Annotated in this window: 49 protein-coding genes and 2 pseudogenes (2 of these 51 running past the window's edge); 20 read left to right on the top strand and 31 right to left on the bottom strand. The window is 65.9% G+C overall.

The genetic code is table 11. The features are described from left to right. The 4 genes from BLU88_RS07250 to BLU88_RS07235 all read left to right on the top strand — a co-directional run. Positions 1-256, top strand: the 3' portion of a protein-coding gene (locus BLU88_RS07250) for a TadE/TadG family type IV pilus assembly protein (RefSeq protein ID WP_092017289.1). 158 nt of this gene lie to the left of the window's left edge; only the last 256 of its 414 coding nucleotides appear in the window; its start codon lies off the left edge, out of view; the stop codon is at positions 254-256. Further along, entirely contained in the window at positions 249-713 is a 465-nt protein-coding gene (locus tag BLU88_RS07245; RefSeq protein ID WP_092011842.1) for a hypothetical protein, read from the top strand. Before BLU88_RS07250 ends, BLU88_RS07245 begins: the two co-directional genes overlap by 8 nt. A gap of 1 nt (position 714) precedes the next feature. Beyond that, positions 715-1,188 (top strand): pilus assembly protein TadG-related protein, encoded by a 474-nt coding sequence (locus tag BLU88_RS07240; protein WP_092011839.1) that lies wholly within the window; start codon positions 715-717, stop codon positions 1,186-1,188. Positions 1,189-1,332: 144 nt separating this feature from the next. After that, positions 1,333-5,088 (top strand): FtsK/SpoIIIE domain-containing protein, encoded by a 3,756-nt coding sequence (locus BLU88_RS07235; protein WP_092011836.1) that lies wholly within the window; start codon positions 1,333-1,335, stop codon positions 5,086-5,088. Here BLU88_RS07235 and BLU88_RS07230 read toward each other — a convergent pair. Then, complete coding sequence (locus BLU88_RS07230; RefSeq protein ID WP_092011833.1) at positions 5,062-6,102, bottom strand: GNAT family N-acetyltransferase; 1,041 nt, start codon at positions 6,100-6,102, stop codon at positions 5,062-5,064. The genes BLU88_RS07235 and BLU88_RS07230 overlap by 27 nt on opposite strands. Positions 6,103-6,146: 44 nt before the next feature. On the opposite strand from BLU88_RS07230, the gene BLU88_RS07225 reads away from it, so the two are divergent. Both BLU88_RS07225 and BLU88_RS07220 read left to right on the top strand, forming a co-directional pair. After that, on the top strand, positions 6,147-6,956 hold the full coding sequence (locus BLU88_RS07225) for a purine-nucleoside phosphorylase (RefSeq protein ID WP_092011830.1): 810 nt from the start codon (positions 6,147-6,149) through the stop codon (positions 6,954-6,956). Between the two features lie 72 nt (positions 6,957-7,028). Continuing rightward, a pseudogene (locus tag BLU88_RS07220) lies at positions 7,029-8,839 on the top strand (phospho-sugar mutase). A 68-nt stretch (positions 8,840-8,907) separates the two neighbouring features. On the opposite strand, the gene deoC reads toward BLU88_RS07220, so the two are convergent. The 7 genes from deoC to BLU88_RS07185 form a co-directional block, all read right to left on the bottom strand. After that, entirely contained in the window at positions 8,908-9,555 is a 648-nt protein-coding gene (gene deoC, locus BLU88_RS07215) for a deoxyribose-phosphate aldolase (RefSeq protein WP_092011827.1), read from the bottom strand. Positions 9,556-9,653: 98 nt separating this feature from the next. Further along, entirely contained in the window at positions 9,654-10,940 is a 1,287-nt protein-coding gene (locus BLU88_RS07210) for a thymidine phosphorylase (protein WP_092017287.1), read from the bottom strand. A gap of 108 nt (positions 10,941-11,048) precedes the next feature. Beyond that, the gene (locus BLU88_RS07205; protein ID WP_092011824.1) at positions 11,049-11,555 is read right to left on the bottom strand and encodes a cytidine deaminase; all 507 of its coding nucleotides are present in this window, start codon (positions 11,553-11,555) and stop codon (positions 11,049-11,051) included. Positions 11,556-11,626: 71 nt separating this feature from the next. Then, positions 11,627-12,910 carry an ABC transporter permease gene (locus tag BLU88_RS07200; RefSeq protein WP_092011821.1) on the bottom strand — a complete coding sequence of 428 codons (1,284 nt, stop codon included), beginning with the start codon at positions 12,908-12,910 and terminating at the stop codon, positions 11,627-11,629. A gap of 1 nt (position 12,911) precedes the next feature. Continuing rightward, a complete protein-coding gene (locus tag BLU88_RS07195) occupies positions 12,912-14,144 on the bottom strand; it encodes an ABC transporter permease (protein WP_092011818.1) in 1,233 nt (410 codons plus the stop codon). After that, a complete protein-coding gene (locus BLU88_RS07190) occupies positions 14,141-15,778 on the bottom strand; it encodes an ABC transporter ATP-binding protein (protein WP_092011815.1) in 1,638 nt (545 codons plus the stop codon). The genes BLU88_RS07195 and BLU88_RS07190 overlap by 4 nt, the downstream gene beginning before the upstream one ends. Before the next feature lie 74 nt (positions 15,779-15,852). After that, the gene (locus BLU88_RS07185) at positions 15,853-16,914 is read right to left on the bottom strand and encodes a BMP family lipoprotein (protein WP_231939667.1); all 1,062 of its coding nucleotides are present in this window, start codon (positions 16,912-16,914) and stop codon (positions 15,853-15,855) included. 338 nt (positions 16,915-17,252) lie between these two features. On the opposite strand from BLU88_RS07185, the gene BLU88_RS07180 reads away from it, so the two are divergent. The 4 genes from BLU88_RS07180 (at position 17,253) to BLU88_RS07165 (ending at position 22,224) form a co-directional block, all read left to right on the top strand. Further along, positions 17,253-19,106, top strand: coding sequence for an ABC-F family ATP-binding cassette domain-containing protein (locus tag BLU88_RS07180; protein WP_092011812.1), 1,854 nt, complete (start codon positions 17,253-17,255; stop codon positions 19,104-19,106). Between the two features lie 81 nt (positions 19,107-19,187). Next, positions 19,188-19,538: a TraR/DksA family transcriptional regulator gene (locus tag BLU88_RS07175; RefSeq protein ID WP_092011809.1), complete on the top strand. Its 351-nt coding sequence runs from the start codon at positions 19,188-19,190 to the stop codon at positions 19,536-19,538. Between the two features lie 113 nt (positions 19,539-19,651). Beyond that, complete coding sequence (locus tag BLU88_RS07170) at positions 19,652-21,004, top strand: acyltransferase family protein (protein WP_092011805.1); 1,353 nt, start codon at positions 19,652-19,654, stop codon at positions 21,002-21,004. A gap of 170 nt (positions 21,005-21,174) precedes the next feature. Then, positions 21,175-22,224 carry a homocysteine S-methyltransferase family protein gene (locus BLU88_RS07165; protein ID WP_092011800.1) on the top strand — a complete coding sequence of 350 codons (1,050 nt, stop codon included), beginning with the start codon at positions 21,175-21,177 and terminating at the stop codon, positions 22,222-22,224. Positions 22,225-22,394: 170 nt separating this feature from the next. Here the strand turns inward: BLU88_RS07165 and BLU88_RS07160 are convergent, their stop codons facing one another. Next, positions 22,395-23,537 (bottom strand): alanine--glyoxylate aminotransferase family protein, encoded by a 1,143-nt coding sequence (locus BLU88_RS07160; protein ID WP_092011797.1) that lies wholly within the window; start codon positions 23,535-23,537, stop codon positions 22,395-22,397. A gap of 103 nt (positions 23,538-23,640) precedes the next feature. After that, complete coding sequence (gene gndA / locus BLU88_RS07155; protein ID WP_092011794.1) at positions 23,641-25,083, bottom strand: NADP-dependent phosphogluconate dehydrogenase; 1,443 nt, start codon at positions 25,081-25,083, stop codon at positions 23,641-23,643. Between the two features lie 125 nt (positions 25,084-25,208). Between gndA and BLU88_RS07150 the strand changes: the two genes are divergently transcribed. Both BLU88_RS07150 and BLU88_RS07145 read left to right on the top strand, forming a co-directional pair. Next, positions 25,209-25,721, top strand: a complete 513-nt coding sequence (locus BLU88_RS07150) for a gluconokinase (protein WP_231939666.1) — start codon at positions 25,209-25,211, stop codon at positions 25,719-25,721. A gap of 50 nt (positions 25,722-25,771) precedes the next feature. Next, positions 25,772-27,175, top strand: a complete 1,404-nt coding sequence (locus tag BLU88_RS07145; protein WP_092011791.1) for a GntP family permease — start codon at positions 25,772-25,774, stop codon at positions 27,173-27,175. Positions 27,176-27,247: 72 nt separating this feature from the next. On the opposite strand, the gene BLU88_RS07140 is transcribed toward BLU88_RS07145, so the two are convergent. The 3 genes from BLU88_RS07140 to rsmA are packed head-to-tail and all read right to left on the bottom strand — an operon-like array spanning position 27,248 to position 29,831. Beyond that, positions 27,248-27,970 (bottom strand): FadR/GntR family transcriptional regulator, encoded by a 723-nt coding sequence (locus BLU88_RS07140; RefSeq protein WP_231939665.1) that lies wholly within the window; start codon positions 27,968-27,970, stop codon positions 27,248-27,250. A gap of 2 nt (positions 27,971-27,972) precedes the next feature. Continuing rightward, positions 27,973-28,920 carry a 4-(cytidine 5'-diphospho)-2-C-methyl-D-erythritol kinase gene (locus BLU88_RS07135; RefSeq protein ID WP_092011788.1) on the bottom strand — a complete coding sequence of 316 codons (948 nt, stop codon included), beginning with the start codon at positions 28,918-28,920 and terminating at the stop codon, positions 27,973-27,975. After that, positions 28,917-29,831, bottom strand: a complete 915-nt coding sequence (gene rsmA / locus BLU88_RS07130) for a 16S rRNA (adenine(1518)-N(6)/adenine(1519)-N(6))-dimethyltransferase RsmA (protein WP_092011785.1) — start codon at positions 29,829-29,831, stop codon at positions 28,917-28,919. The genes BLU88_RS07135 and rsmA overlap by 4 nt, the downstream gene beginning before the upstream one ends. A 114-nt stretch (positions 29,832-29,945) precedes the next feature. Between rsmA and BLU88_RS07125 the strand changes: the two genes are divergently transcribed. From BLU88_RS07125 to BLU88_RS07115, 3 genes and pseudogenes are all read left to right on the top strand, one after another. Continuing rightward, a complete protein-coding gene (locus tag BLU88_RS07125; protein ID WP_092011782.1) occupies positions 29,946-31,163 on the top strand; it encodes a class I SAM-dependent methyltransferase in 1,218 nt (405 codons plus the stop codon). A gap of 71 nt (positions 31,164-31,234) precedes the next feature. Further along, positions 31,235-32,018, top strand: a pseudogene (locus BLU88_RS07120) (sulfurtransferase). A gap of 362 nt (positions 32,019-32,380) precedes the next feature. Further along, a complete protein-coding gene (locus BLU88_RS07115; RefSeq protein ID WP_092011779.1) occupies positions 32,381-33,253 on the top strand; it encodes a C40 family peptidase in 873 nt (290 codons plus the stop codon). A 224-nt stretch (positions 33,254-33,477) separates the two neighbouring features. On the opposite strand, the gene BLU88_RS18610 is transcribed toward BLU88_RS07115, so the two are convergent. Genes BLU88_RS18610 through BLU88_RS07090 form a run of 6 tightly spaced genes read right to left on the bottom strand, consistent with a single transcriptional unit; the run spans position 33,478 to position 39,941 of the window. After that, positions 33,478-33,990 carry a hypothetical protein gene (locus BLU88_RS18610; RefSeq protein WP_231939664.1) on the bottom strand — a complete coding sequence of 171 codons (513 nt, stop codon included), beginning with the start codon at positions 33,988-33,990 and terminating at the stop codon, positions 33,478-33,480. Then, complete coding sequence (locus BLU88_RS07110; RefSeq protein WP_231939663.1) at positions 33,972-35,114, bottom strand: glycoside hydrolase family 3 N-terminal domain-containing protein; 1,143 nt, start codon at positions 35,112-35,114, stop codon at positions 33,972-33,974. Before BLU88_RS07110 ends, BLU88_RS18610 begins: the two co-directional genes overlap by 19 nt. 38 nt (positions 35,115-35,152) lie before the next feature. Next, positions 35,153-36,667: a mannitol dehydrogenase family protein gene (locus tag BLU88_RS07105; RefSeq protein WP_092011776.1), complete on the bottom strand. Its 1,515-nt coding sequence runs from the start codon at positions 36,665-36,667 to the stop codon at positions 35,153-35,155. Next, the gene (locus BLU88_RS07100) at positions 36,664-37,617 is read right to left on the bottom strand and encodes a carbohydrate ABC transporter permease (protein WP_092011773.1); all 954 of its coding nucleotides are present in this window, start codon (positions 37,615-37,617) and stop codon (positions 36,664-36,666) included. The genes BLU88_RS07105 and BLU88_RS07100 overlap by 4 nt, the downstream gene beginning before the upstream one ends. Continuing rightward, entirely contained in the window at positions 37,614-38,555 is a 942-nt protein-coding gene (locus BLU88_RS07095; RefSeq protein ID WP_231939662.1) for a carbohydrate ABC transporter permease, read from the bottom strand. Before BLU88_RS07095 ends, BLU88_RS07100 begins: the two co-directional genes overlap by 4 nt. Positions 38,556-38,582: 27 nt before the next feature. Next, positions 38,583-39,941 (bottom strand): ABC transporter substrate-binding protein, encoded by a 1,359-nt coding sequence (locus BLU88_RS07090; protein WP_092011770.1) that lies wholly within the window; start codon positions 39,939-39,941, stop codon positions 38,583-38,585. 130 nt (positions 39,942-40,071) lie between these two features. Here BLU88_RS07090 and BLU88_RS07085 point away from each other — a divergent pair, with 130 nt between their 5' ends. The 4 genes from BLU88_RS07085 to BLU88_RS07070 all read left to right on the top strand — a co-directional run bounded on the left by BLU88_RS07085 (position 40,072) and on the right by BLU88_RS07070 (position 45,046). Continuing rightward, complete coding sequence (locus BLU88_RS07085; protein ID WP_157689018.1) at positions 40,072-41,085, top strand: sugar-binding domain-containing protein; 1,014 nt, start codon at positions 40,072-40,074, stop codon at positions 41,083-41,085. Beyond that, the gene (locus BLU88_RS07080; RefSeq protein ID WP_092011767.1) at positions 41,082-42,716 is read left to right on the top strand and encodes a xylulokinase; all 1,635 of its coding nucleotides are present in this window, start codon (positions 41,082-41,084) and stop codon (positions 42,714-42,716) included. The genes BLU88_RS07085 and BLU88_RS07080 overlap by 4 nt, the downstream gene beginning before the upstream one ends. Positions 42,717-42,722: 6 nt before the next feature. Then, complete coding sequence (locus tag BLU88_RS07075; protein WP_092011764.1) at positions 42,723-43,820, top strand: ABC transporter ATP-binding protein; 1,098 nt, start codon at positions 42,723-42,725, stop codon at positions 43,818-43,820. Positions 43,821-43,918: 98 nt separating this feature from the next. Continuing rightward, positions 43,919-45,046 carry a glutamate--cysteine ligase gene (locus BLU88_RS07070; protein WP_092011760.1) on the top strand — a complete coding sequence of 376 codons (1,128 nt, stop codon included), beginning with the start codon at positions 43,919-43,921 and terminating at the stop codon, positions 45,044-45,046. A gap of 87 nt (positions 45,047-45,133) precedes the next feature. Here BLU88_RS07070 and BLU88_RS07065 read toward each other — a convergent pair whose 3' ends face one another. The 4 genes from BLU88_RS07065 to BLU88_RS07050 are packed head-to-tail and all read right to left on the bottom strand — an operon-like array spanning position 45,134 to position 48,264. Further along, the gene (locus BLU88_RS07065; RefSeq protein ID WP_092011757.1) at positions 45,134-45,688 is read right to left on the bottom strand and encodes an NUDIX domain-containing protein; all 555 of its coding nucleotides are present in this window, start codon (positions 45,686-45,688) and stop codon (positions 45,134-45,136) included. Beyond that, a complete protein-coding gene (tsaD, locus tag BLU88_RS07060) occupies positions 45,675-46,754 on the bottom strand; it encodes a tRNA (adenosine(37)-N6)-threonylcarbamoyltransferase complex transferase subunit TsaD (protein WP_092011754.1) in 1,080 nt (359 codons plus the stop codon). Before tsaD ends, BLU88_RS07065 begins: the two co-directional genes overlap by 14 nt. Continuing rightward, entirely contained in the window at positions 46,751-47,320 is a 570-nt protein-coding gene (locus BLU88_RS07055) for an SRPBCC family protein (protein ID WP_092011752.1), read from the bottom strand. Before BLU88_RS07055 ends, tsaD begins: the two co-directional genes overlap by 4 nt. Continuing rightward, the gene (locus BLU88_RS07050) at positions 47,317-48,264 is read right to left on the bottom strand and encodes an aldo/keto reductase (RefSeq protein ID WP_167356878.1); all 948 of its coding nucleotides are present in this window, start codon (positions 48,262-48,264) and stop codon (positions 47,317-47,319) included. The genes BLU88_RS07055 and BLU88_RS07050 overlap by 4 nt, the downstream gene beginning before the upstream one ends. Before the next feature lie 154 nt (positions 48,265-48,418). Between BLU88_RS07050 and BLU88_RS07045 the strand changes: the two genes are divergently transcribed. Further along, the gene (locus BLU88_RS07045) at positions 48,419-49,057 is read left to right on the top strand and encodes a biliverdin-producing heme oxygenase (RefSeq protein WP_092011749.1); all 639 of its coding nucleotides are present in this window, start codon (positions 48,419-48,421) and stop codon (positions 49,055-49,057) included. Here the strand turns inward: BLU88_RS07045 and BLU88_RS07040 are convergent. From BLU88_RS07040 to glmS, 8 genes are all read right to left on the bottom strand, one after another. Next, entirely contained in the window at positions 49,054-49,506 is a 453-nt protein-coding gene (locus tag BLU88_RS07040; RefSeq protein ID WP_092011746.1) for a GNAT family N-acetyltransferase, read from the bottom strand. The genes BLU88_RS07045 and BLU88_RS07040 overlap by 4 nt on opposite strands. Next, positions 49,503-50,237 (bottom strand): tRNA (adenosine(37)-N6)-threonylcarbamoyltransferase complex dimerization subunit type 1 TsaB, encoded by a 735-nt coding sequence (gene tsaB, locus BLU88_RS07035; RefSeq protein WP_092011743.1) that lies wholly within the window; start codon positions 50,235-50,237, stop codon positions 49,503-49,505. The genes BLU88_RS07040 and tsaB overlap by 4 nt, the downstream gene beginning before the upstream one ends. Before the next feature lie 64 nt (positions 50,238-50,301). Continuing rightward, on the bottom strand, positions 50,302-50,841 hold the full coding sequence (tsaE, locus tag BLU88_RS07030; protein ID WP_092011740.1) for a tRNA (adenosine(37)-N6)-threonylcarbamoyltransferase complex ATPase subunit type 1 TsaE: 540 nt from the start codon (positions 50,839-50,841) through the stop codon (positions 50,302-50,304). Next, the gene (alr, locus tag BLU88_RS07025) at positions 50,838-52,019 is read right to left on the bottom strand and encodes an alanine racemase (protein ID WP_092011737.1); all 1,182 of its coding nucleotides are present in this window, start codon (positions 52,017-52,019) and stop codon (positions 50,838-50,840) included. The genes tsaE and alr overlap by 4 nt, the downstream gene beginning before the upstream one ends. Positions 52,020-52,197: 178 nt before the next feature. Continuing rightward, the gene (locus BLU88_RS07020; protein ID WP_092017272.1) at positions 52,198-53,727 is read right to left on the bottom strand and encodes a bifunctional ADP-dependent NAD(P)H-hydrate dehydratase/NAD(P)H-hydrate epimerase; all 1,530 of its coding nucleotides are present in this window, start codon (positions 53,725-53,727) and stop codon (positions 52,198-52,200) included. An 82-nt stretch (positions 53,728-53,809) separates the two neighbouring features. Next, on the bottom strand, positions 53,810-55,123 hold the full coding sequence (locus BLU88_RS07015) for a M20 metallopeptidase family protein (RefSeq protein ID WP_092011734.1): 1,314 nt from the start codon (positions 55,121-55,123) through the stop codon (positions 53,810-53,812). A gap of 82 nt (positions 55,124-55,205) precedes the next feature. Next, positions 55,206-55,670, bottom strand: coding sequence for a holo-ACP synthase (locus BLU88_RS07010; protein WP_092011731.1), 465 nt, complete (start codon positions 55,668-55,670; stop codon positions 55,206-55,208). A gap of 10 nt (positions 55,671-55,680) precedes the next feature. Continuing rightward, positions 55,681-57,321, bottom strand: partial view of a glutamine--fructose-6-phosphate transaminase (isomerizing) gene (gene glmS, locus BLU88_RS07005; protein ID WP_092011728.1) — the 3' portion only. Its footprint extends 234 nt past the window's final position; only the last 1,641 of its 1,875 coding nucleotides appear in the window; its start codon lies beyond the right edge, outside the window; the stop codon is at positions 55,681-55,683.

Genomic DNA, 57,321 nt, shown 5'->3' with positions numbered 1-57,321 from the left:
CATCGCCGGAGCAAGGCAGGCGAGTCTTGCGGATCAGACTCCTCGTGACGGGCAGAAACTCACCCGCGACCTCATCCGAGTATCCGTGGGCGAGCGCTATTCCCAGAAGGTCACCGTCTCGACGTCACAGCGCGGCGCCGTCGAGATCGTCGAGGTGCGGGTAACGACTCCGCTCCCGGTCCTCGGGCTGTGGGGACCGGCCGAGGTCTGGGAGCTGCGCGGACGGTCCATCGTCGAGGACATCGACCGTGACTGAGTCGGAGTTCGGTCAGGGTCTCGCGTCCGGCGGCGCAGAGCCCGGCGCCGCTGATGAGGGAACGGCGGTCATCGAGTTCATCTTCGCCTCCATCGTCCTGCTCATTCCGGTCATCTACCTCATGCTCGCCCTCTCCCAGCTGCAGGCGGCCAGCTATGCGACCACCTCGGCGGCTATGTCGGCCTCACGCATCGCCGCTCGCGATGCGAACCCTTCGGAGGCTCGCGCCCACGCCGTTGCCGACATGCATTTTGCGGACTTCGGGCTGCGGGATGCGCCGACCTCCATCACCTACTCGTGCACCGGACCCTGTGGACAGGCCGGCTCCCTCGTCACCGCACGCGTCGAGACGAAAGTGTCCCTGCCCGGGTTCCCCCTCCTCTTCGGCTCCGACCGATCTCCGCATATCACTCTGCGCGCGAGCCACACCGACGTCGTCGCCACAGGACGTCAGTGATATGCGGGCCTTGGGTGAGCACGGTTCGGAGCGATGTCGAGCATCGCAGCTCGATCATGAATCGGATGCCGGGTCCATCACTCCGCTGTCCATCGGCTTCGTCGTCATCGCCCTGCTGCTGGCCTTCCTCATCGCTGCTCTGACCGATCTGCACATGGCGCGCCGCGAGCTGCAGGGACTGGCCGATTCCGCGGCATTGGCGGCCTCGGATTCGTTCGAACCGGCTGCCGGTGACGATCCCGGTCTTGTGTTCTCACCTCCCGCGGCCAAACAAGCCGCAAGTCGATATCTCGGCGCGGTGCCGACCCCGAAGGACATGGGCGATCTGCGGCTGAGTGCCGATGCCGATGGGACGCATTCGGTGCGCATCCGCATCAAGGCCCGCTACTCTCCGGCGCTGCTCTCACCGTTCGTGCCCGGCCTCATCGACCTCCACGCCACCGCTTATGCCCGCGGTGCCCTGCGCCTCGACTGATCCGGGCAAGTCGTCGACTTCGACGCCGATTCCTGTGGGCGACTGCGCCACTCACACACCCTGAGGCTGTGGACCCTCGAGACGTTTCCACAGGACGTTTTCTTCCTCTTGCCCGCTCCATATGCTCGCAGTGAGTCTGTGGGCATGAGAACCCTGGGGCTCATCCATCGCGTCGAGACGAACGGAGCCATCACGAGCATCAGCGTCGAAGCCGATTCCGCCCAGCCGGCCGTCGACGTCTTCCGGTCTGCCTTCGGACCTGAGCTGACTCATCGAGACCTCATCGTCGGCAACCGAATTGAGAACCGCAGGCTCGAATCGATCAGCTGGGGTCACTGGCAGAGGCTCAATCCCATCACCGTCGTCGGTGCGCATTCTCTACGCACCACCGACGCCTGTGCCGACTCCGCACAGACGACTGTATCCGTCGTGGCGGGTCCCGACTCCGGCTTTACGCTGACTCTCGACCCAAGACGGGTCTGCTTGTCTCGGCTGACCCACGCCGATTGCCTGACCCTCGTCGACCCCTGCATCTCCCGCACCCCTCAACCGCTGCGTCTCGATGCCACCGGTGCTCAACCTGCGGTTCATGTGGGTGCGAGCGTGCTCGCACCCACCACAGCAGAAGGTTCGGCGGCCGGTGCTTCGTCCTCAACTGGCCGTTCGGCTCCGCTGATACGGTCCCCACCTCTGCAGCGCAGTGATGATATTCATATCGCACCGAAGACGATCGACGATCCTCGTCCAGCCAGACCCCCACAGTGGTGGACGTTCCTCATCCCCGTCGGCATCGGCGTGGTGTTGGCTGTGGTCACCGGAATGTGGTGGTTTCTGCTCTTCAGCGTCTCCGCCCCTCTCTCGGGATGGCTCGCCTACCTGGTGGAGAAGAAGCGCTTCACCCGCGACAGTGCACAATGCCGGCTCGACCGTGACGACGCCCTGGCTGAGGCGCGCACCAGACTGAGTCGTCTGGAGGCTAAGCACCGACACACGATCTTCTCCTCCCCTGGTCTGTGTCTGGGGTTCGGCACGGTCTTCAGCGATCTCACCATCGACGAACGCTTGCAGGACGGAACCGACCATGTCGACGGTCGGGTCGTCTGCGCCGATATGCCGATCCGCATCGATCCGCGCACGACGACGGTCACCGTAAGCGGAACCCCTGCAGTCCTGCGCACAATGGCCTTCGCCTGGCTGGCCGACCGGCGATTCAGGTGGCGGCCGAGTCCCGAACTCGCACTGCTGCCGGAGCTCGCTGGAACCGAGTTCTCCGCTGACCATTCCGCACACTTGCCCCGGTCCGACAACCATCCTGCAGGCACCGCTGATGACCCCATTCCGATCACCCTCGACGAGGCCGCTCACCCCGCCGTACTCACGCTCACCGCCCCGCATTCCGGTTCTGCGGTGTCGATGACGGTGGGAACTCTCGCACAGGCACGCACCACGTCCTCAACCGCACCCGGCGGCCCGGTGCCCGGACGGGCACTCATCGCCGCCCTTATGCCTGCTGCCCGATTCGTCACCCTGCACCGTAGTCGCTCGGCCGAAACCGAACCCCGAGCCTGGCCCGATCACGGACTCGGCGAACTCTGCGACGATGCGCCCGAGGCCATCCGGGATCGGTGGCGACATCCCGCTTCGGGACCGGTGCTGATCGGTCGCGGAGACGGCGGCGACGTCGGCATCGATCTCTTCGCCGACGGTCCCCACGCTCTCGTCGCGGGCACCACGGGAAGCGGAAAATCCCTGCTTCTCCAGACGTGGCTGCTGTCGATGGCCTTGGCACAGTCGCCTCGGCGATTGCGTTTCGTCCTCATCGATTTCAAGGGCGGAGCCACATTCTCCCCGTTGCAGGACCTGCCGCACACGGACAGCGTGATCGACGATTTCGACTCCGGGCTCGCCTTTCGCGCTCTCGTCTCGGTGCGTGCCGAGATCACCCACCGTGAACGGCTGCTGGCCCACCACGGGTGCGCCGATGTCGCCGACCTCGCCGATCCGCCCCCGCGTCTCGTCGTTGTCATCGATGAGTTCCATGCGCTGATGGCCACCCACCCGCGCGCCGCTGACCTGCTGGAACACCTCACCGCCCTGGGAAGGTCTCTCGGCGTTCACCTCATCCTCGCCACTCAGCGTCCCATGGGCGTCGTAACCGGGCAGATGAAGGCGAACATCAACATTCGTGTGTGCCTGCGGGTGCGCGATGAGACCGATTCCTTCGACGTCATCGGCACCGAGGCGGGCGCGTTCCTGCCTGCGGACAAGCCCGGTGCCGCCTGTCTGGACTCCGGTATCAGCATCACCCAGTTCCGCGTGGCGGTGCCCTTCGGACGTGACACCCGCACCGAGGCGGCCCTCCGCCCCCGTGTCCGGCCATGGGTCCGGGGTCCGGTTCCGTCCCTGGCCAGCGGAGTCGACGGGGTTGACGTTGACAATATCGTCGCAGCAGCCAGAGACAGCGCCGAGTGCGGGGAATCGTCGGTCCGTCGACAAGTGGTGCTTCCGCCTCTGCCCGCTCCGGAGGAGATGACGGCAGGGGCAGCCGGAGTTACGATCGGGAACCCCGATGGACCGGTGGCCGCATGCGGTGAGTCCGTCACAGCAGTAACGGGGATCATCGATCTGCCCGCCCAACAGGCGCAGCTGAGATGGACCTTCGATCCTGATGTGGACGGTTCGTCGATCCTCACGGGAGGCAGCCCCGAAACCGTGGAATCCGTGCTCGTGAATATGGCTCGGGCGGCGGCTGCGACGAGGCGGATCGTCGCGATCGGCAGGATCGCCGCGGCGCTTGACTGGGCAGAGATCAGCTGTGGAATGAACACAGGCTGGCAGATTCAGTCGGTCCTCGACCATCTCACTGTTGATGGGGTCCCGGGCAGGATCGCGCCCGTCGATGAAGGCACCGATACCTCGACGGACGCGGAGACGAGCCGACATCCGCCGAGCCTGCTTGTGTGCAGCAATTGGGCCGAGTTCGTCGACTCACTCGACCACTATTGGGCCGAACGAGCCGAACGACTGCTCGGACAGAGCACCGGATCGGATCTCGTGTTCCTGCTCGCCGGATGCCGGAACATGACGACCAGAAGTTCGCGGTTCGCCTCTCAGGTCATCTTCCCGCCCGATGCAGGCGAAGACGGGACGAGCTTCGGACTCAGCAGGCAGCGATTCGCCGGAAGTTGGCCCGATCTTCGCGCCGTCATCCGCGGTCCCCGCGTGCAGGCCGCCGGGGGAGAAGGCGCCGACGTGCAATTCGTACCCGGTGGCGCGACACGAAACGACTCGCTCGATTCAGGAGTGGAAAGGAACATCATCGGTGGCTCCTCCGACGATCCGAAGTCCCGCGGGGGATTCGCTCGACGCTGGCGCGGACTGGACCGTCCGGCGAGCAAGGACGAAGCATCATTCGGCACCAGCGCGTTGACGGACCGCATCCCCATCGGCGTCGACGCTTTCGGCGTCCTCGTTGTGTGGGAGCCTCTGCGGCACGGTTCAGTTCTCACGGTTCGCGGTTCTCCGCAGAGCGGCAAGACCGGATTCGCGACGTTTGTGGACCGCCTCGGCGGAGTTTCTGTCCACGACGATGCTCACTTGGAACCGGATCCGGTCGACTGGGATCTGCTCGACGGACGATTCCATGTGCTCACCGTGTCGACACGATTCACACCCAGCTATGGCTCCCCGCTGGCCAAGGCACAGAGTCTCGGGCCGCTGCTCGTGCTCGGTGTGCACACCAAGCAGGATCTCACCGGACTCGGAGTGCTGCGACAGGCCCCGCTCGACGGGCTGGCTGGGACGGGGTGGTTCGTCACCGAGGAACAGACTCGACCCGTTCGCCTCTTCAGTCCAACGAGAGTCGAGCCTGCTTCAGCTCACGTCGGCAGGAGGTCCTGAGAGAGTCTCATAACGGTAGAGCTCGGTCGCGGTCCCGGACTCGAGCAGACGGTCGGCGAGTGCCGAGACTACGGACATTCCGCTCGTGACCTCGATGACGACATCGGCGTCGACCGACAGCCGCGCCAGCAGAAGTTCGGCATCGGCGACAGCCGCAGCGAAGTCCTCGCCGCCTGTCTCGGCGGCATCATCACGGGTCTCGAACATGGATCCGAGAATGAGCTCAGTCGGCGGTTCCTCGTGGACCTGATCGACGACAGCGGTCCCGTCCCCGACACCGGCGCCGGCTCCCGGCTCACCGGCTGAGGGCAGAACTCCGGCAGCCTCATCGGCTTCCCGCGCATAGGACACGGCGAAGGCACTGAGCCCACCCGCCTCAGCGGTCCCGGCCGCACCACCTAGCAGCGCGGCACCGTGAGCACCGGCTGCCTCGGAGAGGAAAGCGCTGTTCACCTGTCCGATGGTCAGCGGACCGACGGCATCGTCGCGGTTGACGGCGGTGTACCAGGCGAGGAACGCCTTCGTCAGCTTCACCGAACCCGTCGCCACGATCTCGAGGTCCTCGGCCCGACCACCACCGGCCGGTGGCAGTGCACCGGCAGGCACTTTGATCACACGGGTCGTCGTCAGCGGGGTGAAGCCGAGCGCCTGAGCGAAGCCTTCGCCCGCGCTTCCGGCCTGCACACGGGCACGCAGATCAAGGCCCTCGAGCGCGGTTCCCCGGGTCTCCGCGCACACTGCCTCGAAGAGCTCACGCCCCTGACCATGGCCCTGCTCCTCGGCGGCGACCTCGACGTGGACCCACGCACGGTAGGGGTGAAGCGGAGATTCGGCGATCGCGGCGGCTCCGACGGGAACGTCGGGGACCACCTCGGCGATGACGGAGCGGATCAGCGGCGAATCGGAGGACGGACGGAACAGGGACCTGGCCATATGACCGGCCGGGGTGGTCGCATCGGCGAACACCTCATTGAGGCGCAGATCGTCACCGTCGTACAGCTCTCGAATCGGCATGTGCTCGCTCCTTGGGCGGTGGGGAACTTGATAATCTTGGCGTCATGACTGACTTAAGCGATCCTACCGCCGCCGCGCACGCCGCGGCCACGACCATCAACGCGAATGCGGGCATCGAATCGCATGACATCGCGCTCGTCCTCGGCTCCGGTTGGGGTGGGGCGGCGGACCTCCTCGGCGAGACCGTCGCCGAGATCTCCGCAGCGGAGGTTCCCGGATTCCACGCTCCCGCCGTCGAAGGCCACGGTGCGACCCTGCGCTCCGTGCGGATCGAGGCCAGCGGCAAGCATGCGCTCGTCCTCGGATCGCGCACCCACTACTACGAGGGCAAGGGCGTGCGGGCGGTTGCCCACGGTGTGCGCACCGCAGCGGCTGCGGGCTGCTCCTCGCTGGTGCTGACGAACGGGTGCGGCGGACTCAACCGCAACTGGGCACCCGGCACTCCCGTGCTCATCTCCGACCACATCAATCTCACCGGGACCTCCCCGATCGAGGGCGCGAACTTCGTCGATCTCACCGATCTGTACTCTCCGCGCATGCGGGCCATCGCCAAGGAGATCGACCCGACGCTCGACGAAGGTGTGTACGCGCAGTTCCGCGGACCTCATTACGAGACGCCCGCCGAGGTGCGCATGGCCGGGATCCTCGGCGCTGATCTGGTGGGCATGTCGACGACGTTGGAGGCCATCGCCGCGCGTCAGGCCGGGCTCGAGCTCATGGGAATCTCGCTGGTGACGAACCTCGCCGCCGGCATCCAGGAGACCCCGCTCTCCCATGCCGAGGTCATCGAGGCCGGTGCCGCAGCGGCCCCGCGCATCTCCCGCCTGCTCGCCGATATCGTCGCGAAGCTCTGAGTCTCAGCACCGACGACACCAGCACTCCCCTACCTCACCCCTTCTTCACCGCAGACCCGAAAAGGACGGAACATGACCCGCGTAGCCGAAAGGTTCACGAATGGATTCGACGCCGAGGTGGTCCGCGCCTGGATCGCCGATGACCCCGACCCGCAGACGGCCACCTCCTTGGAGCACATCCTCGCCGAGGCGGAGGCCGGGGATGCGGCTGCGGTCGCCGATCTCGAGGACCGGTTCTCAGGTCCCCTCGTCTTCGGCACCGCCGGACTGCGCGGTGAGATCGCTGCCGGTCCGAACCGGATGAACCGGGCCGTCGTCATCCGAGCGGCCGCCGGTCTGGCGGCATTCCTCGCTGAGACCGTCGGTGAGGGATTCCGCGTCGTCATCGGCTGCGATGCCCGCTACAAGTCCGCGGAGTTCGCCGCCGACACCGCCGCTGTCGTCACCGCCGCCGGCGGAGTCGCGATCCAACTTCCCGAGCAGTTGCCGACCCCGTTGCTTGCCTTCGCGCTGTCGCATCTCGAAGCCGATGCGGGAGTCATGGTCACGGCCAGTCACAACCCGCCAGCTGACAACGGCTACAAGGTCTACCTGGGCAAACGTCCCCTGCTGGCGCTCGGCTCAGAGGCCGACGCCGAGGAGGGTGCGGGCGCTCAGATCGTCAGCCCGGCCGATTCGCTGATCGCCGAGAAGATCGCAGCCGTCGAATCGGTCGCCTCGGTGCCGCGTGCGGACTCCGGATGGGAGCACCTCGACGAGTCAATCGTCGAGAACTACCTGACACGAATCGACGAATTGGGCGTGCGCGCGGAGGCGGAACTGTCGATCGTGCTCACCTCGCTGCATGGTGTCGGTGCCGGTGTCGCCGAGGTTGCCCTGACCCGCACCGGCTTCACCGACCTTCACCCGGTAGCCTCCCAACAGGCCCCGGATCCGGACTTCCCGACGGTGTCCTTCCCGAATCCGGAGGAAGCCGGGGCGCTCGATGAGTCCTATGCGCTTGCTCGGGAGGTTGGTGCCGAACTCATCATCGCCAACGACCCCGATGCCGACCGGTTCTCCGCGGCCATCCCGGACGAGTCGACGGCCATCGGGTACCGGCAGCTGACCGGCGACGAGGTGGGGCTGCTGTTGGGTGAGGACTTCGCGGGCCGACTCGCAGAAAGCGGTTCAGACGGCGCCGTTTTCGCGAACTCGATCGTGTCCTCCCGGGCTCTCGCAGCTGCGGTTAAGAGCCACGGTTTCGCCGCGGTGAACACACTCACTGGTTTCAAGTGGATATCTCGTGCCAGTCTCGGGCTTGTCTTCGGATACGAAGAGGCACTCGGCTACTGCGTCGACCCGGCTGCGGTCCGTGACAAGGACGGCATTTCCGCCGCGGTCACCTTCGCGTCTCTGGCCTCACGTCTAAAGTCTGCAGGCAGCAGCATCGAAGCCGAACTCGACCGGATCCGGCGCCGCGACGGCTACTTCGCCACCGCTCCTCTGTCTTTCCGCCTCGACGATGTCTCACTCATCGCCACGGCCATGGCGAAGCTGCGCGAGAACCCCCGGCCGCTCTCGCCGGTTCACCCGTCGCAGAGGTTCACGACCTGTCTGCCGGATATGAGGGTCTGCCCCCGACCGATGGAATCTTATTGCTCTCGGAGTCGAACTCGCGCGTCATCGTGCGCCCTTCGGGCACCGAGCCGAAGCTCAAGTGCTATCTCGAGGTCGTCGCCGAACCCTCGGAAATCCAGGCTGCGGCCGAGGCCGATGCACGTGCGGCGGCCAGCGCCGGAGTGCGCCTGCCGACCGCCTCGGCGAGCGCTTCGCTCAAACCGGCACTCAAGGAGCGCTTGTCGTCGATGAGCACCGAGCTGAAGACCTTCTTCGCCCTCTGACCTCCCTTACTACCTGACGGCGGCCCAGCTACCTCGCGCGAGGTTGCTGGGCCGCCGTCAGGTAGCAATTAGAGGGATTCTAGGATGGTTTTGCTGCCGGAGAGACCCAAGCGGCTTGCGCCGGCGGCAATCATCTCTTCGGCGGCCTCGGCGGTGCGGATTCCTCCGGAGGCCTTGACGCCGAGACGGTCGCCCACGGTCTCGCGCATGAGCGACACGGCGTGAGCGCTGGCTCCGCCGGCCGGGTGGAAACCGGTTGAGGTCTTGACGAACCCGGCACCGGCGGCCTCGGAGCGACGGCAAGCTTCGACGATCTGCTCATCGGTCAGCGCCGCCGACTCGATGATGACCTTGACCACGGCGTCCCCGCTGGCCTCGACGACACCGCGGATATCGGCTTCGAGTGCGTCGAAGTCCCCGGCGATGGCCTGTCCGATGTTGATGACCATGTCGACCTCGGCGGCACCGTCGGCGACGGCCCGCTTCGCCTCGGCGGCCTTGATCTCCGGCTTCACCTGACCGGACGGGAACCCGACGACGGTGGCCACAATGAGCTCACCCGGGTCGGTGACCGGCAGCATGGACGGTGACACGCAGATCGCGAGCACGCCCAGCTCCTTCGCCTCCGCCACGAGGGCATCGACGTCAGCGGGGGGCGCTTCTGGCTTGAGCAGCGTGTGGTCGATCATGGCTGCGACATCGGCGCGGCTGGTCATGGGGTTCCTCCAAGTTCGGTGATGCAGATTCTAAGGCTGTGGTTCCAGAGTAGTGAGGTCGGCGGCCGCGCAGCAGTGCCGCCGGCGTGTGATCAAGCTCAGGTGATCGTGTCGAAGACGATCGACTCCGGCACCGAGGCGGCGTCACCGCCGATCTCGACCGCAGAGTCCAGAGCCTCGATCGCCCGCTCGAAGCGTTCCGGGGTCGCCGTGTGCAGTGTCATGAGCCGCTGACCAGCCGTGACAGTGTCCCCGGGTTTCGCGTGCAGTTCAATGCCCGCGACATCCTGGACCGGATCTTCCTTCCGTGCCCGTCCGGCGCCCAACCTCCACGAGGCGACTCCCACCGAGAGCGCGTCAAGCTGGGTGAGCACCCCGGATTCGGTCGCGGTAACGACCTCGGTGTGCTCGGCCACGGGCAGAGCGGCGTCAGGGTCACCCTGCTGGGCGCGGATCATCTGCTTCCACTTGTCCATGGCCCGGCCGTCTTTCAGCGCGGCACGGACGTCGACATCGGTCTTGCCGGCCAGACGCAGCATCTCCTCGGCCAGGGCCACGGTGAGGTCGACGACGTCGGCAGGTCCGCCTCCGGCCAGGACCTCGACGGATTCGCGGACCTCGAGGGCATTGCCGACGGTCAGACCCAAGGGAGTGGACATATCGGTCAGCAGAGCTGACGTGTGAACACCCGCGGCCTTGCCGAGCTCGACCATTGTCCGGGCGAGCGCGCGGGCCTTCGTCAGGTCCTTCATGAACGCACCGGACCCGACCTTGACGTCGAGGACGAGCCCGGAGGTGCCCTCGGCGATCTTCTTCGACATGATCGACGAGGCGATGAGCGGAATGCAGTCCACCGTCGAGGTGATGTCGCGCAGGGCGTAGAGCTTCTTGTCCGCCGGGGCCAGACCGGTTCCGGCGGCACAGATGACGGCTCCGACGTCCTCGAGCTGATCGACGATCGCCTGATTGCTCAAACCCGCCTGCCAGCCGGGAATCGATTCGAGCTTGTCCAAGGTGCCGCCGGTGTGGCCGAGACCGCGACCGGAGAGCTGTGGGACGGCCACATCGAAGACCGCGACGAGCGGGGCCAGCGGCAGGGTGATCTTGTCACCGACTCCCCCGGTCGAATGCTTGTCCGAGGTCGGCCGGGACAGGGAGGAGAAGTCCATACGCTCGCCGGAGTCGATCATCGCCTGGGTCCAGTGCGCGATCTCTTCTGACTCCATGTCGTTGATGAAGATGGCCATGGCCAGAGCCGCCATCTGCTCTTCGGCGACGGCGCCGCGGGTGTAGGCGTCGATCACCCAGTCGATCTGCTCCTTGCTCAGGGCCCTACCATCACGCTTGGCGGCGATGACGTCGGCGGTGTCGAATGCTTCTACGATCACGGTCTCAATCCTTCGTTGTCGTCGAAATCTTCGTAGCCATCGGACCCTGCTGGCCCGATCCGGCCGTGGCCACGGCCAGGACTGCCTCGGCGCGGGGAATACCCCTCAGTGCTTGGCCTCATGCTCGCTGCGCTCTGCACTGAGGTGGTCGGGTCCGAAAGCGTCGGGCAGGACTGCGGACATCGGGGCGCGTCCGCTGGGCATGTTGATGACGAGGTCGTTGCCGCCGTGTTCGAACAGCAGCTGCCTGCACCGCCCACAGGGGACGAGGGTCTTGCCCTCCCCGTCCACGCAGTCGAAGGCGACGAGGCGGCCGCCGCCGGTCATGAACAGTTCGGAGACGAGCGAGCATTCCGCGCACAGGGTCACCCCGAACGAGGCGTTCTCGATATTGCAGCCGCCGACGATGCGACCGTCGTCGACGAGACCGGCCGCCCCCACCGGATAGTTCGAGTACGGCACATAGGCCCTCGTCATCGCCCGTTTCGCTTCTGCTCGCAGAAGCTCCCAGGTGCCTTCGCTGAGGTCCTCGGGACAGACGGGGGTGGGGTCCTCACTCCAGGCCGGGTCGGTCGACTCGGGTGCGGAAGCGCGGGGTTCGGGGACAGTCATGGGGATACTTCCTTCAGGTTGTGACTGCGGGGTATTCGAGGGGCAGTGCTGATCCGTCGCCGAGGCGGGGCTCACTTCACGTAGGGCACACCTTCCGCTGCCGGTGGGCGGACTCGCCCGACGAAGCCGGCGACGGCGAAGACGGTGACGATGTAGGGCAGCATGAGCAGCAGTTCATTGGCCACGGGGGTGCCGATGGACTGCAGAGTGTTGCCGAGGCTCTTGGAGAAGCCGAACAGCAGCGCCGCGAACAGTGCACCCTTCGGGTTCCATTTGCCCAGGATCATCGCGGCCAGGGCGATATAGCCCTGTCCTGCCGACATCTCCTTGCCGAAGGCCAGTCCGGAGCCGACGGTGAAGAAGGCACCGCCGAGGCCGGCGATGGCACCGGCGAGCAGGGTGTTGCGCACGCGGGTGAAGTTGACCTTGATGCCGACGGTGTCAGCGGCCTTCGGGTGCTCGCCGACGGCCCGCATCCGCAGTCCCCACTTCGAACGGAAGACGAAGATCTGCAGGGCGATGACGACGACGTACATAATGTAGACGAGGATGTTCTGGTCGAACAGCACTCGCCCGAGCACCGGAATGTCCGAGAGCAGCGGGATCGGCAGATTCGGCAGCTTCTGGCGGGAGTTCCACAGCCCCGGATCCTGGGTGAGGACCGTCGAGTAGAGGAAGCTCGTGACGCCGACGACGAGGACGTTGAGGACGACGCCGATGATGATCTGGTTGACCCAGTACTTCACCGCGAAGAAGGTGAGCACCACTGCGACCAGGGCACCGGCGACAGGGGCGGCGAGCAGACCCGCGTACGGGTTCTTCACCACGGAGGCGACGACCGCTGCGAGGAACGCGCCAGCCAGCAGCTGGCCTTCGATGGCGATGTTGATGATGCCCGAACGTTCACCGACGAGCCCGCACATGGCGCCGAAGATCAGCGGCACGGACAGTGCCAGCGCTCCGGCGAGCAGCGTGGTCAGCGGGATGACGCCACCGGATCCGCCGCCGGCCCACGCGAGGAAGGACAGGACGAAGACGACGCCGAAGAGCATCGGGAACCAGGAGCCGAGGCTGATGCGCTTGACCGACACATAGATCGACACGGCGGCCATGATGACGAGGATGATTCCCAACGTCAGCCCCGCCGCTGTCGAGGATACGGCGAAGTCGGGGATGGCGAAGAAGTCTCCGCCGGTGGCCACACGGAAGGTCGTCTCACCGTCACGGCCGATGAGGCCGAAGAAGATGAGCGAGACCAGCGCCAGGATCGTATAGACGATCGGGAACTTCCAGGCGATCGGCGCAAGCGCCTTGGCCTGGGTCGAAGGTGTCTTAACCACGGTCTGAGCAGTCATCTCAGTCCTCCTTCCGCTTGAGCACCGGTGTGGGCAGCCGGAAGATCGACCTCACCAGGGGCGGGGCCGCAATGAGCAGCACGATGACGGACTGGACGACGAGGACGATATCGATCGGCGTTCCCGTCTGCGACTGCATGAGGTAGCCACCGGCCTTGAACGCACCGAAGAGCAGTCCCGCGAGGAACGTCCCCAGCGGCTTCGACCGTCCCAGCAGGGCAACGGTGATCGCGTCGAAGCCGATCGATCCGCTGATTCCGCCGGTGAGCTTGTATTCGGTGCCGAGCACCTGTGCGGCACCGCCGAGTCCGGCCAGGGCACCGGCGACGATCATGACGAGGATCGTCACCTTCGACACGGAGATGCCTGCGGTCCGGGCCGCGTGCGGGTTCGCACCGACGGCCTTGAATTCGAAGCCGACCGTCGAGCGCTCGAGCAGCCACCACACGAAGATCGTCGCGAGGATCGCGATGATGAAGCCGAAGTGGAGGCGGAACGGCGGGGGCAAGAGCAGGAACATCTGCGAAGAGTCATCGATGACGCGCGACTGCGGGTTCGCCGAGTTCGTGTGCGTGAACCAGTTCTGCTTGAGCAGATAGCCCAGCGCATAGCCGGCGATCGAGTTGAGCATGATCGTCACGATCACCTCGTTGGCTCCGGTGCGAGCCTTGAGGACACCGGCGATTCCGGCCCAGATCGCACCGCCGATGATGCCGCCGAGGACGGCTAAGAGCATGTGCACGACGGGAGGCAGCGGCAGAGCGTAGCCGAGGAATCCGGCGATGGTCGCGCCGAGGATGACCTGGCCCTGGCCGCCGATGTTGAACAGACCGCAGCGGAAGGCCAGAGCGATGCCGAGACCGGTGAGGATGAGCGGTGTGCCCGAGACCATCGATTCGGTCAGGGGGCGGATGGCGCGTTCGGTGGTGCGGGCCTCCCAGTCGAAGACCGCCCCGCGGAACAGTGCCGAATAGGCGTTGCCGACGGTCTGGAAGAGCGTGGCGAAGAACTCGCCGGGGGCGGCGAAGAAGTTCTCGGCTGCCGCGACGACCTCCGCGTTCGACACGGCGATGAGGATGCCGCCGAACAGGAGGGCGAGCACGATCGCCAACAGCGAGACGAGCCAGGATCCCGACATGATCTGCTGCAGCAGCGTCTGTTCCTTGCCCTCCTCCGCCTCGGGCTCCGGCGGCGGTGCCGCCGAGGGAGCCGCGGGTGAGATATCAGTCGTCATTTGGTCTCCTCCGCCGAGGTGGTGGCTGAGTCGTCGTCCGCGGAATCCGCCGAGGTGGCGGCCGGTTCTGCATCGTCTGCAGGCTTGCCGGCACCCTCGGTGCTCGCCTTGCCTGAAGTTGCTTCGAGGGCTTCGTCGGCGGGAACACCTGCCATCATCAGGCCCAATGCTTCACGGGAGGTCTCGGGGCCCACGATGCCGACGATGCGTCCGGCGTACATCACGGCGATGCGGTCGGCGAGGCCGTAGACCTCGTCGAGTTCAGTCGAGACGATGATGCAGGGGGTGCCGGAATCACGTTCGGCGATGACGCGCTTGTGCACGAATTCGATCGAACCGACGTCGAGTCCGCGGGTGGGCTGGCTGGCGATGAACAGTCGCAGGTCACGCCCGAGCTCCCGGGAGAGCACTACCTTCTGCTGGTTGCCGCCCGAGAGGGTCGCGATCGGGTCGGCCACGCTGCCGAGGCGGATGTCGAACTCGTCCACCTTCTTCTTCGCCTCTTCCGTGATGACCTTCGGTTTGAGGTTGAGGCCCTTGGCATAGGGTTCGCGGTCGTAGACGTCGAGGATCATGTTCTCGCGGATCGCGAACTCCGCGATGATGCCGTCGGTCGACCGATCCTCGGGAACGAATCCGATGCCGGCACCGAGGCGGCCCTTCACGGACTTCCCGACAAGGTTCTTCCCGTCGAGGGTGATCGACCCGAGTCGGGGTTCGGTCAGGCCGATGATCGTCTCGGCCAGTTCCGTCTGACCGTTGCCCTGGACACCGGCGACGGCGAGGATCTCACCGCGACGGACGTCGAAGGACACGTCGTCGACGACGACGTTCTCGGCTTTGTCGAGGACGGTGAGTCCGCGCACCTGGAAGGTGGCATCCCCCGGATCGGCAGCGTCCTTCTCCGTCGTCAGCGACACGGCACGGCCGACCATCTGGCTGGCCAGTTCCGTCTCGGTCGACTCGGGTGAGGCTTCACCGACGATCTTGCCGCGGCGGATGACGGTGATCGCATCGGCGATCGCCCGGACCTCACGAAGTTTGTGGGTGATGAACACGATCGATGTGCCCTGTTCCTTGAGCTGGCGCATGATCGAGATGAGTTCGTCGGTCTCCTGCGGAGTGAGCACGGCCGTGGGCTCGTCGAGGATGAGGATCTCGGCATCCCGGGACAGTGCCTTGATGATCTCCACGCGCTGCTGCGCGCCGACCGGCAGATCTTCGATGAGTGCATCGGGATCGATGTTGAAGTTGAAGCGCGACGAGATCTCCTTGACCTTCTTCCGCGCCTCTTTGATGTCGAGGAGCCCGAGGCTCTTCGTGGGTTCGTAGCCCAGCGCCACGGATTCGGCGACGGTGAACACGGGCACGAGCATGAAGTGCTGGTGGACCATGCCGATTCCCGCGGCCACGGCATCCCCGGGGCCGGAGAACTTCACCGGCTTGTCGTCGATGAGGAGCTCTCCCCCATCGGCGTCGTAGAGTCCGTAGAGGACATTCATCATGGTGGATTTGCCCGCGCCGTTCTCACCCAGCAGGGCGTGGATCTCGCCCGGCTGAATGGTGAGGTCGATGTGGTCATTGGCCACAAACGATCCGAACACCTTGGTCATCCCGCGAAGCTCGAGTTTCACTGCTTCCGGTTCTCCTCACAAACTTGAAAACTGCAGGGCCGAAAGTACTCGGCCCTGCAGTTTAACCGACGAGCTTACTTCGGTGTGCTCTCCGACTCGACGACGAGGCTGCCGTCGACGATCTGCTTCTTCAACTCCTCGACGTCCTTCTTCACGTCTTCGGGAACCTTGTCCTCGAAGTCGTGGTACGGGGCGAGGCCCACGCCTTCGTTCTCGAGCGTGCCGACGTAGGGCTCGTTGGAGAACTTGTCCTCGGTGCCTTCCTTGATGGTGTCCTCAACGGCCTGCGAGATCTTCTTGACCACCGAGGTGAGGATGATGTCGCCGTATTCGGTCGACTCGTAGCCGTCGGAGTCGACCCACACGAGGTTGACGTCTCCGGCTTCCTTCGCGGCCGCTGCGGCACCGAGGCCGACGGGTCCGGCAACGGGCATGATGACGTCAGCGCCCTGGGAGATGAGCTGCTTGGTCAGTTCCTGACCCTGTCCCTGGTTCTCGAAGTCACCGGAGAACGAGCCGTCCTGCTTCTCCTTGTTCCAGCCGAGCAGCTTGACGTCCTTCTTGTTGTCTTCGTTGAACTTCTTGACGCCATCGGCGAAGCCGTCCATGAAGATCGTCACCGACGGAATCTGGATGCCGCCGAAGGTGCCGACCTTGCCGGACTTCGAGGTCGCGGCCGCAACATAGCCGGCCAGGTAAGCGGCCTCTGCGGTGTTGAAGACGACTGCCTTCGCATTGTCGATCGTCACCGGCTTGCCGTCGGCGTCGGAGAACGTGGAGTCGATGAGCGCGAAGTTGAGGTCCGGGTTGGCCTCGGCGGCTTCCTGGATCGTGTCCTCGAGGAGGAATCCGACGCCGAAGGTGAGATTGCAGCCCTGCTGGACCATGTTGTCGACGTTCGGTCCGAAGTCGGAATCGCCCTGGGACTCGGCGAGCTTCTCTTCGATGCCCAGGTTCTTCTTCGCGTTCTCCATTCCCTCACGGCCGGACTGGTTGAACGACTGATCGTCCCAACCTCCGGAGTCGGAGACCATGCAGGCCATGTAGTCCGAGCCGGATCCTCCACCCGAACCGCAAGCCGAGAGGACGAGGGCGGAGGCGGCGATCATCGACACCGCTGAAGCGAGCTTCTTCACGTTTTCTCTTTTCTGATACAGACAGCGCACACGGATGAGGGCCCTGTCTGCCCTTACCGAAAATGTGAAACCACTGGACGAACTGTCATATTTTGATGAGTTTCGGTCAGTCTAATGCACCGAAGTCATTTCGGAAGCTTCGCTAGCACCTCAATCACGGACACCGATATGAAAAAGAAATATTCCGTCATGCGCAGCTGTTCACGTTCCAAAATGCGAACGCAAAGGCCCTCGCCTTTGAGACAATCGGCCGACGAATGTAGTGAGTCGACCGACGTGTGTGCAGCCGCCCGGCAGGCGCAAGAGGCGACCCATCGTGAACTAGGCTAGAGACCGCTATGGCACATCTCCTCGGGGCAGAAGCCCTCCACCTCGAATACCCCACGCGCGTCGTCTTCGACTCGGTCACCCTCGGTGTCGAGTCCGGCGACATGATCGGCATCGTCGGCCGCAATGGCGACGGCAAGTCGAGCCTTCTCGGCATGCTCGCCGGCACCATCGAACCCGATTCCGGGCGGGTGACCTACCGCGGAGGTCTGCGCTTGGGCATGCTCGGCCAACGTGATGACCTCGATGACGAGGCCACCGTCGGCTTCTCTGTCGTCGGTGATGCCGCCGATCACGAATGGGCGGCCGATCCGCAGGCCCGGGACATCATCTCCGGTCTCATCGCCGACCTCGATTGGGATGCGCAGATCTCCTCACTCTCCGGCGGTCAGCGTCGACGGGTGGCCCTGGCGGCTCTCCTCATCGGCGATTGGGACATGCTTATCCTCGACGAGCCGACGAACCATCTCGACGTCGATGGCATCGCGTGGTTGGCCAAACATATCCGCAACCGGTGGCCGAAGAACTCCGGAGCCCTGCTGCTGGTCACCCACGACCGGTGGTTCCTCGACGAAGTGTGCACGAAGACCTGGGAGGTCCATGACCGCATCGTCGAACCCTTCGAAGGCGGATATGCCGCCTATGTCCTCCAGCGAGTCGAACGCGACCGGATCGCCGCCGCCACCGAGGCGAAGCGACAGAATCTCATGCGCAAGGAACTCGCGTGGCTGCGTCGCGGTGCTCCCGCACGGACGTCGAAGCCGAAGTTCCGCATCGAGGCGGCCAACCAGCTCATCGCCGATGTGCCCGAGGTGCGCAATCCGATCGAGCTGAAGAAGATGGCCACCGCCCGTCTGGGCAAGGACGTCGTCGACCTGCTCGACGTGTCCAAGCATTTCGGCGAAACCACGATCCTCGAGGATGTCACATGGCGCATCGGTCCCGGTGAGCGCACCGGAATCCTCGGCCCCAACGGTGCCGGGAAGTCGACCCTCTTAGGTCTCGTCTCCGGAGAGATCGAACCCGATGCCGGGCGGGTCAAGCGCGGCAAAACCGTGCAGATCGGCGTGCTCGACCAGCAGTTCAAGGATCTGGCCCGCATCGCCGATTCGCGCGTGCGAGAAGTGCTGGCCGAATCGAAGACCTCGTTCAACATCGAAGGCAAGGACTTCACTCCGGCTCAGCTGCTCGAACGCCTCGGCTTTGCGAAAGAACATCTCTCCGCCCGAGTCAAGGAACTCTCCGGCGGTCAGAAGCGCAGGCTCCAGCTTCTGCTGCTGCTCATGGCCGAACCCAACGTCATCATCCTCGACGAGCCGACGAACGACGTCGATTCGGACATGCTCACTGCGATGGAGGATCTCCTCGACTCCTGGCCGGGCACCCTCATCGTCGTCTCCCACGACCGGTACCTGCTCGAACGTGTCACCGATCAGCAGTATGCGATCCTCCAGGGTGGACTGCGCCATGTTCCCGGCGGCGTCGAAGAGTACCTTCGACTGCGCGCCGAACAGGAGCGCCGCGGCGGTGCCGGTTCGAATAGGGGCGGCAGTTCGAACGGGGCCTCGGCGGGAGTCGGCGGAAACGGATCCAGTAGGGCCGCCCCGGCGAGCGAGGGATCCGATTCAGCCGCGAAGCTCACCGGTGCGGAAGCACGGGCGGCGAAGAAGGAAGTGTCCTCGATCGAGCGGCGGATGGACAAGCTGAACACTCAGATCGCGAAGAAGCACGAGGAGATGGCCGCCCACGACCAGACCGATTTCGAGGGACTGGCGAAGCTCACGGCTGCAATCCGCGAGTCCCAGGACGAACTTGACGAACTCGAGATGCGCTGGCTCGAGGCGTCCGAGGCATTGGAAGCCTGACCTTGGAGCCCTGAGGACTGGGAGCCAGAGCCTTCAGGGTGACGAGCGGCCACAGAGCCGGACGAACACGAGGAGACGCTGATGATCGACGAAGCGAAGATGCGGGATCTGCTCGAGGCGGAGCGGGCGGAGACGCAGGCGCTCATCAGCCGCCTGACCCAGGGCATCGATGAGGTCTCGGAAGCCCGCGAGGGGGACAACAGCGACGACGAGCACGATCCCGAGGGGGCGACACTCGCCTTCGAACGCTCGCAGGCCGCGACCCTGCTCGAACAGTCCGAGAATCGCCTCGAGGAGATCGCCGAGGCGCATCACCGCCTCGCCGCGGGAACGTTCGGGACCTGCATCGACTGCGGCAGACCCATCGCCGAGACGCGGTTGGAGGCCCGTCCCTACGCGGCGAAATGCGTCGACTGCGCAGCCCGCGGCTAATCGTTTCCATCCCTGTCCGCACGCGCAAGTGCACCATCGCACGCGACCGGGCGACCGCCTCGGCGATGGTGTGATCTTTCCCCAAATCCTGCCGGGTGCGGTAGTGTATCGGCGTGTCAACACGGAACTATCGCATCGACCGCGCCAAGGGAATCCTCATCTTCCTGGTGGTTCTGGGCCACCTCCTCGCCAGGACCTCCCCGTGGGAGTCGCCGATCCTGGGTGCACCGATGTACTTCATCTACATGTTCCATATGCCGGCCTTCGTCTTCCTCGCCGGAATCACGGCGAAGTCGAACAAGCTGGCCGAACGGGTTCTGACCTACTTCGTCCTCCTCGCCACGGTGCTGCCGCTCATGTGGGGGTGGATGTGGCTCTTCGGGCTCAATCCCGACTACGACTTCCTCCGGCCGTTCTGGTACACCTGGTTCCTGCTGTCGATGGCGTGGTGGATGATCACGGTCCCCTTCATCGAGCGCTTCCCACGCACGATGCTCGTCGCTTCTCTGGTCGTCGGTCTCTTCGGCGGACTCCTGCCGATCCTCGACACCGAACTCTCCGCGGCTCGGACGATGGCGTTCTGGCCGTTCTTCGTCATCGGCAAGCTCTACGGCAGGCAGATCATCGACTGGGCGGGCAGCCTCGCGATCTGGCAGAAACTCTGTCTCAGTGCCGCTGCCCTCGCGGCCGTCGGTTATTTCTTCCTCGACCAGGTCGACCACAACTGGCTCTACGGCAGCCTCAACTTCGCCCACTTCGACGTCAGCGTTCCCGAAGGCGTGGGACTGCGACTCATCGTGGACATCGGATCGGTGCTGCTGACACTGGCCCTGTTGTCCTGGCTGAGCAACACGAAGGACACGATCGCGACGATCGGCAAGAACAGCCTCGCCATCTACATCCTCCACGGCTTCGTCGTCCGCGGGCTTCAGCCGGTCCTCGACGACAGCCGCGATGTCCTCCACGACGCCGTCGTCCTGCTCATCTGTGTGGCCCTGGCCGTGGCGTGGACGGGCCTGCTGGCTTGGTCGCCCTTCGAACGCGCTCTGCGCTGGTGGTCCTCGACCATCACGGGTCTGCTGCTCAAGCCGTTCCCGTTCCTGCGACCGGAGGATTCCGACCGTCGCAGCCGGCGTTCGGAAGATCCCTACTTTTCCGGCGACGCTCATCATCCCGGCAATGCCTACAGCGAGGGCGACGGACCGGACCGGCAGGGCCTCGGTCTGCAGCCGCTGCCCGGAGTCGGCTACCAGCACTCCCCCGGCTATGAACAGCAGCCGGGTCAGCAGCAGTCCTTCGCTTCTCCCGCACCGGTTGCGGGGGATCCGTACCCGCTGCCCGGTTCGCACGAGGTTCCGCAGAACAACGCCACCTACGAAACCACTCAGGAAGTTCCCGCCGGCTCCGCCCAGCGGGCAGTGAACTACCGTCGCCTTCCGGTCTACCTCAGCGGCGACAACCGCTGACGTTCGGTTCGCCGCGGCGGTGGCCGCCTCGGCGCGGGACGTGTCATTTCATGGCGATCGGCGTCGATTTATGTCGATGTGACACACCTCGCTCCCCCGGTTGATGGTGTGATACCCGAGTTCGGGCCGCGCGCCCGGGCTCGACCACGTCATCGAATCGGAGAGCATCCATGACCGCGACCAACGCCCTGACCCAACGCCTCGACGCCGGCCCCGTGATCTGCGCGGAAGGCTTCCTGTTCGAACTCGAGAAGCGCGGATACCTGTCCGCCGGCGAGTTCGTCCCCGAGGTGGCCCTCGAATTCCCCGACGCCCTGCGCTCCCTCCACGTCGACTTCCAGCGGGCCGGCTCCGACATCGTCGAGGCCTTCACCTACAACGGACACCGCGAGAAGATGCGCGTGATCGGCAAGGAGGACCTGCTCGAGCCGCTCAACCGCGCCGCCCTGCAGATCGCCCGGTCCGTCGCCGACGCCAAGCCCGGAAACTTCATGGCCGGCAACATCTCGAACTCGAACATCTGGGACCCCGCCGATGAGTCCAAGCAGGCCGAGGTGCGGGCCATGTTCGCCGAGATGGTCGCCTGGGCGGTCGAGGAAGGCGCTGACCTCATCATCGGTGAGACCTTCTACTTTGCCGGTGAGGCGATCGCTGCCGCCGAGATCGCCAAGGCCAGCGGCCTGCCCGTCGTTCTCACTCTCGCGCCTATGGCCTTCCAGCAGATGGCCGACGGGGTCGGGATCGTGGAGACCGCGCAGCGCCTCGAACAGCTCGGCGTCGATGTCGTCGGCCTCAACTGCTTCCGCGGTCCTGCGACGATGCTGCCGTGGCTGAAGGAGATCCGCGCGGCCGTGTCCTGTCACGTCGGCGCCCTGCCGATCCCCTACCGCACCACGGAAGATGAGCCGACGTTCTTCAACCTCTCCGACCCCCGCGCCGAGGTGGCCTCCCCGCACGGACGCACGTTCCCCACCGCTCTCGATCCCCTGCAGACCAACCGCTACGAGATCGGTGCATTCGCCAAGGAGGCCTTCGCCCTGAGCGTCAACTACATCGGCGTGTGCTGCGGCGCGACCCCGATGCACATCCGCGAGGTCGCCGAGGCGGTCGGGCTGACCACCGATGCCAGCCGATTCTCCGAGAACATGGCCAACCACTTCATGTATGGCAGCAACGAACGGCTCGCGGACAACGTCGTCGCCCTCGGAGACACCGCCTGAGCCTCGACCTGAGACTCAGGGAGCATCCCTCACCGGCAGCGCCACCGCATACGGTCAGCGCCATAACCCCTCGCTGCAACGGGAGGTTATGGCGCTGACCGTATGTTGTGCGACTGCGCGGAAGCGTCAGCGCGAGCGGTGCGTGATGCTCACCGACCGTGCTTGAGCCCTCAGGCTTCGGCGGTCACGCCGATCGAGTCGAGAGCGGATTCGAGACGCGCGATCGTGCCGTCGATATCGCCGAGCTTGTCGAGACCGAACAGGCCGATGCGGAAGCTCGAGAAGTCCTCGGGCTCATCGCACTGCAGCGGCACGCCGGCAGCGATCTGGACGCCGACTTCCTTGAAACTGGCGCCCGTGGCGAGCTTCGGGTTGTCGGTGTGGACGACGACCACGCTCGGCGAAGCGAACTCGTCCGAAGCCACCGAGGGCAGTCCGCGCTCGGCAAAGACCGTGCGCACGCGCTCACCGAGTTCGGCCTGCGCTGCGGCGAGCTTGTCGAAGCCGCGCTCCTCGGTCTCGCCCATGAGCTTGGCATTGTGCGCCAAAGCATCGGTGGGCATCGTCGCATGGTACGGCGCACGACCCTCTTCGTATTCGTCGGCGATGAACAGCCACTTCTTCAGGTCCATCGCGAAGCTCGTCGACGTCGAGGCTTCGACGGCGGCGCGGCCGTCCTTGCTGAGCATGACGTAGCCGGCGCAGGGTGAGCCGCTCCATCCCTTCTGCGGAGCGGAGATGAGCACATCGACACCGAGATCGGTCATCGACGCCCACACCGCGCCCGAGGCGATGCAGTCGAGAACGAAGATTCCGCCGACCGAGTGCACGGCTTCGGCGACCTGGCGGACGTAGTCATCGGGCAGGAGCATCCCCGAGGCGGTCTCGACGTGGGGAGCGAACACGACGGCGGGCTTCTCTCGCTCGATGGCGGCGACCACCTCGGCGACGGGGGCCGGCGACCAGGCGGACTGGTGCTCGGAGCTGTCCGGGGCGGCCTTGAGCACGGTCGTCTCCGAGGCGATGGCTCCGGCGTCGAGGATCTGCGACCAGCGGAAGGAGAACAGGCCGTTGCGCACGATCAGCGCCTTCTTGCCGGTGGCCACCTGACGGGCCACGGATTCCATGGCGTAGCTGCCGCCGCCGGGGACGATGGCGACACTGTCGGCATCATAGGCAGAGCGCAGGATCCGGTTGATGTCCTGCATCACGGACACGAACCGCTTCGACATGTGGTTGAGCGATCGGTCGGTGAAGACCACCGAGTATTCGAGCAGTCCGTCTGGGTCAACATCTTCGTGTGGCAAAGTCATGGCTCTAACATATCGACAGTCCGACATTCGGGCCACCACAGTCGATAGGTGAGACCGGAACGACCGTCACCGAGGCGGTCCCGACGGTTCGAGTCCGACCGGATCAGACCTCGACTTCGCTGCGGTCCCCCGACCACCGAGTGTGGAAGACACCGGGACGGTCGGTGCGGGCATAGGTGTGCGAACCGAAGCGGTCGCGCTGGGCCTGAATGAGAGCGGCGCTGCCCGCCTCGGTGCGCAGTCCGTCGAAGTAGGACAGGGTCGAAGCCAGCCCGGGCACGGCGATGCCGTGGCCGATGGCCCGGACCACCGTCGAACGCAGGGATTCCTGGCAGGTCTCGGCGATCTTGCGGACGAAGCCGGCTGCAAGCAGGTTCTCCGGCGGAGTCGGGGTATCGAAGGCCTCGACGATGCGGTCGAGCAGGCGGGCGCGGATGATGCAGCCGGCACGCCAGATTCCGGCGAGTGCGCCGAGGTCGATGTCCCAGTCGTTCTCGCGGGCGCCGACGACGATCTCGTGGAAGCCCTGCACATAGGCCATGACCTTGCCGAGCAGCAGGGCCTTGCCGATCTCAACGATGCGGGTCGCACGGTCGTCCGGAGACAGGGAAGGCGATTCGGCGCCGGGCCGGGGACCGGCCAGGCTGAGTCCCTCGGCACGCAGATCGACGGCGGATGACAGCGAACGGGAGAAGACCGCCTCGGCGATGGTAGGCACCGGAACCCCGAGATCCAGCCCGACCTGCGCCGTCCACGCCCCCGTGCCCTTGGCCTTCGCAGCATCGGCGACGATGTCGACGAATGGCCGGCCCGTCGCCTCATCGACGTGGGCGAGCACATCGGCGGTGATCTCGACGAGGTAGGACTCGAGCTCTCCGGTGTTCCAGTCTGCGAAGACCTCGGCGATCTCGGGCGGTGTCATGCCCAGGCCGTCGCGCAGGAGGGTGAAGGCCTCGCTGATGAGCTGCATATCGGCGTATTCGATGCCGTTGTGGACCATCTTGACGAAGTGCCCGGCCCCGTCGGTGCCGATGTGATCGACGCAGGCCTCGTCTCCGGCCTTCGCCGCGATGGGCTCGAGCAGGGGGCGCAGGCGCTGCCATGCGGCCGGGGACCCGCCGACCATGAGGGACGGTCCGAGCAGGGCGCCGACCTCTCCCCCGGAGATGCCGACCCCGGCGAACTCGATGCCGGTGCCCTCGAGTCGGGCTCCGCGGTCGATCGTGTCGCGGAAGTGGGAGTTGCCGCCGTCGACGATGATGTCACCGGATGCGAACGCCTCGGCGAGGTCGCCGATCGCCGAGTCGGTGGCTCGTCCGGCATTGACCATGAGGATGGCCACTCTCGGTTCGGCAAGCTTCCCGGCCAGGTCGGCCGGATCGGAGGCGACGATGAACTCGGCTTCGGGGAAGTCCGCGGCCAGCTTCTGGGCACGCTCGACGTCGCGGTCATAGACGGCGACTCGGTGGCCAGACTGACGGGCGAGGTTGCGGGCCAGGTTCGAGCCCATCACACCGGTTCCGATCACTGCGACATCGGCCTTCATGAGCATTCCTCTTCCCTGTGATCTGCAGTGTTGACAGTCGCTTCCCACCAGCACTACGGTGCTATAAATCTGTTTTAATAACTGATTATAGATATTTCTTCATATTTTATCGAGAGGTTTCGGTTATGGGGCACAGCCCTTTCCTTCCACCGCTCGTCATCATGGGTGTCTCGGGAACCGGCAAAACCGTCCTCGGCGCGCAGGTGGCGCACGCCCTCGACCGTCGGTTCGTCGACGCCGACGATCTGCACTCCGCAGCGAACAAAGCGAAGATGGGTTCGGGAGTCCCGCTCACGGATGAGGATCGGGCACCGTGGCTCGAGCGCGTCGCCGTCGAAGCCGCACGCACTCCGGCCCCGGTCATCGCCTGCTCCGCCCTCAAACGCTCCTACCGCGATCTGCTGCGCCGGTCCGCACCCTCACTCGTCTTCGTCCACCTCGACGGTCCCCGCGAGGTCATCGCCGACCACCTGGCCCGCCGTGACCATGAGTTCATGTCCCCGGATCTGCTCGATTCGCAGCTGGCGACACTCGAACCGCTCGCCGCCGAGGAGGCTCATGCCACCGTCGACGTCGACCAGTCGATTCCCGACGTTCTCGATGCGATCCTCGAATCCGTGCATCGGATGAGCGCATGATCGCCCTGTCCCCCGTCCGCCCATCCATCTGACCTCAAGGAAGAGGAACTATGAACGAACTCGAATTGGCCTGGACTCTGCCGACTCCGGCCCTGCTGGGAATCGCGGCCGCAGCCATCGCCGTGCTGCTCCTGCTCATCATCAAAGCACGCGTCCATGCCTTCATCGCCCTCGTCATCGTCTCGGTGATCACTGCCCTGGCCGCGGGAATCATGCCCGGCGACCTCATCGACGTCCTCTATGACGGCTTCGGATCCACCCTGGCCAGCGTCGCCCTCCTCGTGGGACTCGGTGCGATGCTCGGGCGGATGCTCGAACTCTCCGGCGGTGCCGAGGTGCTCACCGACGCCCTCATCCGCCTCTTCGGTGAGAAGCGAACGCCCTTCGCCCTCGGAGTGACCTCTCTGCTCTTCGGCTTCCCGATCTTCTTCGATGCCGGACTCGTCGTCATGCTGCCGATCATCTTCACGATCGCACGCCGCCTCGGCGGATCTCTGCTGCTCTACGCGATGCCCGCGGCCATGGCGTTCTCCGCCATGCACATCTTCGTGCCCCCGCACCCCGGACCGGTCGCGGCTTCCGGGCTGCTCGGTGCGAACGTCGGACTCGTCCTCATCTGCGGACTCATCATCGCCATCCCCGCCTGGTACCTCACCGGGTACCTGTTCGGACTCATCATCGGAAAGCGCATCGATGTCGCGGTCCCGACGGTGCTCTCGGCCGGAAAGAACGACTCCTTTGCCGATTTCGCCTCCCGTCCGAAGCTCGGTCACGTCATCTTCCTCCTCGTCCTGCCGCTCGTGCTCATCTTCCTCAACACCGGCCTGAACTTCGCCGGTGAGGCCGGATGGGTCGATGTCGATTCGGTGCTCATCAGCTCCCTACGGCTGCTCGGTGAGACTCCGATCGCCCTGCTCATCACCGTCGTCATCGCCATGTGGCTGCTCGGGTGGAAGCAGAAGAAGGACCAGTCGCTCATCGAGACCGTCGTCGACTCCGCTCTCGGCCCGGTGTGCTCGATCATCCTCATCACCGGTGCCGGCGGAATGTTCGGCGGAGTGCTGCGCGCCAGCGGCATCGGCGATTCTCTGGCCGATTCGCTTTCCGCTCTCGGCCTGCCCGTCATCGTCGCCGGCTTCGTCATCGCCGCGATTGTGCGCGTCGCCCAGGGTTCGGCCACGGTGGCGCTGACGACAGCGGCGGCTCTCGTTCAGCCGATCATCGTCGGCAACCCGGACTTCTCGAGCCTGCAGGTCGTGGCGATCGTGCTGTCGCTGGCCGCCGGTTCGGTCTTCGCAAGCCACGTCAACGACTCGGGTTTCTGGCTCGTCTCACGGTTCTTCGGCATGGATACGAAGACGACGCTGAAGACCTGGACCGTCGCCGAGACGCTGCTGGGCACCGTCGGATTCCTGCTCAGCCTTGCCCTCTACGGAATCGTCAGCCTGTTCTGAAGTCGGGTCCCTGTCGCCCGGGCGCCAGCCGCCCGGGTGCCGGACCACTCGACTGCCCGCGTACTTCGAGCTTCAGTTCCCCGGGCGCCGGGGTTCGTCGGCCCAGACGCTGCCCATCTCCGCATCCGCTTTGGCCACGATCTTCGCCATCGCCTCTCTGGCTCTCTCAGCGTCCTGTCCGCCGATGGCATCGGCGACGTCGAAGTGCCATTGCAGGGCATCCGGGTGCGGGAACTTCGGCATCAGTCCCGCCCCGGTGCGGCCCGCGAGGATCTCACCGATGACGGTGTCGAAGGCGGCGAAGAGCTCATTGCCTCCGGCGCCGAGCACCGCCCGGTGGAACGCCACATCGGCTTCGAGGAACGCTTCGACATCGCCCTGCCTGCCCGAGGACCGCATCCGGGCGGCTAATCCCATGATCTCTTCGGCGGCCTCCGCCGGAGCGTGCTGTGCGGCAAGCCCCGCGGCCTCGGGTTCGATGGCCACCCGCAGCTCGGTCAGCGACCGCAGCTGCCGCGCCGGTGCCTCGGTCATCCTCCAGCGGATGACGAGCGGGTCGAGCAGCATCCATTCGCTCATCGCGAGCACGACGAGACCGACCCGACGGATCGGCTGCAGCATGCCCAATGATTCGAGGACTCGGACGACTTCACGCACCACTGACAGCGACACGTCGTGGCGGGTGCGCAGATCCTCGGCCTTGATGATCGTCCCGGCGGCCAGCCGTCCGGCAACGATGTCCTGTCCGATCTTGTCGCGCAGCGTTTCATGGAGGTTGCCGCGGTTCTCCGCCACGGTCAGCCGCCGTCCACGATATGTGCTCCGGGGGCGGGCCCGGTGGTGCGCAGCGCTTCGTTGACACCGCGCGTGGCCTGCAGGAGCACGGCCAGGTCGAGGGCGTGGTGGGCGTCGCGGGCGAGGAATCCGATCGTCGGTCCTGACCCGCTGAGCAGGGGAAGGACGGCGCCGGCGTCCCGGCCGGCCTCCATCACCTCGGCGATTTCGGGCATGAAGGACACGGCCGCCTCGGTGAGGTCGTTCGCCGCGAATTCCGCGAGCGTGTCCGGTTCGCCGGCGGCGAGCGCCTTGAGCACCTGATCGGGAACGACGGCGGGGGCCGGGTCGGGGTTGAGGTCGTCGAAGCGGGCGTAGACGTCCGGGGTGGGCAGGGGCGACGCCGAGGTGGCCATCACCCAGTGGAAGGTTCCGCGGGTGAGCACGGGGCTCAGCTTCTCCCCGCGGCCGTGGCCGATGGCCGTGCCCCCGCGCAGGAGGAACGCGACATCGGCGCCGACGGCGACCGCGCATTCGTGGACGATCGCATCGTCGACGCCGCCGATGAGGTGGGCGGCTCCGACGAGTGCGGCGGCCGCATCGGCCGATCCCCCGCCCATTCCGCCGGCCACAGGCACCTGCTTGTCGATGACGATGTCGAGGTCGCGCAGCACATCGACGTCACGTTCGCCTTCGAGTGCGGTGATGAGGAGGTCGACGGCGCGCCTGGCGAAGTTCGATTCGTCGCGCGGGACCGCGGCATCCGCGTACCGGCCCTGGACGATGATCGAGCGTGTTCCGCCCGGAATGAGGGTGAGGGTCTCGCCGAGGTTGAGCGCCTGGAACACGGTTGCGAGCTCGTGATATCCGTCGTTCGCCGCACCCACACCGAGGTGGATGTTGATCTTCCCCGGCGCCTGCACTCTCACCGGGGCCGGGATAGTCGTTGGCGGGTGCAGCGGGGTGGTCATGGCGAGGGATCCTCGGCGACCGGTGCAGAGGGTTCGACGGCGGCGAGGCGTTCGAAGTCGGCGACGGTGAGTGCTTCGCCGCGGATCTTCGGGTCGATTCCGGCCGCCGTCAGCAGGTCTTCGGACTGCTGCGGGCCGCCGGCCCATCCGGACAGGGCGGCACGCAGGGTCTTGCGGCGTTGGGCGAAGGCGGCGTCGATGAGGGCGAAGAGGCGGGTGCGGACAGCCGGATCGCGTTCGGTGCGGGTGACGTCGATGCGCACGAGTCCGGAGTCGATATTCGGGGCCGGCCAGAACACGTTCTTGCCGATCTTTCCCGCCAGCGCCACGCCTCCGTACCACTGGGCTTTGACGCTGGGGACTCCGTAGGTGCGGGAGCCGGGAGCGGCGGCAAGTCGTTCGGCGACTTCGAGCTGGACCATGACGAGGACGGTCTTCAGGCTCGGGAAGGTCTCGAGGAAGTGCAGCAGCACGGGCACGGCCACGTTGTAGGGCAGGTTCGCCACGAGCGCATCGGGCTGATTCTCTCCAGCGTCAGGAGTGCCGGCCGCGGCTTCGGTGGTGTGCTGCAGCGTGGGCAGTTCGGTGACGCGCAGCGCATCGGCGTTGACGAGCTGGAACGGCGCGTCGTCACCGGCGAACTTCTCGACTGTGCTCGGCAGCTTCTGCGCGAGCACTTCGTCGATTTCGACCGCGGTGACTGAATGACCGGCCTCGAGCAGACCGAGGGTGAGCGAACCGAGTCCCGGACCGACCTCGACGACGTTCGAGTTCTCCTCAAGGCCTGCGGCGGTGACGATCGAGCGCACGGTATTGGGGTCGATGACGAAGTTCTGGCCCTTCTGCTTCGTCGGGCGCAGACCGATGTCAGCGGCTAGTTCGCGGATATCGCGGGCGGTCAATAACGTCACAGCCAACAACTTACCGCAACGCTCGGCTCGCACAATCACCGCAGCGGCCCGGCGGTTCGGCCGGTCCAGCCCGGAGAGGGGACTGCCTCACGGCGCAGACGATAGGGTGAAGCCATGGATCCGCAGACACTGACCGAACTGCTCGACGTCGCCGTCCTCGACCGGCTCGACCGCATCGACGACCTCGAAGGCGATGAGCTCGCCCGGTCAGCGGCCCTGCGGAAGGAGGGCTTTTCCGCCGAGGTGACTGCGGCCCTGCTCACTCAGGCCCGGCTGCGGCAGGAGGCAGCAGCGAAGCTCGGACCTTTCGCCGAGGATATGCTCTTCACCCGCGACGGATTGGCCCAGGCCACGCGGCTGCCTGTCGCCGCTCATCACGGCCGTCGCCTCATCGGGGACGTAGCCGAGGACGAGTCCTTCCGCATCGCCGACCTCGGGTGTGGGATCGGCGCAGATTCGGTCGCCTTCGCCGGAATGGGTGCGCTGGTCTCGGCCGTCGACGCCGACGAAGTCACCGCCGCCATCGCCGCCTTCAACCTCCGACATCTGCCCGATGCCGCCGTCGAACACGCTCGCGCCGAGGATGTCGACTTAGATGGATTCGATGCTCTCTGGTTCGATCCGGCCCGGCGGACCATCGGCAAGGCCGACAAGCGCGGATCGACCGCACGCATCACCGACCCCGAGGCCTTCTCCCCCTCTCTGTCGTGGGTGGTCGAGAAGGCGAGCGAAGCGAAGGCTGCCGGGGTGAAGCTCGGCCCGGCACTCGACCACGACCTCATCCCCGAGGACGCCGAAGCCCAGTGGGTCTCCCACAACGGTGAGGTCGTCGAAGTCTGCCTCTACTTCGGTGCGGCCAGGCAGCGTCCCGGACGCGGCGCCCTCGTCATGGGCCAACGCACGCTCCTCATCCACGAGGACAACCTGCCCGACGAGGACGAGGCGGACATCGGTGAGCTCGGAAAGTATCTGCTCGAACCCGATGGTGCGATCGTGCGTGCAGGACTCGTCGCGGCACTGTGCCCACCGCTGCAGGCGCGTCGACTGCATCCGAAGATCGCGTATCTGACCACCGATGTCGAACCGAACGGGCCGGCGTCGGCAGGAGTCACTGCTTACGAGGTCGTCGGCGTTCTGCCCGCGAAGATCCCGAGCCTGCGCAAAGAGCTCGTTGCCCGCGGAATCGGCTCGGTCGTGATCAAGAAACGCGGTGCCGACGTCGTTCCCGACCAGGTTCGCCGCCAACTCAAGCTGCCCAAGGGCGACAAAGCCACGCTCGTGTTCACCCGCCTCGGCGAGAAGCACGTCGTCCTGCTCACCCAACCGGTGTGACCCCACCCAAGAAGGAGATCGAATTGACCCGCTTCGACTTTCTCATCAGCGCCGATGAACTGCTCGACCGCATGGCCGACATCCCCGCACCGAGGTTGCTCGACGTCCGCTGGACCCTGCCGAAGCCCGATGGCCGCGAGGACTTCGCAGCCGGGCATATCCCCGGTGCCCTCTATGTCGACCTCGACACCGAGCTCGCCGACCACGGCAGCACCGACCCCACGGCCGGCCGACACCCGCTGCCGAGCCCCGAAGCCTTCCAAGAGACGGTGCGATCCTGGGCATCGACAGCGACACTGAGGTAGTGGTCTACGACGACAATTCCTCTCTCGGCGCGGCACGCGCCTGGTGGCTGCTGCGCTGGGCCGGACTGCGCGCGCGAGTCCTCGACGGCGGACTCGCCGCTTTCCGTGAGGCCGGCGGGACGATAGAGACCGGAGACTCCCCGAGGTGGCACCCAGTGACGTAGAGATCAGCCCGGGGCTGCTCCCTGTCATCGATGCCGAGGCGGCGGCCGGCTTCGACGGAGTCCTGCTCGATGCCCGCGCCGGTGAGCGCTTCCGCGGAGAGTCCGAACCGCTCGATGCTCAGGCTGGGCATATTCCCGGGGCGAAGAATGCTCCGGCTACGGACAATGTCCCTGCGGGGGCCTTCCTGCCCGAGGCCATTCTGCGTGAACGCTTCGAGGAGCTGGGCGCCCTCGATGGGCCTGTGGGTGTGTACTGCGGGTCGGGAGTCACCGCCTGCCACAATGCTCTGGCGCTCGCGACCCTCGGAGTCGAAGCCAGCCTCTACCCCGCGAGCTGGTCCGGCTGGTCATCGGATCCCGACCGCCCTGTCGAGACCGGAGCCTGACGCTCACGTCACCTCCACACGATCGCGATCCCGAGCCGTCGGCATTCTTGGGTCGATCCGCGGTGGTTCGGTCGTGAAATCGCCGCGGATCGACCCATGAATCGTCCTCCGCGATTGTCACGAAACGTTATTCAAGGGAGACGAAACGTTATTCAAGGGCGAGACTGCGCGCTGAATCACAGACGCAATCCGACTGAATCCGGACCTCTCCAGCAACCCTCTTGCCATCAGTGGCCCTGTGACCAGGGATTATGCTCAGAGAGTTGCCCGAAGATCCTTTTGTAACAAAAACGTGACAGAAGATCACGAATTCGTTACAGTGAAGGACATCGTCATACCCAGACAGGCAACGAGAGGAAATCGTGGCATCTAAGCAGCACGGCCGCCGCGCCGCGAACGCCAAGGCCAAGACACCACTGACTACGCTGAGCGAACTGCTCGCCTCGAACTCCGGCGCATTCGGCCGCCGTGCCGCAGTCGTCGCTGCCAGCGGCGGACTGCTCACCGCAGCGGTTCTTCCCGCAGCGGGCCAGGGAGCCGGCGACGAGGCGAAGGTCGCAGCCGAGTCCGAGAAGCAGGCACCCGTCGAGTTCGAGAACCAGACACCGGTCATCGATGCCGGCGGTTCATCGAAGAAGGGCGATCAGAAGTCTGAAGTCACCGTCGATACTGACGTCGTCACGGCCGAGGCCGCCCCCAAGCCGAAGCCCAAACCGAAGCCTGAGCCGAAGGAAGAGCCGGAGACGACCGTCGCAGAGCCGGCACCTGCCGAAGAGCCGGAGGAGGAGCCGAGCGAGTCCTCGGACAATGACTCCGACAGCCCGGACGCGGGCTCGAAGGATGAGAGTCCGAAGAAGGATACCGGCGGCTCCGACGACTCGGGCCCGATCGACGGGTCCAAGGCCGAGCAGGTCCTCGGCTGGGCCGAGAAGGGCGTCGGTACCCCGTACGTCTTCGGCGGAACGTCGCAGAGCGGCTGGGACTGCTCCGGCTACACCTCCTGGGTCTACAGCCACGTCGGCGTCGATCTGCCCCGTCAGTCGGGAGCTCAGAAGGAATCCGGAACGGTCGTGTCCGAGTCAGAGGCGAAGCCCGGCGACCTCATCTGGCGCCCAGGACACGTCGGCATCTACGCCGGCGACGGACAGATGTACGATGCCGGTTCGCCCGGATCCGGTACATCGAAGCGCAGCTACAGCTGGATGGGCGACGTCACCTTCATCCGCGTCCTCTGAGGCCCACCCAATATCAAGCACACAGTAAGCCCCTCGTCGGCACTGCGCCGGCGAGGGGCTCTCCGCATCCGGGCAGGAAGAGCTCCGTGAGCATCCGCTGCTCGTCCGCAGTTTTCGCTTCGAGTCCGACGTCTGGATCACAGGAGCGAGTTCCGGACGATATGTGCGGGATTTTCGCTTGTTTTCCGGCACGCATCGTCCGGAACTCACAGAGTCGGCCGTGCTCACCCGCAGTCGGGAGCTTTGTCGCTGCCGTCGTATTCCGCGGGCAGCCGGCCTGATGCCTCGAGGTCACCTTTCAGCCACTTCGCCACGGCTCGCAGCGCGTAGGGGTTCGAATCGTAGGCGGTCACCGCGGACTTCGCCGAGGTGCTGCGCATCGTCCACGGTGCAGCGGTGCCCACGGCCACCTCGGCGGAAGTCGACGGGCTCAGGCTCACGGATGTTCCGCCAGATCCGACGGTGAGGTCCTCGGCTTCGGCTGCTTCCTTCAGCGCCGCTTTCTCCTTGTCGCTGCCGCCGACGATCGAGATCGAATCCGTGCCAGTGAAGGAGCATTCGCCCTTGAGCACGGTGAGTGACTTTTCAGCGACTTTCGTGAGGACCTTCTTCGGGTCCTTCGCATCCGAGTCACCGGCCTGCACGCTCTTCTGCGCTTCGGCGGTGGCCAGCTGGGCTGCGACGACGCGTTCGGACTTCTCGACGAGGTCCTTCTTCTTCAGGGTCCCGTCCCCCATCGCCTTGACGATGGCCTTCTGCGCCGCAGCGGAGTTCGGGGCATGAGTGCGATATCGGCTCCGGCGGCGAGCGCCTTGACGGTCTCTCCGCCGTTGAGGTTCTGCGGCACAGCCTTCATGTTCAGCGCATCCGTGGTGATGACGCCGTCATAGTCGAGGGTCTCCCGCAGCGCCGAATACGCCTTCTTGTTGAGCGTCGCGGGTGTCGTCTTCGCATCGGGCAGCCCGATGTGGCCCATCATCACCATCGGCACTCCGGCCTTGACCGCGGATTGGAAGGGCAGGAGATCCGAGTCCTCCATCTCCTCAATTGACTTCTCTGACACCGGCACGCTCTCGTGCGAATCCACACCGAGGCGGCCGTGTCCCGGGAAATGCTTCGCCGAACTCGACACCCCGCCGGAGCGGTATCCTTCGACGGCGTCGGCGACGACTTCGGCGACGTCCTCATGATCGGTGCCGCCCGAGCGGACGTTGATCGCTTTGTCTTTCGGTCCGACCGTGACGTCGGAGTCCGGGGCGAAGTCGATGGTGAAGCCCAGATCTGTGAGGTTCTTCCCCTGCACGGTCGTGGCGTCGGTGATGAGGTCGGAGTCGTCGGTGGCGGCCAGGCCCATGAGCGGTGGGAACGGCAGCGCGGCCGAACTCAGCCGAGACACCGGTCCGCCTTCCTGGTCGACGCCGATCGACACCGGCTGTCCCTTCGTCCGCGCCCCGGAGATCTGACCAGTCAGTTCCGTGACCTGGTCCTTCGTCGGGTTCTCCGACAGGTTGTAGCCCATGACGATGACCCCGCCGAGGTGGTTCTGCTGGACCATGTCCACCGGGGTCTGCGTGTCCGTGCCGTCCCAGGTGCCGATGATGAGGGAACCGGCGAGTTCCTCGTCGGAGAAGCCTGCGACGATGTCAGCGGCTTCCTCCTTGAAGTCGGCCGGATCGGCGTCGGCGGGGTCATCCAGGGACGACTCGGTCTGGGCTTCAGACTGCGCTTGGGTCTCAGAACCCGAATCGGCGGAGGACTTCTGTCCGGCCGTGGAGGATTCGGGCGTCGACGCTCCGCCGGAACAGCCGACGAGCGCGAGAGTCGTGGTCAGGGCCAGGAGGCTCAGGCGAGATCGCAACATGCCTCCATGCTAAACGTTCTCGCCTGCGCACCGCCTGTTCACAGCTCTTCGTGAGCGGCCAGACGGCGGGCGGTCTCCTTGGCTCCCCGGTCGTGCAGCGATGTCAGTGCTTTCAAGTACGGTTCGCTGAACTTCGGCTCTTCAGCGAGCGGTCCGAAGAACTGTTCCTGCCGGACGAAGGCCAGCGGGTCCTCTCCCTGTGTCGCGGCCACTGCCTGCAGCTCGTCGGCATAGCGGTCGACGATGGTGAACCTTCCGCCGGTTTCGTCGTGCCCTTCGGCATAGCGGGCCCACGAGGCACAGATCGCCGCGGCCACCTCGATCGGATGGCCGGAGGCGAGGTTGTCCTTGACGACCGGCAGCAGCCATTTGGGGATCCGGTCGGAGGATTCGGCACCGAGGCGGGCGAGAGTATCGCGGACCTCCGGGTTGCTGAACCGTTCGATGAGCGAATCCTTGTAGGCGTCGAGGTCGATCCCGGGCAACGGCGCCAGGCTCGGAGTGCCCTCTTCGTCCATGTATCGGCGCAGATAGGCGGGGATGTCCGGGTTCGCCATGGCTTCGTGGGCGAACCTGTATCCGCCGAGGAGGCCGAAGTACGCGAGCCCCTGATGTCCGGAGTTGAGCAGCCGCAGCTTCATATGCTCATAGGGCTGCACATCGTCGACGACCTGCACCCGTGCCTCTTCATAGGGCGGACGTCCGGAGGTGAAATCGTCTTCGAGCACCCATTGGAAGAAGGGTTCGGCGACGACCGGCCAAGCATCGGTGACTCCCGTGTCGGCAAGGAGATCAACCCGGTCGCCATCAGTCGTGGCCGGGGTGATGCGGTCGACCATCGAGTTCGGGAACGCCACAGTCTGGCCGATCCAGTCGGCGAGTTCGGCATCGACGAGGCGAGCGAAGGCAGAGAACATCCTCTTCGCGACGTCGCCGTTCTCGGAGATGTTGTCGCACGACTGCACGGTGAACGGTGCGACTCCGGCCTCACGCCGTGCCCCCAGTGCGGAGACGATAAAGCCGAAGACGGTGGCCGGCAGCTCGCCGGCCCGCAGCGCCTCGACATCGGCGACGATCGTCGGCTCGTCCGTGATGAACTCGCCGGTGACGGGGTTGACGTTGTATCCGCCTTCGGTGACGGTCAGCGAAACGATGCGGATCGTCTCATCGGTGAGCAGGTCGAGCAGCCCCTGTGGGTCATCGGGTCCGAACTTGTAGTCGATGATCGATCCGATCACCCGACGTTCCTTGGCCCCATCAGCGTGCTTGAGCGTCAGCGTGTACATGTGGTCCTGGTCGGCCAGGGCGTCGCGCATGGCCGCGTCGTGGGGCAGCACTCCGGCTCCGACGATCCCCCAATCGGCGGCCAGGCCCGCCTCCATGAGGTCATCGAGAACCATCGCCATATGGGCGCGGTGGAATCCGCCGACGCCGAAGTGGACGATGCCCGGCCGAACGGCCGACCGATCATAGGTGGGGACGGCGATTCCGTGGTCGGCCACCTCGGCGAGGTTGTGGGTGTTGAGGGTGAGTGCGGTGGTCGGTGCAGTCATTTGACGGCTCCCATGGACAGGCCCTGGACGAGTTTGTCCTGGGCGGCGATTCCGGCCACGAGCACGGGCACGGAGATGATGAGCGAGGCTGCGCACACCTGCGACAGGAACAGACCCTGGGAGGTGACGAAGCTGGTGAGGAACACGGGTGCCGTCGATGCCGCCGTGGAGGTGAGCACGGTGGCGAAGAGGAGTTCGTTCCACGAGAAGATGAAGCAGATGAGCGCCGTCGCGGCCAGTCCGGGTGCAGTCAGCGGCAGCAGGATCTGGAGGAATACGCGCGGCAGTCGGGCGCCGTCGAGTTCGGCAGCTTCGAGGACTTCGACGGGCACCTCGGCGAGGAAGGAGCGCATCATCCACACCGCGATCGGCATGTTCATCGCCGAGTAGATGATGATGAGCAGCAGCCAGGTGTCGAGGATGCCGAAGGATTTCGCGACGAGGTAGACGGGCAGGAGACCGGCGACCATCGGCAGCATCTTCGTCGACAGCAGGAAGAACAGCACGTCCGACCAGCGTTCGATGCGGCGGATCGCCAGAGAATATGCGGCCATCGTGGACAAGACAAGGACGATGAGCGTCGAGACGATTGCGGCGACCGCGGAGTTGATGAGGAACGGCCACGGATTCGCGCCGTTGCCGCCGCCGAAGAAGTTGGCGTAGGACTCCAGAGTCAGCGGAGCGAAGTAGCTGGGCGGATTCGTCGAGGCGTCGGTCTCCGCGTGCAGGCTGGTCAGCAGCATCCACAGCAGGGGTGAGACGAACAGGAGCCCCGCGAACCAGGCCAGCAGGCCGAGCAGGATCTTGCCCGCCCGCCCCTGGCCGGGCCGCCTCGGTGCATTCGCCTTTCGCCGAGGCGGCTCTGCGGATCCGGGTCCGCCCGGTTCGGTCGGAGTGGGGGTCACCCCGGCTGCGGGGTGGTTATCCACGGTGAGGTCGGGAGTGCTCATGAGTTCTCCTCCTTGAGCAGGGTCGATGCGGTGCGCAGGGCGAAGGTCGCGGTGATGAGTGAGGCGATGACGACGATGACGCCGACGGCGGAGGCGACTCCGTAGTCCTGGGCGACGAAGAACTCCTGATAGATGACATACGGCAGGGTGGCGGTGCCGAGCCCTCCGGACGTCATGGTGAAGACCATGTCGAAGTTCTGGACGATGTAGATCGTGCCCAGCAGTGCGGCGAGTTCGATGTATCGGCGCAAGTGGGGCAGGGTGATGAAGCGGAAGGTCTGCCAAGGCCCGGCCCCGTCGACCAGCGCCGCCTCGTAGACGTCCATGGGCCGTGACTGCAGTCCGGCGAGCATGATGAGCATCATGAACGGCGTCCACTGCCAGACGAGCACGATCCCGATGCCCAGCAGCGGGTTCGAGGTCATGAGGTCCGGCTGTGGGGCGTTCTCTCCGAACACGGTGGTCAGCAGCCCGTTGATCAGACCGTAGGACGGGTTGAAGATCGCGTGCTTGAACAGCAGCGCTGCGGCGACTGGGACGACGAGGAACGGGGTGATCATCAGAGTTCGGACGAACCCACGGCCGATGAACTTCCGGTCGAGGAGCAGGGCGATGCCCAAGCCCAGCAGGGCGGAGGCCAGCACGACGCCGACGGTGAGCCCGACGGTGACGAACACGGCCTTGAGCAGGTTCGCATCGGTGAAGACGGTGACATAGTTCTGCAGCGTCCCGAAGGCGATGTCATCGGGGTAGGCGGCATTCCAGTTCATGAACGAGATGATGATCGTGATCGCGAACGGGATCTGAGTGACGAGGATGACGAAGATCAGCGCCGGCAGCATGGGCGCGCGTTTGAGCCATCGGTCCTTGGCACGGGGTCTGGGCGGCGTGATCGGCTGCGATGCACGCTCAGCGGCTGGAGCTGACACTTCGAACATCCTTCGTCAGGTGGGTGGTGCGGGCAGTCACTTCTTGTACTTGTCTCCGACCTTCTGCGCGGCCTTCTGTCCCTTCTCCAGGGCAGCGTCGGCGGAAGAGCGTCCGGCGATGGCGGAGCTGACATCTTCGGAGATGCCCGTGGCGAGGTCGGCGAATTCGGGGATCGTCACGAACTGGACTCCCAAAGTCGGCCGCGGTTGGACTCCGGGGCTGACCGGATCGGCCGAGTTGATGGCGTCTTCGGTCTGCTGATAGAAGGGCTGGGCGGCCTTCTGGTATTCGGGGTTCTCATAGGTCGAGGTCCGCTTGCCGGCGGGCACATGCTGCCAGCCGAGTTCCTCAGCCACGGTCTCCTCATAGTCTTTCGACGAGGCCCAGGCGACGAACTGCTTCGCCGCATCCTGGTTCTTGCCTGCGGCCTGGATGCCCCATGCCCAGGTGTAGAGCCAGGAGCTCGATTCCGTCTCCTTCACCGGTGCTGCGACGTAGCCGATCTTGCCCTTGACGGGAGAGTCATCAGCTTCGAGGGTGCCGGTGGCGGCCGTCGAGTCGTACCACATGGCGACCTTGCCCTGCTGCAGGTTCGTCAGGCATTCGGTGTAGCCGGCCTGCGGAGCACCGGATTCTCCGTGGTCCCTGATGAGATCGACGTAGAAGTTCGTCGCTTCCTTGAATTCCTTCGAGTCGACCTGGGCGTTCCAGTCCTCGTCGAACCACGTGCCACCGAAGGTGTTGACCACGGTCGTCAGCGGAGCGAACATCTCACCCCAACCGGGAAGTCCGCGCAGGCAGATGCCCTTCGTGCCCTGCTCCGCGCCGTCGACCTTCGCCGCGAGCTTCGAAACTTCGTCCCAGGTGGGCTTCTCCGGCATCTCCACCCCGGCCTTCTCGAAGATGTCCGTGCGGTACATGAGGAACGAACCCTCACCGTAGAACGGCTCACCGTAGACCTTGTCGTCGACCGTCATCGATTCGGCCATGGGGGCGAGGATGTCGTCCTGGTCGAAGCCTTCAGCATCGACAACGCCTTCGTCCATGGGCGTGAGCCATTTGTTCTTCGCGTAAGTCGGGATCTCGTAGTTCGACATCGAGGCGACGTCGTAGTTGCCGGCCTGGGCGGCGAACTCCTGGCCGATCTTGGCCCGGACCTCGTTCTCGGGCAGCACGGTGTAGTTGACCTTGATGCCGGTGTCTTTGGTGAAGTGGTCGGCCGTGAGCTTCTGCAGGTCCTGCATCTGCGGGTTGTTGACCATGAGTACGTTGACCTCATCGCCGCCACCTCCGGCCGAGCTGCCGCCGGCGCCGCCGCAGCCGGACAAAGCCAGCGCTCCGACCATGCCGATGGCCGCCCATGTGACTCTCCGGCCTGTGATCAGGTGTTTCATCGTTGTGCCTTCCCTCGTCCTTGCGGGATTGCAGCCCGCCATCGGTTCGCTGCGAGAAAATCATATGAGCATCCATGCTCATATGTGCAATACTGTGTCACGAACCAATCAGATGTGCAACACTTCACATATGAGCGAATACACAGTCGTCGACGCCGAAGGGAGGACCATGTCCACGGTGCCCACCGCCCGCCACCGCCGCTTCCTCGCGCAGCTGGCACGTGATCACTATCTCGCGGGTCGCTCGAAGGTCGAGATCGGCAAGGCCAACGGACTCAGCCGGTTCCAGGTCGCCCGCCTCCTCCAGGAGGCCGTCGACACCGGAGTCGTGACCATCACCATCGAAGCCGATGCCGGTGAAGCCGACGGTCTGGCCGAGCAGGTCGCCGAAACGCTCGGCCTGGATTCGGTCATCATCGTCGACATCCCCGATGACACCCTGGCCTCCCAGCAGATGGGTCGGGCGGCGCTGTCGCTGGTCAGCCGCCACGCCCATGCGGGGATGCGCATCGGCCTGTCATGGTCGCGCACCTTGGATTCCGCAGCAGCGTTCACCCCGGCCCTGCCCCGGTGCACGATCGTCCAGCTCGCCGGGGCGCTGCGCCTGGAATCTCACCGTCCCAGCTCGGAGATCTTCACCCGGCTGGGTCAGGATCCGGCCGTGAGCATGATTCGCTTGCCCGCCCCGCTGCTCGTGACCGAGGCCGGGACCGCCGATGACCTGCGGGCACTGCCCGAGATCTCCGGGACTCTGGCCGCCGCCGATGACCTCGACCTCGCAGTGGTCTCAGTGGCCTCCTGGGCCGAAGGCCTGTCCTCGGTGTGGGAGAAGTGCTCCCCCGCCCAGCGTCAGGCGGGCATCGACGACGGTGCCATCGCCGAGGTGTCCGGCCGTCTGTTAGCCGCCGACGGAGCCGATGTCACCACGATCGACGACCGCGTCATCGCCGTCACCCTCGATCAGCTCCGCCGCGCCACGACCACCGTCGGAGTCGCCCGCGGTGCCGAACGCGCCCGCGCAGTCCGTGCCGCCTGCGCCGCCGGGATCCTCGATATCGCGATCATCGACCGGGCACTCGCCGATGAGATCCTCGCCGAGGCGCCCGGCCCCGGAGCGGCCCCAGCTGAAGAGGAGTTCCGATGAGTGCGAATCGCAGGTTCGTCGCCGGTGTCGACTCCTCGACCCAGAGCTGCAAGGTCGTCATCGCCGATCCGGGCTCCGGTGACATCATCCGCACCGGTTCGGCCCCGCACCCTCCCGGCACCGAGGTCGACCCCGAGGCGTGGTGGACCGCTCTGCAGGAGGCAATCGCGGCCGCCGGCGGACTCGACGATGTCGCGGGATTGAGCATCAGCGGTCAGCAGCACGGGCTCGTCGCCCTCGATACCGAGGGCAGGGTCATCCGCGATGCCCTGCTGTGGAACGATCTGCGCAGCAAGGCCGCGGCCAGAGACCTCATCGCCGAAGTCGGAGCCGCCGACTATGTCGCACGCACCGGGGTCCTGCCCGTCGCCTCCTTCACCGCCGCCAAGCTGCGGTGGCTCCGGGTTGCCGAATCGGACAATGCCGCCCGGGTCGCCGCCGTCGCCTTGCCGCATGACTGGCTGAGCTGGCGCTTCCTCGGATACGGACCCGCCGACGTCTCCGCTCGTGGCCCCGTGCTCGACGCACTGGTCACCGACGCATCCGATGCCAGCGGCACCGCCTACTTCGACCCTTCCGCCTCCCGCTACGATCTCGATCTCTTCCTCACCGCCTTCGATAAGCCTGCCCGTGAGGCCGTGGGTCTGCCGTGCGCCGCGGATACGGACGCAGAGGTGGAGGGGGAAGCCGCCTCGGCGATCGTCCTTCCCCGCGTCCTTAGCCCCAACGAGGCGGCCGGGCACAGCCCGGACGGAATCGTCGTGGGTCCCGGGGCCGGGGACAATGCGGCCGCGGCGCTGGGGCTCGGTGTCGCCTCGGGGGATCTCGTCATCTCGATCGGCACCTCCGGTACGGTATTCGGCACCACCGATCTGACCATCGCCGATTCGACCGGGGCGGTCGCCGGATTCGCCTCGGCCGATGGCGGGCGCCTGCCGTTGGTCGCCACGCTCAATGCGGCCCGGGTCCTCGATTCGGCCGCGAAGCTGCTGCGTGTCAGCCACGACGAACTCGCGGCCCTGGCACTGGCGTCACAGCCGGGAGCGGACGGGCTCACGCTCGTGCCGTACTTCGAAGGCGAACGCACCCCGAATCTGCCCGATGCCACGGCCCGCCTCGAGGGAATGACCCTGAGCAACTCCTCGGCGGAGAACGTCGCCCGAGCCTTCGTCGAAGGCATGCTGTGCGGTCTGGCGGACGGCCTCGACGCGGTGCAGGCGCAGGGCTTGGAGGCCGGACGGCTGCTGCTCATCGGCGGGGCGGCACGCAATCCTGCCGTCCGCGAGGTCGCCCGCGATATCTTCACCGTGCCCATCGACGTTCCCGAACAGGCCGAATACGTTGCCATCGGGGCGGCCCGGCAGGCGGCGTGGACTCTGTCGGGGACTCTGCCGGACTGGAGTGTCGAGCTCGTCGCCACTCTGCATCCGCGACCCTCGCGGGTGCGTCAGCAGTATCGGTCCTCTGCTGAGCAGACGGCTGCACAACAGACGACGAGCCTCGCCCCGACCGATCACTTTTCATCCGCACGCTCGTCGTTCCATCAGGAACCGGCCGATCGAGCATCATCGAATCAATCACTGTCCGATCACCGTGGATCTTCGGGTGCGAACGCATCCGTGAAAGGTTGAGAACTCATGGCCACAGTCACCTTCGACAAAGCACTGCGTCAGTATCCTGAAGCACTGAAGCCCTCCGTCGACGAGGTCAGCCTCGACATCGCCGATGGGGAATTCCTTGTCCTCGTCGGCCCTTCAGGCTGCGGGAAGTCGACGACCCTGCGCATGCTCGCCGGACTCGAACCCGTCGATTCCGGGCACATCCGCATCGGCGACCACGATGTCACGGACCTCTCCCCCAGGGAACGCGATATTGCGATGGTGTTCCAGAACTATGCGCTCTACCCGCATATGAGCGTGCGCGAGAACATGGCTTTTGCGCTCAAGATCGCCGGCGTTTCGACGCAGGAACGCAATCAGCGCGTCGAGGAGGCCGCCCGCCTGCTCGATCTGGAGGCATACCTCGACCGCAAGCCGAAGGCTCTCTCCGGTGGGCAGCGGCAGCGCGTGGCGATGGGGCGAGCCATCGTCCGGTCCCCGCAGGTCTTCCTCATGGACGAGCCGCTGTCGAACCTCGACGCGAAGCTGCGTGTGCAGACTCGCGCGCAGATCGCCTCGCTGACCCGCCGCCTCGGCGTCACCACCGTCTACGTCACCCACGATCAGGTGGAGGCGATGACGATGGGCGACCGGGTTGCCGTCCTCGCCGATGGACGGCTGCAGCAGGTGGACACTCCGGCCAATCTCTATGATCGTCCGGCCAACCTCTTCGTCGCGGGCTTCATGGGCTCGCCAGCGATGAACCTCGTCGACGTGCCGGTCGAGGGAACGTCGCTGCGCCTCGGCGATGTCGAACTGTCCCTGACGACGGAACAGCGTGATCAGGTCACGGGTGACACGGTCACCGTCGGCATCCGTCCGGAGGATCTGCAGGTCACCGAGGCTGAGGGTCTCGAGGTCACCGTCGATCTCGTCGAGGAGCTCGGCGCCGATGCCTATGTCCATGGTCGGGCGGCCCTTGCCTCCGGTGCGAAGACGGTCGTGGCGCGTGTCGCAGGTCGGTCGACGATCCGCCGCGGAGACACCGTGCGCGTCGTTCCCGATGTCGCGCGCCTGCACCTCTTCGACACCGATTCCGGCAGCCGATTGGCCGAGGCCGCGCGCCGGGCCGCGTGACCGGTGGGGCCGCCTCGGCGAGGGAATGCGGGGCATCACACGGCCCGAATATCGCTGCGAAGTCAGGGGAAACGAGCGCGCGCGTCTATGATCGGATCATGGTCGATTTCGCACGCTCTCCCCGCTCCACCCTCGGTGTCGAGTGGGAACTGGCTCTGCTGGATTCCCGCAGCCTGGACCTGACCCCGGCCGCCGAGACTCTGTTGGCAGATGTGGCCGAGCATGCACCCGCGTTCGAGAAGAAGATCGTCGGCGAGATGCTGACGAACACCATCGAGCTCGTCACCGATGTCCACGAGCAGGTCTTCACCGTCGCCGAGGATCTGGCCACCTCGATCGGGGCGCTGCGGAAGCTGACCGAGCACCGCGGCGTCGAGCTGATGTCGGCGGGCACCCACCCGTTCGCGCAATGGCAGTCGCAGGAAGTCCGGGCGAAGGACCGCTACCTCGAGCTCGTCGATCGCACCCAGTGGTGGGGTCGGAATATGCTCATCTTCGGTGTCCACGTACACGTCGGCATCGACTCGCGCGACAAGGTGCTGCCGATCGTCAACGCGCTCCTCGCCTATGTCCCGCATCTGCAGGCATTGAGCGCATCGTCTCCGTTCTGGGGCGGCACGGACACCGGCTACGCTTCGAACCGGGCGATGATGTTCCAGCAGCTGCCGACGGCGGGGCTGCCGTTCCAATTCGATGAGTGGGCGGACTACGAGAAGTATGTCGACGATATGCTCACCACCGGAATCATCGACACCATCAATGAGATCCGCTGGGACATCCGGCCCGCCCCGCACTGGGGCACCGTCGAGGTCCGCGTCTGCGACGGGCTGCCGACGCTCGAGGAGATCCTCGCTGTCACCGCGTTCATCCAGTGTCTCGTCGACGACATGTCGGCCCGCCTCGACGCCGGTGAGACCCTGCCGACGATGCCCGATTGGTTCCACAACGAGAACAAATGGCGTGCCGCCCGCTACGGCATGGATGCGATCATCATCGAGAACGCCGCAGCCGACGAACGTCTCGTCACCGAATGCCTCGCCGACGAGATCGAACGCCTGATGCCCGTGGCCGAGCGCCTCGGCTGCGTCGAGGAACTGCGCTCGATCACCTCGATCATCGACCGCGGGGTTCCCTACCAGCGCCTGAAACGAGTGTTGGCCCAGACGGGGTCGCTCACCGAAGTGACCCGCTCCCTCATCGGCGACCTGCGCAGCTCGTACAGCTGAACCAGCTGTACGTCGAGAATCGAGCTGAGTGTCGAATCACTGCTGGGCCGCCGGACCACTCCGGCTGGGACCGATTCCCCGCCCGGCTCACAGGTGGGGGCGCAGCAGCTCCAACAGCGTCGGCAGTGCCGAGGCGACTCCCGGATGGAGTTCGTAGTCGTCGAGCTCATCGAGTGGCACCCACGACAGTTGGATGCTCTCGGGGTCGTTGATGACGGCGTCGAAACGGCGCAGGGTCTTCGCGATCACTGTTGTGTAGCTCCAGGTATCGAGGTCGAGGACATGCGTCTCGAGGATCTTGATGCCAGACCCGTCCTGGTCCGGCACCCCGGCCTCTTCCCAGGACTCCCGGACCGCGGCGTCGACGGCCGACTCGCCCATGTCCCGGGCCCCGCCGGGGAAGCCCCAGGTTCCACCCTCGACCGACCACAGTGCCCGGTGCTGCATGAGCACACCGCGATCGGGATCGACGAGCATGAGCCCCGCAGCCCCGTTGAGACCCCAGTGCTTCTTCCCATCGGACCCGTACGTCCAGCCATCACCCGATCGCCGAGGCGGCCGACCGTCAGGCAGACGCATGGACTTCGCCGCCTGCGCGTTCCGCTCGGCGGCACTGTTCGAGCCGTTCTCAGACGAGGACATGATCGACGTCCAATGAGGAGACGGCGGCGAAGGACAGGTCGCTCGGCCCGATTCCGCGGGAGACGAGCTCCGCGCCGAGAGCTGCGACCATGGCACCGTTGTCCGTACACAGTTTCAGCGGCGGCACCCGCAGAGTCACGCCCGCCTCGGTGCAGCGAGCAGCGAGCACTTCACGCAGGTGCGTATTCGCGGCCACTCCCCCGCCGAGGACGACATGGTTGATGCCCGTGTCGGATGCCGCGAGCAGAGTCTTGGCCACGAGGACGTCGACGACGGCATCTTCGAACCCGGCAGCGATATCGGCCACCCGCAGGTCCGCGCCCAGAGTCTCCGCCTTCGTCACCTCGCGCAGGGCCGCGGTCTTCAGCCCGGAGAACGAGAAGTTATACCGGCGCTCGGGGTCACGGAGGTCCTGCTTCTTCGCGAGTCCGCGTGGGAATTTCACGGCATTCCGGTCGCCGGGAACTCCGGTGCCGTCGAGCAGGCCGAGAGCCGCCTTCGAGATGTTCGGGCCTCCAGGATAGTTGAGTCCCAGCAGCCGCGCGGTCTTGTCGAAGGCCTCACCTGCGGCATCGTCGATGGTGGCGCCGAGGAGCTCGATGTCGTCGACAACGTCGCCGATGCGCAGGATCTCAGTGTGTCCACCCGAGACGAGCAGGGCGATGGTCGGCGTCGTCAGCCCGTCGATGTCCTCGGCGACGAGGTCGACGGCCACATGCGCGGCCAGATGATTCACTCCGTAGAGTGGCCTGTTCAGGGCCGCGGCAAGCCCCTTGGCCGCACCGACCCCGACCATGAGTGCGCCGGAGAGCCCCGGACCGGCGGTGACGGCAATGGCGTCGATATCGGCCAGCTCCACCTCGGCGGTCTCACACGCCGAGGCGATGGCCGGGCCGATGGCCTGCACATGGGCGCGGGAGGCGACTTCCGGCACGACCCCGCCGAAGCGGACATGTTCGTCCATCGACGATGACACGGTGTTCGTCAGCAGCGTGCGCCCGCGGACGATGCCCACCCCGGTCTCGTCGCATGAGGATTCGATGCCGAGGACGAGAGGTTCGCTCATGATTCGGTCCCGTCAGCCGAGGCAGCGCCGTCCCCGGAATCCGCAATCTCGAGGGCAAGGTCGGAGTAGACCGCGTCGAGTTCGGATTCGGTCGCCTCGGCGATGTCGAGGCCGAGGGCCCGGGCGAACAGGCGCAGGTGGGTGTCCCACATGGGCCCGAAGTCGGCGGCCTGGGTGCGAGCAGATTCGACGTCGGGGGCGGTGTGGGTGAACACGAGCAAGGTCTCATCACCCGACTCTCCTTCGAACGGCAGCAGCCGGATCCCCAGCACTCCGAAGGTCTCGAGCTCGAGCAGCACGTGGTCGTACTCCTCGCAGCTGAGCACCTCACCGTCCAGATCGGCGTCCTCGAGTTCGAAGGTGATCGGACGGGACGCAGGTACGTCGGGTTCATCCCCCGCATCCGCCGATTCTTCGCCGAGGCGGAACGGCGCGAACCATGTCCGCGCCCTGTCCGAATCGTTCAGTGCGCTCCACACCGTTTCGACGTCACTCCCCAGGGACAGCTCTATGACGAGGTCGGTTCCGTTCTCCCAGGTGACCAGGCGGGGGCTGGTTTCGCTCATGCTTCCACCCAGGCTCCGTCGAGGGCGGTCTTCTCTTCGGGGCTCAGCTGCATCTCCGTGCCGGCGAGAAGCTCGGTGAGCTGTTCGGGCACCCGCGCCGAGGCGATGGTCGAGGGGATGAAGTCGTGGGCGAGCTGCCAGGCGATGGCCGTGGCCGTCATCGACGCCTCGTGGTCGGCGGCGACGTCGTGGAGGACCTCCAGGGCGCCGAGGGCTTTCTGGTCGTCGACGAAATCGGCCACACGGTCACCGCGCACGCTTCCGGTGGCGTCGCCGCCGGTGTGCTTGCCGGTGAGGAACCCGGAGGCCAGTGAGTGGAAGGGCAGTTCGGCCATCCCCTCAGATCGCAGGTACGCCTGCTTCTGCGGATCGACTGCGGCGCGCGAGACGAGGTTGAACCGGTCCTGGACGACCCGGTAGCAGGCCAGGGAGAACTTCGTCGAGATCTTCCGTGCCTTCTGCAGTCGTTCGAGACTGAAGTTCGATGCTCCGAGGTAGCTGACCTTGCCGGAGCGGACGAGCGCGTCGAAGGTCTCGGCGACCGCGACCTGGTCGACGTCATCATCGTCTCTATGCGCGTAGTAGACGTCGATGTGGTCGGTGCCGAGTCGGCGCAGCGAGTCGTCGACGCAGTTGCGGATGTTTGCCGGATCGAGGCCCCGACCTTTCGGGTGCATGCCGACCTTGGTGGCGATGACCATGTCATCGCGGTTACCGCGAGCCTTCATCCATTCGCCGATGATCGATTCGGACTCTCCGCCCGAGTTCCCCTCGACCCAGGCCGAGTACGCATCGGCGGTGTCGATGAAGTTTCCACCGGCCTCGGCATAGGCGTCGAGGACAGCGAAGCTCTGATCCCGATCCGCGCCCCAGCCGAAGGGGTTGCCGCCCAGCTGAAGAGGGTGAACGAAGAGATCGGTATCTGCCAATTGCACACGTGTCATACCCTCCAGACTACCCGTTTGACCTCCACGACTTCGGGGCAGGACCACCACCCGGAACTCAGGTTAGGCTAAGCTATAGACACGCAATGATGCCGATCACACCACCTCGGCGGCAAAGCAGCATTAGATTGGCCACACTCCCCAAGGAAACATCATGTCTGAACCGTTCTCCGCTCGGCTCAAGGCCAGCACCGCCGCCATCCACGACGAGGTCGAGCACACCACGTTCATGGTCGACCTCATGGAAGGACGGCTCGATTCCCGGGCCTACGCCCTCCTGCTCAAGCAATACGACGTCATCTACGGAGTGCTCGAGTCCAAATCGCGGGAGTTAGCCGAGGATCCGGTCTTCGCTCCGTTCTTCGACGCCCATCTGTTCCGAGCCGACCGCATCGCCGCCGACCTGGCCGCGCTCGACGGCGTCGAGCTGCCTGTCATGCCCGGCTCCACCGCCTATGCCGCGCACCTGGAGCGGCTTGAACGGGCCGAACAGGTCATCGCCCACCATTACACGCGCTACCTCGGCGACCTCTCCGGCGGTCAGGCGATCGGCACTCTCATGTCCCGGCACTACGGTCTGCCGGCGACCTCGCTGACGATGTGGGACTTCGCAGAGCTCGGCAAGACCAAGCCGTACAAGGATGCCTACCGCAGCCGCCTCGATCAGGTGGCGGCGACCGGTGGCGACGAGCAGATCGTCATCGACGAGACGGTGGAGGCCTTCCGGCTCAACGGAGCTCTGCTCGTCGACCTCACCGAGGCGACCGAGCAGCGCACGGTTCCGGTCGCCTAGTCACCGACTCGCAGGCGCATGAGAATACCCGCCGCACCCGGATAGTAGTCCGGGCGCCTCCCCCATTCCTCGAATCCGAAGGAAGAGTACATCCCCAGCGCCGCGGCATTGCGTTCATCGACCTCGAGGTGGACGACCTCGCAGCCGCGGTCCTTCGCCCAATCGATTCCGGCCTGCAGCAGGTCGCGGCCGATTCCCTTGCCGCGTGCCGCCTCGGTGGTGGCGATCGTCATCACGTCGGCTTCTGCGCCGGCCCCTGACATGACGATCCACCCTGCCAGGTCTCCCGCCGAGGCTGTCCTGGCGGCGAGCATGACCGTGCCGTTCTGCGCCTTCACCGACCAGTAGTAGCCGAGCGTCCACGCGGTCGGGCCGAAGATCGCCGCATCGTGGTCGGCCACCTCGGCGAGGTCCCACCAGGGAAGCTCCGCGATGGTCGTCGAGGTCATCTCAGAGAGCTCTCACGCACCGGGGTCGCCTTCGCGTCGGGTTCGCGCAGGTACTCGGGGATCGGTTCGCTCAGTTCTCCGCCGCCGGCGATTTCCCGTGCCGCGGCCAGCGCGAGGTACTCGGCACGAGGGTCGGTGATCGACTCGGCGCTCGATGTTCCGAGGATGTCCGGGTAGAGGAGGAACCCGCGGCCGAGCTTCTCTTCGGTGTTCTCAAACCGAAAGCCGTTGGCGGCGAGGACCGAGGCGACCTCGGCCGGCTTCGCCACGAACGGTCCGGCGCTCAATGTGGCGTCGGCGGAGTCATAGACGCTGAAATAGACCTCTTTGCGACGAGCGTCCGAGGCGATGAGGACGGGGCGACCGGATTCGTTCCCCGCGGTGGCCGAAACTTCTGACGCAGGCGCTGTTGAGCCTTCTGCACGGCGCACGAACTCTGCGGCGATCGCGTGTTGGGACAGCAGTCCCCTGACGGGGATCCCGCGGGCCTGACCGACGGCGATTCCGGCGGCGATGCCCACCCGCAGTCCGGTGAAGGGACCCGGTCCGATGCCGACGACGACGAGTTCGGGTCGGACATCTGAGGCAAGCACCTCGGCGAGCGCCGGGCCGATGAACTCGACGTGTCGACGCTGGTCATCGGCCTGTGCGGCGGCGATGACCGAACCGGTGTCCGTATCCACGAGGGCCACAGAGGCCGACTGCGAGGTATCGATGGCAAGAATGATCATGATTCGTCTCCCTCTTTCGCCGAGTCCTCAGCGGGACGGTCCGCGGAGGCCGGGCCGTCGACTCTCACTCCCGGCAGTGCCGAGACGGCGGCTTCGACCGCCGACATCCGCTCGGCCCAGGCTGCTCCGCGACCGGTGAGGTCGATGATGCGCCGCTCGTCCTCGTCTGCGTCATCGGCGCCGACCGGCTCATTGCCCCGGCGGCAGCAGCGTCGTCGTCCCACACCGGGGTGATGGTGATGTCGAGGTGATCGCTGCTGAGCTGCTCGGCCATGCCGGCGCCCCATTCGACGACCGTGATCGACTCGTCGAGTTCGGAGTCGAGGTCAAGATCTTCGAGTTCCTCTCCGTCGGCCAACCGGTACGCATCGACATGGACGAGCGCCGGGCCGCCCGATCGCGACGGATGCTCGCGAGCGATGATGAACGTCGGCGAGGTGATCCGCCCGGCCACGTCGAGAGCCTTGCCCAGCGACTGGGTGAACGTCGTCTTCCCGGCGCCGAGGTTGCCCGTGAGGATGAGCAGGTCACCGGCGCGCAGATGGTCGGCCAGGGCCGCGGCGAACGTGCGCATCTGCTCCAGGGATTCGAGATGGATCCTCATCGTTCGCCTCCCGGCAGGGCGACTCGATCGACGCGGGCGCTGAGTTGGGTGACGATCTCGTAGTTGATCGTATTCGCCCAGGTCCCCCACTCGGCCGCGCTCGGCCCGCCGGGGCCGAAGATGACGACCTCGTCGCCGATGGCCACCTCATCATTGCCGGCGCCGATATCGATGATCATCTGATCCATGGCGATGCGCCCGACGACGGGATAGCGACGACCGCGGATGGCCACCTCGGCGCGGTTCGATGCCGCGCGCGGCAGGCCGTCACCGTACCCGCCGGGTACGAGCGCGAACCGGGTATCGGTCGCAGCAGTGAACGTCAGCCCATAGGAGGCGCCGTGACCTGCGGGAATGTCCTTGAGGTTGATGACGCTGGAGACCAGCCGCATGACCGGTCGCAGCCCGAGAACCGTCGGATCCCCGTCTTCGAGCGGGGACAGACCGTAGAGGGCGAGCCCTACTCGCGCCGAGGTGCCCGGGCACGGCCCCAGGGTGAGCGCGCCCGGTGAGTTCGCGATGTGGACGTCCAGGTCATCCGATTCGCCGAGGCGGCCGTCCGCGGCGTCGAGCACGGCCCGCAGCTGCCCGTGGGCGGAGGAGAAGACCGCGCTCTGCGCTGCGGTCTCGGGGCGTTCGGGTTCGTCGGCGACCGCGAAGTGACTCATGATTCCGACGATGCGGATTTCGGTGGTGTCCTCGGCGTGGCGGCGCAGCCAGTCGAAGGCGCGGACGAGGGCTTCCGGGGACAGACCGTTGCGTCCGAGTCCGGTGTCGATCTTCAGGTGGGCGCGAGCCGTGACGCCGGTGCGGCGAGCCGCCGCGGCGAGTCGGTCGAGCGCTCCGACCGTCGAAATGCCCAGTTCGATTTCTGCGCGCACCGCCTCCTCGAGATCGGTGGTCGGCCCGTAGAGCCAGGCGAGGATCTGCGCTTCGGGTCCGAGGAGGCTGCGCAGACGTAGGGCTTCGGGGATCGTGGCCACACAGAACTCGCGCCACCCGGCCGAGAACAGTGCTGGAGCGACGAGGTCGATGCCGTGGCCGTAGGCATTGGCCTTGACGACGCACTTGAGACGGGCAGGAGAGAGGCGGTCGGCGAGGACGGCGGCGTTCTCCCGCAGGGCCGCCTCGTCGATCTCGGCCCGAACGAGAGCCTCGGGGATGTCGAAAGATGTCACTGGATAAGACTACCGCCGACCCCTGGGAAGGGATCGGCAATCTTCCTGCATGCGAACACGGAGTCGATGAAGACCGCCGGGTGCGTGTCGATGTACGAGGCCAGTCTCGTCAAGGCGATGAAGTGGGAGGGCCCGACGAAGACGCAGATCCTCGTCCACTGAGGCCGATCGAGCGGTTTCAGTCGACACCGTGGATGAGTTCGCTGACCACCTCGGCGAGGGCATCGGCGAACCCGGACGCGGTCACCGCACGCCGCCCGGCTTCGTTGTGCAGCAGCACTCCGAGTCCGGCCAGGCGAGCCCACTCGCGCGGTGGATGTGTCCGGTCATCACTGTCGTAGCGGACGTGGGCGGCGGTGGTCGCGGCGAGCGTGCCGAGAATCCCGGCGAGCACGTCCCCGGACCCTGCCGTGGCGAGGCTGCCCGGTCCCGGCGCGGGCAGGACGACGTGTCCGTCGGGTGCCGCGATGACCGTGTGATGGCCCTTGAGCAGGACGATCGCGCCGGTCAGCTCCGCGGCCCGCAGCGCCCACCGGATCGGGTTCGCCCCGATCCGACCTGCCGTGATGATCTCGCCGAGGAGGCGGCTGAGCAGCCGTGCCAGCTCCGCGGCATGTGGGGTGATGATGAGCGGCCGGTCGGCCAGCCACGTGCCGGCCATCGATTCGGTGCGGGCGATCATGTCGAGGCCGCCGGCGTCGACGACGACCGGGGTGCGATTGCCGGTGAGTGCCTCGGCGAGGCTGTGGACGAATTCGGGCTCGGGGTCGCCCGGCCCGAGGACGACGGCGTCGATGCGTCCGGACGCACTGACCACCTCGGGGTGGAGGCCGAGGACGAATTCGGCGACGAGTGGGGAACCGAGGTAGCGGACCATGCCGGCTCCGGTATTCACCGCCGAGGTGGTTGTGAGCACCCCTGCACCCGGGTATTCCTCGGAGCCGGCGAGGACCCCGGTGACACCGCGGGAGTATTTGTGCCCGGTCTCATCGGGGCGCGGGAATCCGGTGACGAGGTCATCGGAATCGAGCAGTTCCGCGGTCGCCTGGCCGGGGTCGACACCGAGGCCGATATCGACGACGTCGATGGTGCCGATGAACTCGTCCACGCGCGGATCGATGAGTTCGGTCTTGAGGCCGCCGAAGGTCACCGTGAGGTCGGCGTGGAGGCGTTTCTCTGCCCCGGTGTTGTTCGGGTCGAGGTCGGAGGGAACATCGACGGCGATGAGACGGCCTGTGCGGTGCGGGGCCCAGTCGGCGATGAGTGAGGCGATGTGATCGGGCAGTCCGCGCCGGCCGCCGGTGCCGAGGATGCCGTCGAGGACGAGATCGGAGCGGGAGAGTTCGCTCAAGGCGTCGGCACGAGCGCCATCGGCCAGGGCTGTCGTGAATGTGACGATCTGCGCACCGGCTGCCCGTGCCGCGGCCAGCCCATCCTCGTGAGTGCGGTCGAAGAGGGTGATGACCGTGACGGCAGCACCGCGTCTGCCCAAGGTCGCCGCGGCGAAGAGGGCGTCTCCGGCATTGTTGCCGGGCCCGGCGAGGACGCAGATGCGGGTGCCGGTGACCTGGCCGTGGTCGGACTTCACCATGGCCGCCGCGCGGTTCGCCAGGGCTCGGGCCGCTCGCGCCATGAGCGGAATGCCGGCCTCGAGCAGCGGTTTCTCGGCCTCCCTGATGGTCTCGCTCGGGTAGGCGAACACACTCATCGACTGCTCCTGCACATCGTCACGTTCGGGTTCCTCATTGCACCGTAAGCCTTCTCACGCACACGTGCCAGAGTCGGGTGGATCAGCCCTCGGCCAACTGAGTCAGCCGTCGCCCCGCCAGATGCGCGAGGAACAGAGCCTGGTCGGCCAGCCCATCGTCGCTGTGGCGAGCGCGCGGGGAATGGTTGGCTTCGCGTTCGTCGACCGGCAGATTAGGCCACGCGACTCCGAAGTGACCATAGGCTCCCGGCACGACATCGAGGACGCGGGAGAAGTCCTCGGAGCCGGGCAGCGGATTCGCATTGCGCACGGTCCGCTCCGCACCGAAGAGATCGGTGAAGGTGGCCAGGAAGAACTCGGCTTCGGCGTCGTCGTTGATCGTCGGGGGAAGAATCTGTTCGTACTCGACGTCGGCGGACAGACCATGGGCGTCGACGAGGTCACGGACGAGCTGAGGCAGCTCCGCCTCGGCACGGGAAGTCACTGACTCCGAGAACGTCCGCACACTGACGACCAAGGTCGCGAAGTCGGGGACGACGTTGGGGGCGGTGCCGCCGTTGAACTGACCGACGGTGACAACGAGAGGGTCGAAGATGTCGAAGCGACGGGTGACGTATTCCTGCAGCTGGCCCACGAGCATGGCGCCGACCTGGATGGGGTCCTTGCCGGTGGCCGGGCGGGAGGCGTGCGTGCCCTTGCCGTTGACGGTGATCGTCATCTTCGAGAACGCCGCCATATACGGCCCGGGGCGGGAGCTGGCGACACCGAGGTCGGCGTCGGCGGAGACGTGGATGCCGAACGCGGCCTTGACACGGGGACCGGCGGCGTCGAGGACGCCCTCGTCGATCATCTTCCCGGCTCCGTCATAGCCTTCTTCGCCGGGTTGGAACATGAACACTACGTCGCCGGGCAGGGAGTCGCGGTCGCGGTGGAGGAGTTTGAGTGCGCCGACGAGCCCGGCCGTGTGCAGGTCGTGGCCGCAGGCGTGCATCCTCCCCGAGGTGGACGCGAAGTCGAATCCAGTCGCCTCGGTGACGGGCAGTCCGTCCATGTCCCCGCGCAGGAGGACGGCCGGCACGACCCCGCTCGAGTCCTCCTTGCGGGCACCGCCGCGCAGAACGACGACGATCGACGACAGCTTCTCCCCCGTTGTGACCTCGACGTCGAGGCCTTCGATGGCGTCGAGGACGAGCTTCTGCGTCACCGGCAGGCCGAGTCCGACCTCGACGTTCTCGTGCAGAGCCCGGCGGAGGGTGACCAGTCCGGGAGCGATGTCGTTCGCGTCATCGGCGGTGGGCAGATGCACCTGGGCGGCGGCTGCCTCGGCGAGGGTCGGGATCGTCGGGGCGGCGGGTACGATGGCGTCCGGGGCGGTGTCGTTGGGAAGTGAACTCATGCCCTGAGTCTATTACCACCGCGCAGACCCGCGGCCGTGGCGTCGCCCCTGTCCACCGACCTGTGCCCCGGAGCGTCCAGTGTCACGGCACCTCGCCGAGGCGGGCACCCTTCCCGTACATCGAATGGGTGAAGTGCTCGGCGGCTCCCTCGATGCCGGGGCTCAGCGACGGCCCGTCGCCCTCCGCGATGACGAACGTCATCGTCAGGTGCGCATCGTGGGTGATCGACAGGTGGATGTTCGTCCCGCCGATGGCATGGAAATGTTCGAGGACGAGCCCGCGCAGACGGAAGCTGGGCGCGCCGGACCGCGCGGGGACCACCTCGGCGGACTGCCAGGGCAGCCATCCGGGAAAGCCGATCGCCTTCTTCAGCGCCTCCTTCGCGGAGAACCGCGCAGCCAGGGACGCATCCGTGCGGCGTTTGCCATTGCGTTTGAGCTGCTCGGCCGGGGTGAGCAGACGGTCGAGCAGCTCGGGCACCCGTTCGATATGCTCAGCGAAGCGCGGCACATCGGCGATGTCCGTGCCGATCCCCAGAATCGCCATGCTCGCGTCCTTACTCGACCGTGACCGACTTCGCGAGGTTGCGCGGCTGGTCGACGTCGAGGCCCTTGGCCGTGGCCAGCTCCATCGCGAAGATCTGCAGCGGAACGGTCGTCAGCAGCGGCGCCATCAGCGTCGTCGTCTCGGGCACGTAGATGACCTCGGAGGCGAACTGGTCGACCTCTTCGTCACCCTCCTCGGCGATGACGACGGTGTTCGCACCACGGGCGCGGACTTCCTGGATGTTCGAGATGACCTTCGCATGCAGCGAATCCCGGCCGCGCTTGGAGGGGACGACGATGATGACGAGCTGACCGTCGTCGATGAGCGCGATCGGTCCGTGCTTGAGCTCACCGGCGGCGAATCCCTCGGCATGGATGTAGGCGAGCTCCTTGAGCTTGAGCGCACCCTCCATCGCCACCGGGTATCCGACGTGGCGGCCGAGGAACAACACCGAACCGACTTCCTGGTTGCGATCGGCCAGGGCGAGGACCTGCGACTTCGTCTCGTCGAGGATGTGCTGGATCTTCGCAGGGATCGACTGCAGCTCGGCGAGGATCGTGCCGATCTCATCGCGGAACTTGTTGCCCCGCAGCTGAGCGAGGTAGAGGCCGAGCAGATAGCAGGCGACGACCTGGGACAGGAACGCCTTCGTCGAGGCCACGGCGATCTCCGGGCCGGCGTGTGTGTAGAGCGCGGCATCGGATTCGCGCGGGATCGTCGAACCGAAGGTGTTGCAGATCGCGATGACCTTCGCACCCTGCTGACGAGCGTGGCGGACGGCCATGATCGTGTCCATGGTCTCCCCGGACTGCGAGATCGCCACGACGAGCGTCTTCTCCGTGACCACCGGATCCCGGTAGCGGAATTCGTGGGCCAGCTCCACCTCGGTGGGGATGCGGCACCAGTGCTCGATCGCGTACTTCGCGACCTGACCGGCGTAGGCGGCGGTGCCGCAGGCGATGACGACGATCTTGTCCACGGACTTGAGCACGCTCTCGTCGATGTGCATCTCGTCGAGCGTCAAACGGCCCTCGGTGTCGAGGCGGCCGAGCAGGGTATCGGCCACGGCCTGCGGCTGGTCGTGGATCTCCTTGTCCATGAAGGACGAGAAGCCGCCCTTCTCCGCCGATGCGGTGTCCCAGTCGACCTCGAACTGCTCACCCTTGACGGGGTTGCCGTCGGTGTCCGTGATCGTGACCGTCTCCGGGGTGATGGTGACGACCTCGTCCTGGCCGATCTCGACGGCCGTGCGGGTGTAGTCGATGAACGCGGCGACGTCGGAGCCGAGGAAGTTCTCTCCCTCGCCGAGGCCGATGACCAGCGGAGAGTTCCGGCGGGCGGCGACGACCTGGCCGGGAGCATCGGCGTGGACGGCGAGCAGGGTGAACGCGCCCTCGAGTTCGGTGGCGGTCTTGCGCATCGCGGCAGTGAGGTCGCCGGTCGCCTTGTAGTTCTTCGCCAGCTGGGCGGCGGCCACCTCGGTGTCAGTCTCGGAGAGGAACTCGACGCCCTCGGCAACGAGGTCCTTCTTCAGGAGGGCGAAATTCTCGATGATTCCGTTGTGGATGAGCGCGAGCTTGCCGCCGTCGGCCAGGTGCGGGTGGGCGTTGAGGTCGGTGGGCCCTCCGTGAGTGGCCCAGCGGGTGTGGCC

It is taken from the genome of Brevibacterium siliguriense (assembly GCF_900105315.1).
Taxonomy (GTDB): domain Bacteria; phylum Actinomycetota; class Actinomycetes; order Actinomycetales; family Brevibacteriaceae; genus Brevibacterium; species Brevibacterium siliguriense.
The sequence above is the reverse complement of the archived record's forward strand: the minus strand, read 5'-3'. Positions and strand labels throughout refer to the sequence as shown.

Excerpts from the sequence above, each read along its gene's own strand:
- BLU88_RS07050 (WP_167356878.1), bottom strand. The coding sequence starts at position 48,264 with ATGACACGTGTGCAATTGGCAGATACCGATCTCTTCGTTCACCCTCTT.
- BLU88_RS07040 (WP_092011746.1), bottom strand. The coding sequence starts at position 49,506 with ATGACCTCGACGACCATCGCGGAGCTTCCCTGGTGGGACCTCGCCGAG.
- BLU88_RS07230 (WP_092011833.1), bottom strand. The coding sequence starts at position 6,102 with ATGCCGATTCGAGAGCTGTACGACGGTGACGATCTGCGCCTCAATGAG.
- tsaE (WP_092011740.1), bottom strand. The coding sequence starts at position 50,841 with ATGAGGATCCATCTCGAATCCCTGGAGCAGATGCGCACGTTCGCCGCG.
- tsaD (WP_092011754.1), bottom strand. The coding sequence starts at position 46,754 with ATGAGCGAACCTCTCGTCCTCGGCATCGAATCCTCATGCGACGAGACC.
- BLU88_RS07175 (WP_092011809.1), top strand. The coding sequence starts at position 19,188 with ATGATCGACGAAGCGAAGATGCGGGATCTGCTCGAGGCGGAGCGGGCG.
- BLU88_RS07200 (WP_092011821.1), bottom strand. The coding sequence starts at position 12,910 with ATGACTGCTCAGACCGTGGTTAAGACACCTTCGACCCAGGCCAAGGCG.
- BLU88_RS07045 (WP_092011749.1), top strand. The coding sequence starts at position 48,419 with ATGTCTGAACCGTTCTCCGCTCGGCTCAAGGCCAGCACCGCCGCCATC.
- BLU88_RS07195 (WP_092011818.1), bottom strand. The coding sequence starts at position 14,144 with ATGACGACTGATATCTCACCCGCGGCTCCCTCGGCGGCACCGCCGCCG.
- BLU88_RS18610 (WP_231939664.1), bottom strand. The coding sequence starts at position 33,990 with ATGGGGGACGGGACCCTGAAGAAGAAGGACCTCGTCGAGAAGTCCGAA.
- BLU88_RS07020 (WP_092017272.1), bottom strand. The coding sequence starts at position 53,727 with ATGAGTGTGTTCGCCTACCCGAGCGAGACCATCAGGGAGGCCGAGAAA.
- BLU88_RS07165 (WP_092011800.1), top strand. The coding sequence starts at position 21,175 with ATGACCGCGACCAACGCCCTGACCCAACGCCTCGACGCCGGCCCCGTG.
- BLU88_RS07015 (WP_092011734.1), bottom strand. The coding sequence starts at position 55,123 with ATGAGTTCACTTCCCAACGACACCGCCCCGGACGCCATCGTACCCGCC.
- BLU88_RS07100 (WP_092011773.1), bottom strand. The coding sequence starts at position 37,617 with ATGAGCACTCCCGACCTCACCGTGGATAACCACCCCGCAGCCGGGGTG.
- BLU88_RS07075 (WP_092011764.1), top strand. The coding sequence starts at position 42,723 with ATGGCCACAGTCACCTTCGACAAAGCACTGCGTCAGTATCCTGAAGCA.
- BLU88_RS07105 (WP_092011776.1), bottom strand. The coding sequence starts at position 36,667 with ATGACTGCACCGACCACCGCACTCACCCTCAACACCCACAACCTCGCC.
- BLU88_RS07010 (WP_092011731.1), bottom strand. The coding sequence starts at position 55,670 with ATGGCGATTCTGGGGATCGGCACGGACATCGCCGATGTGCCGCGCTTC.
- BLU88_RS07235 (WP_092011836.1), top strand. The coding sequence starts at position 1,333 with ATGAGAACCCTGGGGCTCATCCATCGCGTCGAGACGAACGGAGCCATC.
- BLU88_RS07180 (WP_092011812.1), top strand. The coding sequence starts at position 17,253 with ATGGCACATCTCCTCGGGGCAGAAGCCCTCCACCTCGAATACCCCACG.
- gndA (WP_092011794.1), bottom strand. The coding sequence starts at position 25,083 with ATGAAGGCCGATGTCGCAGTGATCGGAACCGGTGTGATGGGCTCGAAC.
- BLU88_RS07135 (WP_092011788.1), bottom strand. The coding sequence starts at position 28,920 with ATGACCACCCCGCTGCACCCGCCAACGACTATCCCGGCCCCGGTGAGA.
- BLU88_RS07150 (WP_231939666.1), top strand. The coding sequence starts at position 25,209 with ATGGGGCACAGCCCTTTCCTTCCACCGCTCGTCATCATGGGTGTCTCG.
- tsaB (WP_092011743.1), bottom strand. The coding sequence starts at position 50,237 with ATGATCATTCTTGCCATCGATACCTCGCAGTCGGCCTCTGTGGCCCTC.
- BLU88_RS07080 (WP_092011767.1), top strand. The coding sequence starts at position 41,082 with ATGAGTGCGAATCGCAGGTTCGTCGCCGGTGTCGACTCCTCGACCCAG.
- BLU88_RS07240 (WP_092011839.1), top strand. The coding sequence starts at position 715 with ATGCGGGCCTTGGGTGAGCACGGTTCGGAGCGATGTCGAGCATCGCAG.
- BLU88_RS07085 (WP_157689018.1), top strand. The coding sequence starts at position 40,072 with ATGAGCGAATACACAGTCGTCGACGCCGAAGGGAGGACCATGTCCACG.
- BLU88_RS07145 (WP_092011791.1), top strand. The coding sequence starts at position 25,772 with ATGAACGAACTCGAATTGGCCTGGACTCTGCCGACTCCGGCCCTGCTG.
- BLU88_RS07160 (WP_092011797.1), bottom strand. The coding sequence starts at position 23,537 with ATGACTTTGCCACACGAAGATGTTGACCCAGACGGACTGCTCGAATAC.
- BLU88_RS07095 (WP_231939662.1), bottom strand. The coding sequence starts at position 38,555 with ATGTTCGAAGTGTCAGCTCCAGCCGCTGAGCGTGCATCGCAGCCGATC.
- BLU88_RS07110 (WP_231939663.1), bottom strand. The coding sequence starts at position 35,114 with ATGTTGCGATCTCGCCTGAGCCTCCTGGCCCTGACCACGACTCTCGCG.
- BLU88_RS07070 (WP_092011760.1), top strand. The coding sequence starts at position 43,919 with ATGGTCGATTTCGCACGCTCTCCCCGCTCCACCCTCGGTGTCGAGTGG.
- deoC (WP_092011827.1), bottom strand. The coding sequence starts at position 9,555 with ATGACCAGCCGCGCCGATGTCGCAGCCATGATCGACCACACGCTGCTC.
- BLU88_RS07125 (WP_092011782.1), top strand. The coding sequence starts at position 29,946 with ATGGATCCGCAGACACTGACCGAACTGCTCGACGTCGCCGTCCTCGAC.
- BLU88_RS07205 (WP_092011824.1), bottom strand. The coding sequence starts at position 11,555 with ATGACTGTCCCCGAACCCCGCGCTTCCGCACCCGAGTCGACCGACCCG.
- BLU88_RS07225 (WP_092011830.1), top strand. The coding sequence starts at position 6,147 with ATGACTGACTTAAGCGATCCTACCGCCGCCGCGCACGCCGCGGCCACG.
- BLU88_RS07055 (WP_092011752.1), bottom strand. The coding sequence starts at position 47,320 with ATGAGCGAAACCAGCCCCCGCCTGGTCACCTGGGAGAACGGAACCGAC.
- BLU88_RS07065 (WP_092011757.1), bottom strand. The coding sequence starts at position 45,688 with ATGTCCTCGTCTGAGAACGGCTCGAACAGTGCCGCCGAGCGGAACGCG.
- BLU88_RS07090 (WP_092011770.1), bottom strand. The coding sequence starts at position 39,941 with ATGAAACACCTGATCACAGGCCGGAGAGTCACATGGGCGGCCATCGGC.